General features: G+C 64.3%; 54 protein-coding genes (1 of these 54 running past the window's edge). 38 read left to right on the top strand and 16 right to left on the bottom strand.

What is annotated here, in order from left to right; genetic code table 11:
• The coding region (locus tag DY468_RS00795) for an invasion associated locus B family protein (RefSeq protein ID WP_164601450.1) at positions 1 to 550 on the top strand (550 nt) is incomplete at its 5' end.
• An 81-nt stretch (positions 551 to 631) separates the two neighbouring features.
• Here DY468_RS00795 and DY468_RS00790 read toward each other — a convergent pair.
• Together DY468_RS00790 and hspQ are read right to left on the bottom strand one after the other, a co-directional pair.
• On the bottom strand, positions 632 to 1,204 hold the full coding sequence (locus tag DY468_RS00790; RefSeq protein ID WP_164601448.1) for a hypothetical protein: 573 nt from the start codon (positions 1,202 to 1,204) through the stop codon (positions 632 to 634).
• Positions 1,205 to 1,327: 123 nt separating this feature from the next.
• Positions 1,328 to 1,660, bottom strand: coding sequence for a heat shock protein HspQ (gene hspQ / locus DY468_RS00785; RefSeq protein WP_011158219.1), 333 nt, complete (start codon positions 1,658 to 1,660; stop codon positions 1,328 to 1,330).
• Positions 1,661 to 1,783: 123 nt separating this feature from the next.
• Here hspQ and DY468_RS00780 point away from each other — a divergent pair, with 123 nt between their 5' ends.
• A complete protein-coding gene (locus tag DY468_RS00780; RefSeq protein WP_164601446.1) occupies positions 1,784 to 2,740 on the top strand; it encodes an AEC family transporter in 957 nt (318 codons plus the stop codon).
• Positions 2,741 to 2,743: 3 nt separating this feature from the next.
• Here the strand turns inward: DY468_RS00780 and DY468_RS00775 are convergent, their stop codons facing one another.
• Complete coding sequence (locus tag DY468_RS00775) at positions 2,744 to 3,940, bottom strand: UbiH/UbiF family hydroxylase (protein WP_164601444.1); 1,197 nt, start codon at positions 3,938 to 3,940, stop codon at positions 2,744 to 2,746.
• 132 nt (positions 3,941 to 4,072) lie between these two features.
• On the opposite strand from DY468_RS00775, the gene pcsA reads away from it, so the two are divergent.
• The 3 genes from pcsA (at position 4,073) to DY468_RS00760 (ending at position 6,589) form a co-directional block, all read left to right on the top strand.
• Positions 4,073 to 4,807, top strand: coding sequence for a phosphatidylcholine synthase (gene pcsA / locus DY468_RS00770; RefSeq protein WP_164601443.1), 735 nt, complete (start codon positions 4,073 to 4,075; stop codon positions 4,805 to 4,807).
• A complete protein-coding gene (locus DY468_RS00765) occupies positions 4,804 to 5,529 on the top strand; it encodes a TerC family protein (RefSeq protein WP_164601441.1) in 726 nt (241 codons plus the stop codon). The genes pcsA and DY468_RS00765 overlap by 4 nt, the downstream gene beginning before the upstream one ends.
• 85 nt (positions 5,530 to 5,614) lie before the next feature.
• Positions 5,615 to 6,589: a quinone oxidoreductase family protein gene (locus tag DY468_RS00760; protein WP_164601439.1), complete on the top strand. Its 975-nt coding sequence runs from the start codon at positions 5,615 to 5,617 to the stop codon at positions 6,587 to 6,589.
• Between the two features lie 157 nt (positions 6,590 to 6,746).
• Here the strand turns inward: DY468_RS00760 and rimO are convergent, their stop codons facing one another.
• Positions 6,747 to 8,072, bottom strand: a complete 1,326-nt coding sequence (gene rimO / locus DY468_RS00755) for a 30S ribosomal protein S12 methylthiotransferase RimO (protein WP_164601436.1) — start codon at positions 8,070 to 8,072, stop codon at positions 6,747 to 6,749.
• A 392-nt stretch (positions 8,073 to 8,464) separates the two neighbouring features.
• Positions 8,465 to 9,379: a LysR substrate-binding domain-containing protein gene (locus DY468_RS00750; protein WP_164601434.1), complete on the bottom strand. Its 915-nt coding sequence runs from the start codon at positions 9,377 to 9,379 to the stop codon at positions 8,465 to 8,467.
• A 103-nt stretch (positions 9,380 to 9,482) separates the two neighbouring features.
• Between DY468_RS00750 and DY468_RS00745 the strand changes: the two genes are divergently transcribed.
• The 4 genes from DY468_RS00745 to DY468_RS00730 are packed head-to-tail and all read left to right on the top strand — an operon-like array spanning position 9,483 to position 12,995.
• On the top strand, positions 9,483 to 10,439 hold the full coding sequence (locus DY468_RS00745; RefSeq protein ID WP_164601432.1) for an ABC transporter substrate-binding protein: 957 nt from the start codon (positions 9,483 to 9,485) through the stop codon (positions 10,437 to 10,439).
• A 7-nt stretch (positions 10,440 to 10,446) separates the two neighbouring features.
• Complete coding sequence (locus DY468_RS00740; RefSeq protein ID WP_164601430.1) at positions 10,447 to 11,331, top strand: ABC transporter permease; 885 nt, start codon at positions 10,447 to 10,449, stop codon at positions 11,329 to 11,331.
• Positions 11,324 to 12,142, top strand: a complete 819-nt coding sequence (locus DY468_RS00735; protein WP_164601428.1) for an ABC transporter ATP-binding protein — start codon at positions 11,324 to 11,326, stop codon at positions 12,140 to 12,142. Before DY468_RS00740 ends, DY468_RS00735 begins: the two co-directional genes overlap by 8 nt.
• A 1-nt stretch (position 12,143) precedes the next feature.
• A complete protein-coding gene (locus DY468_RS00730; protein ID WP_164601426.1) occupies positions 12,144 to 12,995 on the top strand; it encodes an alpha/beta hydrolase in 852 nt (283 codons plus the stop codon).
• Between the two features lie 15 nt (positions 12,996 to 13,010).
• Here the strand turns inward: DY468_RS00730 and DY468_RS00725 are convergent, their stop codons facing one another.
• From DY468_RS00725 to pxpB, 3 genes are read right to left on the bottom strand one after another with little or no spacing between them, the layout of a single operon-like run.
• Entirely contained in the window at positions 13,011 to 13,775 is a 765-nt protein-coding gene (locus tag DY468_RS00725) for a LamB/YcsF family protein (protein ID WP_164601424.1), read from the bottom strand.
• A gap of 27 nt (positions 13,776 to 13,802) precedes the next feature.
• Complete coding sequence (locus DY468_RS00720; protein ID WP_164601422.1) at positions 13,803 to 14,813, bottom strand: 5-oxoprolinase subunit C family protein; 1,011 nt, start codon at positions 14,811 to 14,813, stop codon at positions 13,803 to 13,805.
• A complete protein-coding gene (gene pxpB / locus DY468_RS00715) occupies positions 14,810 to 15,538 on the bottom strand; it encodes a 5-oxoprolinase subunit PxpB (protein ID WP_164601420.1) in 729 nt (242 codons plus the stop codon). The genes DY468_RS00720 and pxpB overlap by 4 nt, the downstream gene beginning before the upstream one ends.
• 221 nt (positions 15,539 to 15,759) lie before the next feature.
• Between pxpB and DY468_RS00710 the strand changes: the two genes are divergently transcribed.
• The 6 genes from DY468_RS00710 to DY468_RS00685 all read left to right on the top strand — a co-directional run bounded on the left by DY468_RS00710 (position 15,760) and on the right by DY468_RS00685 (position 19,514).
• Entirely contained in the window at positions 15,760 to 16,473 is a 714-nt protein-coding gene (locus DY468_RS00710; RefSeq protein ID WP_164601418.1) for a ribonuclease activity regulator RraA, read from the top strand.
• A gap of 11 nt (positions 16,474 to 16,484) precedes the next feature.
• Positions 16,485 to 16,892: a (R)-mandelonitrile lyase gene (locus DY468_RS00705; RefSeq protein ID WP_164601416.1), complete on the top strand. Its 408-nt coding sequence runs from the start codon at positions 16,485 to 16,487 to the stop codon at positions 16,890 to 16,892.
• Positions 16,893 to 17,023: 131 nt separating this feature from the next.
• Positions 17,024 to 17,914, top strand: a complete 891-nt coding sequence (gene dapA, locus DY468_RS00700; protein WP_164601414.1) for a 4-hydroxy-tetrahydrodipicolinate synthase — start codon at positions 17,024 to 17,026, stop codon at positions 17,912 to 17,914.
• A 9-nt stretch (positions 17,915 to 17,923) separates the two neighbouring features.
• On the top strand, positions 17,924 to 18,403 hold the full coding sequence (gene mscL, locus DY468_RS00695) for a large conductance mechanosensitive channel protein MscL (RefSeq protein WP_164601412.1): 480 nt from the start codon (positions 17,924 to 17,926) through the stop codon (positions 18,401 to 18,403).
• 34 nt (positions 18,404 to 18,437) lie between these two features.
• Positions 18,438 to 18,911 (top strand): SsrA-binding protein SmpB, encoded by a 474-nt coding sequence (gene smpB / locus DY468_RS00690; RefSeq protein ID WP_164601410.1) that lies wholly within the window; start codon positions 18,438 to 18,440, stop codon positions 18,909 to 18,911.
• Positions 18,912 to 18,935: 24 nt separating this feature from the next.
• A complete protein-coding gene (locus tag DY468_RS00685; protein ID WP_164601408.1) occupies positions 18,936 to 19,514 on the top strand; it encodes a peroxiredoxin in 579 nt (192 codons plus the stop codon).
• Between the two features lie 126 nt (positions 19,515 to 19,640).
• Here the strand turns inward: DY468_RS00685 and DY468_RS00680 are convergent, their stop codons facing one another.
• Positions 19,641 to 20,315, bottom strand: a complete 675-nt coding sequence (locus DY468_RS00680) for a uracil-DNA glycosylase (protein ID WP_164601406.1) — start codon at positions 20,313 to 20,315, stop codon at positions 19,641 to 19,643.
• A gap of 5 nt (positions 20,316 to 20,320) precedes the next feature.
• Positions 20,321 to 20,962 carry a LabA-like NYN domain-containing protein gene (locus DY468_RS00675; RefSeq protein WP_164601404.1) on the bottom strand — a complete coding sequence of 214 codons (642 nt, stop codon included), beginning with the start codon at positions 20,960 to 20,962 and terminating at the stop codon, positions 20,321 to 20,323.
• Between the two features lie 344 nt (positions 20,963 to 21,306).
• Between DY468_RS00675 and rpoZ the strand changes: the two genes are divergently transcribed.
• The 9 genes from rpoZ to recO all read left to right on the top strand — a co-directional run bounded on the left by rpoZ (position 21,307) and on the right by recO (position 29,522).
• Positions 21,307 to 21,699, top strand: a complete 393-nt coding sequence (gene rpoZ / locus DY468_RS00670; protein ID WP_013502516.1) for a DNA-directed RNA polymerase subunit omega — start codon at positions 21,307 to 21,309, stop codon at positions 21,697 to 21,699.
• A gap of 266 nt (positions 21,700 to 21,965) precedes the next feature.
• On the top strand, positions 21,966 to 24,248 hold the full coding sequence (locus DY468_RS00665) for a RelA/SpoT family protein (protein ID WP_164601402.1): 2,283 nt from the start codon (positions 21,966 to 21,968) through the stop codon (positions 24,246 to 24,248).
• A gap of 149 nt (positions 24,249 to 24,397) precedes the next feature.
• Positions 24,398 to 25,162 (top strand): pyridoxine 5'-phosphate synthase, encoded by a 765-nt coding sequence (locus tag DY468_RS00660; RefSeq protein ID WP_164601400.1) that lies wholly within the window; start codon positions 24,398 to 24,400, stop codon positions 25,160 to 25,162.
• The gene (acpS, locus tag DY468_RS00655) at positions 25,159 to 25,599 is read left to right on the top strand and encodes a holo-ACP synthase (protein WP_164601398.1); all 441 of its coding nucleotides are present in this window, start codon (positions 25,159 to 25,161) and stop codon (positions 25,597 to 25,599) included. Before DY468_RS00660 ends, acpS begins: the two co-directional genes overlap by 4 nt.
• 241 nt (positions 25,600 to 25,840) lie before the next feature.
• Positions 25,841 to 26,599: a signal peptidase I gene (gene lepB / locus DY468_RS00650; protein ID WP_164601396.1), complete on the top strand. Its 759-nt coding sequence runs from the start codon at positions 25,841 to 25,843 to the stop codon at positions 26,597 to 26,599.
• The gene (gene rnc, locus DY468_RS00645; RefSeq protein WP_164601394.1) at positions 26,596 to 27,414 is read left to right on the top strand and encodes a ribonuclease III; all 819 of its coding nucleotides are present in this window, start codon (positions 26,596 to 26,598) and stop codon (positions 27,412 to 27,414) included. The genes lepB and rnc overlap by 4 nt, the downstream gene beginning before the upstream one ends.
• Entirely contained in the window at positions 27,407 to 28,330 is a 924-nt protein-coding gene (era, locus tag DY468_RS00640; RefSeq protein ID WP_502706203.1) for a GTPase Era, read from the top strand. Before rnc ends, era begins: the two co-directional genes overlap by 8 nt.
• Positions 28,327 to 28,728, top strand: a complete 402-nt coding sequence (locus tag DY468_RS00635) for a hypothetical protein (protein ID WP_164601390.1) — start codon at positions 28,327 to 28,329, stop codon at positions 28,726 to 28,728. Before era ends, DY468_RS00635 begins: the two co-directional genes overlap by 4 nt.
• Before the next feature lie 44 nt (positions 28,729 to 28,772).
• Complete coding sequence (recO, locus tag DY468_RS00630; protein ID WP_164601388.1) at positions 28,773 to 29,522, top strand: DNA repair protein RecO; 750 nt, start codon at positions 28,773 to 28,775, stop codon at positions 29,520 to 29,522.
• A gap of 34 nt (positions 29,523 to 29,556) precedes the next feature.
• Here recO and DY468_RS00625 read toward each other — a convergent pair whose 3' ends face one another.
• Positions 29,557 to 30,426 (bottom strand): SDR family oxidoreductase, encoded by an 870-nt coding sequence (locus tag DY468_RS00625; protein ID WP_164601386.1) that lies wholly within the window; start codon positions 30,424 to 30,426, stop codon positions 29,557 to 29,559.
• A 200-nt stretch (positions 30,427 to 30,626) separates the two neighbouring features.
• Here DY468_RS00625 and DY468_RS00620 point away from each other — a divergent pair, with 200 nt between their 5' ends.
• The 3 genes from DY468_RS00620 to DY468_RS00610 all read left to right on the top strand — a co-directional run bounded on the left by DY468_RS00620 (position 30,627) and on the right by DY468_RS00610 (position 34,810).
• Positions 30,627 to 31,022, top strand: coding sequence for a winged helix-turn-helix transcriptional regulator (locus tag DY468_RS00620; RefSeq protein WP_415218600.1), 396 nt, complete (start codon positions 30,627 to 30,629; stop codon positions 31,020 to 31,022).
• Positions 31,023 to 31,031: 9 nt separating this feature from the next.
• Positions 31,032 to 33,293 carry a DNA topoisomerase IV subunit A gene (gene parC, locus DY468_RS00615; protein ID WP_164601382.1) on the top strand — a complete coding sequence of 754 codons (2,262 nt, stop codon included), beginning with the start codon at positions 31,032 to 31,034 and terminating at the stop codon, positions 33,291 to 33,293.
• Positions 33,294 to 33,379: 86 nt separating this feature from the next.
• Positions 33,380 to 34,810, top strand: a complete 1,431-nt coding sequence (locus DY468_RS00610) for a sodium:proton antiporter (protein ID WP_164601381.1) — start codon at positions 33,380 to 33,382, stop codon at positions 34,808 to 34,810.
• Between the two features lie 11 nt (positions 34,811 to 34,821).
• Here DY468_RS00610 and DY468_RS00605 read toward each other — a convergent pair whose 3' ends face one another.
• Positions 34,822 to 34,995, bottom strand: a complete 174-nt coding sequence (locus tag DY468_RS00605; RefSeq protein WP_415218597.1) for a hypothetical protein — start codon at positions 34,993 to 34,995, stop codon at positions 34,822 to 34,824.
• 279 nt (positions 34,996 to 35,274) lie between these two features.
• Between DY468_RS00605 and DY468_RS00600 the strand changes: the two genes are divergently transcribed.
• Positions 35,275 to 36,648 (top strand): Nramp family divalent metal transporter, encoded by a 1,374-nt coding sequence (locus tag DY468_RS00600; RefSeq protein ID WP_164601377.1) that lies wholly within the window; start codon positions 35,275 to 35,277, stop codon positions 36,646 to 36,648.
• 60 nt (positions 36,649 to 36,708) lie between these two features.
• Here the strand turns inward: DY468_RS00600 and DY468_RS00595 are convergent, their stop codons facing one another.
• On the bottom strand, positions 36,709 to 37,530 hold the full coding sequence (locus DY468_RS00595; protein ID WP_164601464.1) for an AraC family transcriptional regulator: 822 nt from the start codon (positions 37,528 to 37,530) through the stop codon (positions 36,709 to 36,711).
• 77 nt (positions 37,531 to 37,607) lie between these two features.
• Between DY468_RS00595 and DY468_RS00590 the strand changes: the two genes are divergently transcribed.
• The 3 genes from DY468_RS00590 to DY468_RS00580 are packed head-to-tail and all read left to right on the top strand — an operon-like array spanning position 37,608 to position 40,829.
• Positions 37,608 to 39,725 carry an FUSC family protein gene (locus DY468_RS00590; protein ID WP_164601375.1) on the top strand — a complete coding sequence of 706 codons (2,118 nt, stop codon included), beginning with the start codon at positions 37,608 to 37,610 and terminating at the stop codon, positions 39,723 to 39,725.
• A complete protein-coding gene (locus tag DY468_RS00585) occupies positions 39,715 to 39,930 on the top strand; it encodes a DUF1656 domain-containing protein (RefSeq protein ID WP_164601373.1) in 216 nt (71 codons plus the stop codon). The genes DY468_RS00590 and DY468_RS00585 overlap by 11 nt, the downstream gene beginning before the upstream one ends.
• Positions 39,927 to 40,829, top strand: coding sequence for an efflux RND transporter periplasmic adaptor subunit (locus DY468_RS00580; RefSeq protein WP_164601371.1), 903 nt, complete (start codon positions 39,927 to 39,929; stop codon positions 40,827 to 40,829). Before DY468_RS00585 ends, DY468_RS00580 begins: the two co-directional genes overlap by 4 nt.
• A gap of 91 nt (positions 40,830 to 40,920) precedes the next feature.
• Here the strand turns inward: DY468_RS00580 and DY468_RS00575 are convergent, their stop codons facing one another.
• The 3 genes from DY468_RS00575 to hemB form a co-directional block, all read right to left on the bottom strand.
• The gene (locus tag DY468_RS00575) at positions 40,921 to 41,697 is read right to left on the bottom strand and encodes an arginyltransferase (protein ID WP_164601369.1); all 777 of its coding nucleotides are present in this window, start codon (positions 41,695 to 41,697) and stop codon (positions 40,921 to 40,923) included.
• 68 nt (positions 41,698 to 41,765) lie between these two features.
• Complete coding sequence (locus DY468_RS00570; protein WP_164601368.1) at positions 41,766 to 42,293, bottom strand: RDD family protein; 528 nt, start codon at positions 42,291 to 42,293, stop codon at positions 41,766 to 41,768.
• Positions 42,294 to 42,459: 166 nt separating this feature from the next.
• On the bottom strand, positions 42,460 to 43,512 hold the full coding sequence (gene hemB, locus DY468_RS00565; protein ID WP_164601366.1) for a porphobilinogen synthase: 1,053 nt from the start codon (positions 43,510 to 43,512) through the stop codon (positions 42,460 to 42,462).
• Positions 43,513 to 43,706: 194 nt separating this feature from the next.
• On the opposite strand from hemB, the gene DY468_RS00560 reads away from it, so the two are divergent.
• The 7 genes from DY468_RS00560 to DY468_RS00530 form a co-directional block, all read left to right on the top strand.
• The gene (locus DY468_RS00560; protein WP_164601364.1) at positions 43,707 to 44,171 is read left to right on the top strand and encodes a DUF6163 family protein; all 465 of its coding nucleotides are present in this window, start codon (positions 43,707 to 43,709) and stop codon (positions 44,169 to 44,171) included.
• Positions 44,172 to 44,248: 77 nt separating this feature from the next.
• Positions 44,249 to 45,814 (top strand): AMP-binding protein, encoded by a 1,566-nt coding sequence (locus DY468_RS00555; RefSeq protein WP_164601362.1) that lies wholly within the window; start codon positions 44,249 to 44,251, stop codon positions 45,812 to 45,814.
• Between the two features lie 353 nt (positions 45,815 to 46,167).
• Positions 46,168 to 46,683: a transcriptional regulator LdtR gene (gene ldtR, locus DY468_RS00550; RefSeq protein WP_164601360.1), complete on the top strand. Its 516-nt coding sequence runs from the start codon at positions 46,168 to 46,170 to the stop codon at positions 46,681 to 46,683.
• A 214-nt stretch (positions 46,684 to 46,897) separates the two neighbouring features.
• Positions 46,898 to 47,125, top strand: coding sequence for a hypothetical protein (locus tag DY468_RS00545; RefSeq protein ID WP_164601359.1), 228 nt, complete (start codon positions 46,898 to 46,900; stop codon positions 47,123 to 47,125).
• 15 nt (positions 47,126 to 47,140) lie between these two features.
• A complete protein-coding gene (locus tag DY468_RS00540; RefSeq protein ID WP_164601357.1) occupies positions 47,141 to 47,356 on the top strand; it encodes a hypothetical protein in 216 nt (71 codons plus the stop codon).
• Between the two features lie 69 nt (positions 47,357 to 47,425).
• On the top strand, positions 47,426 to 47,938 hold the full coding sequence (locus tag DY468_RS00535; RefSeq protein WP_246700835.1) for a DUF4142 domain-containing protein: 513 nt from the start codon (positions 47,426 to 47,428) through the stop codon (positions 47,936 to 47,938).
• A gap of 47 nt (positions 47,939 to 47,985) precedes the next feature.
• Positions 47,986 to 48,353, top strand: partial view of a group III truncated hemoglobin gene (locus DY468_RS00530; protein WP_164601353.1) — the 5' portion only. It continues 34 nt past the right edge of the window; 368 of the gene's 402 nt are visible here — the first part of the coding sequence; the start codon lies at positions 47,986 to 47,988; its stop codon lies beyond the right edge, outside the window.

Raw genomic sequence — 48,353 nt, 5'->3', positions numbered from 1 at the left:
GCAGCAGGTTCAGCTCATCTACGCGCCGTGGACCAAGTTCTGTCTCAAGGGGCAGGACGCCAATGCCAAGCAGGTTTGCTTTACCGGCAAGGACGGCCGCATCGAATCCGGTCAGCCGGTGATCGCCGCGGTGATCATCGAACCGGAAGGCGAGCCGAAGAAGATCCTGCGTGTGACGTTGCCGCTCGGCATGCAGCTCGTGCATGGCACGCGCATCATCGTCGACAGCAACGCGCCGCTGCAGAGCCCTTACGTGATCTGCTTCGCCAACGGCTGCATGTCGGACTACGAAGCCACGCCCGAACTGATCAATCAGCTCAAGAAGGGCCAGAACTTGATCGTGCAGGCGATCAACTCCAACGGCGCGCCGCTGACGCTGCCGCTGCCGCTGGCCGAATTCGCCAAGGCCTATGATGGCCCGCCGACCGACCCGAAGCAGTTCGAAGAGACCCAGAAGAAGCTGCAGGAAGAGCTGCAGAAGCGCGCCGAAGAGCAGCGCAAGAAGCTGGAAGCTCAGGCTCCGGCGGGTGCCAACCCGGCCGCCAAGTAACACGCGACTGCTATCGCGAAACGCAAAGGGCGCCCTGGTGGGCGCCCTTTTTGTTTGCGCGTCGCTCAGCCCGCCGTTGCGCTATCGGCCGGCGATGGCCGCCAGCACGGACGACTGGGTTGCCTTGTCGATGCCGCGCGCTTCCATGGCGTTCCTCAGCAGCGGCGCGTCGCAGCCATGGTCGCGCATCCAGCGGGTGATGATCGCGGTCTGGTCTTTGCGGTCGCGACAAAGTTCTGTTGCCAGCCGCAATTCGGGCGCCACCACCGGAATGCGCGTATCGGCAACGGCGATCTCGGAAAAATGCGTCCATGGACCGCTGCCGAAGGCTTCGATGAAAGGGGACTGGGACGAAGACTCGACGGTACTGGCGTCGACCTGAACGCCGTCCACTTCGAACGCAGCGTAATATTGCACGCAACAGGGCATCCAGGTCGGCGGACTCAGGCATCGATAGGGGGCGAGTGCCCGCGCGAAGGTGTCGACGTCGGCGCGTGCGCGCATCAGAAAATCGACGTCGCCCGGCTCGATCGGTATTCCGCGCAGCAGGTCCGCGGCCGTGCCAATCAGGCGGTAGTCGAAGCCGCCCTGCGCTTTGGCCAAACCGAGCACTGTTGCAAGTGTCCGGCGCAGAAGCTCCGCTGTCAGCATCATGAGAAGTCCCTCCCATGACAGCTTAGCAGGGAGGCGGCATTCGACGCGTCTATGCTTTCGCGTGAGGCGCCGTGCGGGAAGTCCGCGCCGCCCGGTCTTTCAAGGCGGCGATCGTCGAGGCGCTTAGTTCAGCGACGGATTACGCGGACGGTAGCCGCCGGACTTGTCCTTGATGAAGATCTCGGCCACCTGGGAATGCCGGATCGGTTCGCCGGAATCGTCTGGCAGCAGATTCTGCTCCGACACGTAGGCGACGTATTCCGACTCCGCGTTCTCCGCCAGCAGGTGATAGAACGGTTGGTCCTTGCTCGGCCGCACCTCTTCGGGAATCGCCAGCCACCACTCTTCGGTGTTGGCGAATTCCGGATCGATGTCGAACACCACCCCGCGGAACGAGAAGATCCGGTGGCGGACGATCTGGCCGATCTGAAATTTTGCGGTTCGCGTTTTGATCATCGGAGTCGGATAGACCAGCTTGGCGGCGGACGCTAGTGGTAAACCGGAGACTCTGCTCCGCGGTGGCCGACCCGGGGTTTCCCTGATACCGCACGGTTCCACGCTTCGTCTGCCGCAGCACGCATGATCGACATTCTCAATCTCGCCCTGCCATATTTTGGTCTGATCTTCGTCGGCTTTGCCTGCGGACGCTGGAAGAAGCTGCCCGAGGCCGGGCTGGTATGGATGAATTTCTTCCTGGTCTTCGTGTCGTTGCCGGCCCTGTTCTTCCGGATCATGTCGAAGACGCCGTTCGAGGAGCTCAACAACCTGCCGTTCGTGCTGGCGACCACGCTGGCGACCGCAATCGCGTTCTTCCTGTCCGGGCTGATCGGGCGGGCGATCGGCAAGCTGTCGATGCGCGAGGCGACGATGGCGGCGCTGTCGGGCGGCTACGGCAATATCGGCTACATGGGGCCGGGCTTGGCGCTGGCGGTGCTCGGGACGCAGGCGGCGGCGCCGACCGCGCTGATCTTCTGCTTCGACACCATCTTCCTGTTCTCGATCGTGCCGCTCGGGATGGCGCTGACTGCCGCCGAAAAGCGGCCGTTGATCCCGACCATCCTGGCGGTGCTGCGGGAGATCCTGCTGCATCCGCTGATCGTCGCCGCCTATTGCGGGGCGGCGGCGGCCGCGTTCCATGTCGAGCTGCCGGTGGCAATCGACAAGATGTTGCTGTTCCTGCAGAACGCCGCGGCGCCCGTCGCGCTGTTTACGCTCGGCGTCACCGTGGCGCTGCGGCCGTTCGGCCGGGTGCCGTGGGAGATCCCGAGCCTGGTGGCGGTCAAGCTGTTGCTGCACCCGGTGATCGTATTCTGTCTGGTGCTGGCGTTCGGGCCGTTCTCGCCGGTATGGGCGGCGACCGCGGTGCTGATGGCCTCATTACCGCCGGCACTGAACGTGTTCGTGATTGCTCGCCAGTACAACACCTGGGTCGAGCCGGCGTCGGTCGCAGTGCTGATCGGCACGTTCGTGTCGGTGGTGACGCTCACCACCGTGATGTGGCTGATCAGGACCGGACAGATCCCGTTTCCCGGGTAGGCGTCAGATCGAGCGCCAGAACGGCGACAGCCCTTCGCGCATCGCGAACCGTCGCAGCGGGCCGACCGAAACGAGCAGGTGCATTCCGGCCGCGCGCAGCATCTGCGCCGGCAGCAGGCCGCTGAGCAGGGTGCGGTTGGCGATGTCGATCGCTGCGGTCCGAGTGGCGATATCGGGGCCGCGGCTGCGGCCGTAGCGCGACAGGACCGCATCCGAGCCGATGTCGGCGCCGGTCTCGATCGATTCACGGACGATCTCGGCGAGATCGCCGGCATCCCGCAGTCCCATGTTCAGACCCTGCGCTCCGATCGGCGGCACGACATGGGCGGCCTCGCCGACGAGCGCAATCCGATGCTGCGCGTAAGCCGCAGGCTTCTCGATCGCCAGCGGAAACAGGTTACGGCCGGGCTCGACCGTCATCTTGCCGTAGACCGACTGCGACTGCCTCTCCGCCGCCGCCGACAGTTCGTCGTCGGACAGGGTCATCAGGCGTTGCGCTTCCTTCGGCGACGCCACCCAGACGATGCTCATTCGCTTGCCGGGCAGCGGCACGAACACGCACGGCCCTTCTTTGGTGTGAAATTCCGTCGAGACGTTGTCGTGGGAGCGGGTGGTCTTGACGTTGAAGGTGAGTGCGGACTGGTGCAGCGCTCGGCTGCTCACCTTGATGCCGGCAGCCTCGCGACACTGCGACTGCCGCCCATCGGCTCCGACAACCAGCGTCGCCGATAGCGTTGCGCCGCCGCGCAGCCGCACCACCGCTTCTTCGTCGCCTGGGATGACGCTGTCGGCTTCGTCGTCGAAGCGTTCGAGGTTCGACAGTTCGGCCGCGCGTTCCTCCAGTGCGATCAGCAGCGCGCGGTTCTCGATATTGTAACCGAATGCGTCCATGCCGATTTCGTCGGACGCGAACTTGACCTCGGGCGCGCGGATCAGCCGTCCGGTATCGTCGACCAGCCGCATCGCCCGGAGCGCTGCGGCCTTCCCCGAGCAACGCCGCCAGACGTCGAGCCGGTCGAGGATATCGATCGAATCGCCGAGCAGGGCGGTCGTGCGGTTGTCGCCGTAGGGCACTCGCCGAGCGACCAGGGCGGTGATCGCGCCGCTATCGGCAAGCGCGATGGCGGCGGTGAGGCCGGCGGGGCCGCCGCCGACCACGATGGCGTCATAGCTGTTGGGCTCGAGCAGGCTCTGGGTCATGTCGGGACAATTGCGCCGGGCCGCGGCGATTTCAAGTCCGCCGCGAAACATTAACGTTCTTGGGCCCTTGCGCGACCGAACGCCGCAACTGATTGTGCAGATCGGCGTCCGACCTGATATGCACGACGTTCGATGACACCGCAGGGCCCTTCGCAACCGCCGCCCGGATCTGGCTCACGCCGCGCTGCCGCGCTCGGCGTTCACCTGTTCACGGCTGCCGGGGCTGCGATTGCGCTGCTCGCTCTGCTCGAGGCGGTCCGCCAGCATTGGGCCGGAATGTTCGCATGGCTCGGGCTGGCGCTGCTGGTCGACGCGATCGACGGTCCGCTGGCCCGGCGCCTGGACGTCGCGCGGCTGCAGCCGCAATGGTCGGGCGACGTGCTCGATCTGGTGGTCGACTTTCTCACCTACGTGTTCGTGCCGGCCTATGCGATCACGGCCAGTGGCCTGCTGTTGCCGATTGCGGCGCCGCTGCTCGGCGTCGGCATCGTGATCAGTTCGGCGATGTACTTCGCCGATCGCCGGATGAAGACCGAGGACAATCACTTCCGCGGCTTTCCGGCGCTGTGGAACGCCGCGGCGTTCTATTTGTTTCTGCTGCACCCGCCAGCGCTCGCAGGCAGTCTTGGGATCGCCGCCTTGATCGTGCTCACCTTCGTGCCGTTTCGCGTCGTGCATCCGGTGCGCGTAGCGCGGCTGCGCGCGCTGACCCTGACGCTGATCGTGCTGTGGGCGGTGCTTTCTGCATATGCGATCGTCCGCGATTTCGAGGTCGCGCTCCCGGTGACGATCGTTCTGTGCGCGATCGCGCTGTACGTCTGTCTCGCCGATAGTGTCATCCGCTTATTCCAACGAGCCCCCCGATGATTGAATTGTTGTCCAGTCCCGAAGCCTGGGCTGCGCTGCTTACCCTGACGGCGCTGGAAATCGTGCTCGGCATCGATAACGTCATCTTCCTGTCCGTGCTGGTGTCGCGGATACCCGAGCCGCGGGCGACGCGGGCGCGGCAGATCGGTCTCGCACTGGCGCTGCTGTTCCGCCTGATGCTACTGAGCGTCCTGGTCTGGCTGATCGGCCTGACCACGCCGGTATTCAGCGTCGCCGACAAGGCATTCTCCTGGCGCGACATCATCCTGATCCTGGGCGGGCTGTTTCTGATCGCCAAGGCGACCCACGAAATTCATGCCGAGGTCGAAGCCAAGCACGATGGCACCGAGTCGTCTTCGGCCGCCGATCGGGCCTTCTTCTGGGTGATCTTGCAGATCGTGGTCGTCGACCTGGTGTTCTCGATCGACTCGATCATCACCGCGATCGGCATGGCGCAGGACATCGAGATCATGGTTGCTGCGGTCCTGATCGCGATGGCGGTGATGTACGTCTCGTCCGGACCGGTGTCGCGATTCGTCACCGAACATCCGACCACCAAGATGTTGGCTCTGGCCTTCCTGGTGCTGATCGGCGTGGCGCTGGTGGCGGACGGCTTCGCTTTCCACATCCCGCGCGGCTACATCTACTTCGCCATCCTGTTCTCGGCGGCGGTGGAGTTCTTCAACGTGCTCGCCAAGCGCAATCGCGCCAAGCCGCGGTGACGCTGTGCGGCACCCATCGGCCCCGGTTGACAACACCGGGGCGATGGCTTTCGGTGACGCACACACGAGACCCAAGGGGACGATGATGACGAAGGCGGTGCGGGTGCATCAGGTGGGCGGACCGGAGGTCCTGACCTATGAGGACGTCGAGCTTGCACCGCCGGGCGAGGGCGAGGTCCGGATCCGCCAGCACGCGGTTGGTCTCAACTTCATCGACGTGTATTTCCGCACCGGCCTGTACAAGGCGCCGTCGCTGCCCTTCGTGATCGGCAACGAGGGCGCAGGCGAGGTCGTCTCGGTTGGCCCGCACGTCACCAATTTTCATCCCGGCGACCGCGTCGCGTATTATTCCAACCTCGGCGGCTATGCCACCGAGCGCAACATCGAAGCCGCCAAGCTGGTGAAGCTGCCGGACCACATCACCTACGAGCAGGGCGCGGTGCTGATGCTCAAGGGCCTGACGGTGTGGTACCTGCTGCACAAGACGTTCAAGGTGGAGCCCGGCCATCGCGTGCTGATCCACGCTGCTGCCGGCGGCATCGGCCTGCTCGCATGCCAATGGGCGCGGGCGCTCGGCGCGCATGTCATCGGCACCGTCGGCTCCAAGGCCAAGGCGGATCTCGCGCTCGCCAATGGGTGCGACCACGTCATCCTTTACAACGAAGAGGACTGGGTGGCGCGGGTCAAGCAGATCAGCCGCAATGAGCTCTGCGACGTGGTCTACGACGGCGTCGGCAAGGCGACGTTCCCCGGTTCGCTGAAGTGCATCAAGCCGCGCGGGCTGTTCGTATCGTTCGGCAACGCCTCAGGTCCGGTGCCGCCGTTCGCGCTCACCGAGCTCAACAACCACGGCTCGCTGTTCGCGACCCGGCCGAAGCTGAATGACTATATCGGCACGCGCAAGGAGCTGATCGAGGGCGCCGACACGCTGTTTTCGGCGGTGATCGAGGGCCATCTGCACGTTCCGATCAACCACGCCTATGCGCTCAAGGACGCCGCCAAGGCGCATGTCGATCTGGAAGGGCGCGTCACGACCGGGGCGTCGATTTTGAAGCCGTAAGGTCTCACAACATCGCGCCACAACGAGCCGTCGCCCTCCGCGAAAGCGGAGGGCCCAGTATTCCAGAGCGCTGGTGTAAAGCAATCAGCTCTCTGGAATACTGAGTCGCCCGGACAAGCCAGGCGATGACCTGGGTGTGTGTAGTAGCTGTTGCTGCTTAGAACCCCGCCACCGTCCCGTGCAGGTCGTAGGCGTCGGCGCGGTCGATCTTGGCGGTGACGATTTCGCCGACGCGCAAGGGGCGGCGGCTCGACAGATAGACGGCACCGTCGATCTCCGGCGCATCGGCCTTCGAGCGGCCCTTGGCGACGGTCGGGCCGATCTCGTCGATGATCACCTGCTGCCGCGTGCCGACCTTGCGCTTCAGGCGGCGCGCCGAGATCGCCTGCTGCCGCGCCATCAGCCTGTTCCAGCGCTCCTGCTTGACCTCGTCCGCGATCTGATCGGGCAGGGCATTGGACGGTGCGCCGGCGACCGGCTCGTATTTGAACGCGCCGAGACGATCGATTTCTGCTTCGTCGAGCCAGTCGAGCAGGAACTCGAAATCGCGCTCGGTCTCGCCGGGGAAGCCCACAATGAAGGTCGAGCGCAGCGCCAGATCCGGGCACTGCTCGCGCCAGAGCTTGATCCGGTCGAGTGTCTTGTCCTGAGCGGCCGGGCGCTTCATCAGTTTCAGCACGTCCGGGCTGGCGTGCTGGAACGGGATGTCGAGATAGGGCAGCACCTTGCCGTCCGCCATCAAGCCGATCACTTCGTCGACGTGCGGGTACGGATAGACGTAGTGCAGCCTCACCCAGGCGCCCAGTTCGCCGAGCTCGCTGGCCAGGTCGAGGAATTTGGCGCGGACGGTGCGATCCTTCCACTGGCTTTCCGCGTACTTCAAATCGACGCCGTAGGCAGAAGTATCCTGCGAGATCACCAGCAGCTCTTTGACGCCGGCGGCCACCAGTTTCTCGGCTTCGCGGAGGACGTCTGCGGCGGTTCGCGATGCGAGGTCGCCGCGCAGTTTAGGAATGATGCAGAAGCTACAGCGGTTGTTGCAGCCTTCGGAGATCTTCAAGTAAGCGTAATGCCGGGGCGTCAGCCGGATGCCCTGCGGCGGCACCAGATCGAGATGCGGATTGTGCAGCGCTGGCCGGGCGCGATGCACGGCGTCGAGCACGCTCTCGTACTGCTGTGGGCCGGTGATCGACAGCACGCCGGGGTAGGCGGCTTCGATCTGTTCCGGCTCGGCGCCCATGCAGCCGGTGACGATCACCTTGCCGTTGCTCGCCATCGCTTCGCCGATCGCGGCCAGCGATTCCTGCTTGGCACTGTCCAGGAAGCCGCAGGTGTTGACGATCACGAGGTCGGCGCCGTCGTGCTTGCGCGCGAGCTCGTAACCCTCGGCCCGCAACCGGGTGATGATGCGCTCGGAATCGACCAGGGCCTTGGGGCAACCCAGCGAGACAAAACTGATTTTGGGCGCGGCGGCCTGCTGCATGGATCGAAACTGCCTGATTGGAATGGTGCAGGAGCTAAACCGGATCGGCGATGCTGGCAAGGCGGGCAGGGGTCCTCGCTCCGAGAATAGCTGCCCTCGATCCGGTTCCGGGAGAGGGGTTTTTTCCAGGTTCCGGGATCCGGACAGCGATTGTGTTGTTATTTCGCTGGCCGCCTTGTCACCCGAGGCGTTCGGGCTTTTCTTGGGTCGTCAGGAACCGGGAGATAGACCAATGCGACGGCACAACACATCAGCGACGTTGATCCGGCGCGATCGAATCTGGCCGTCCTTCCTGGCCAATGTGCATCTGCTGATGCTTGGAGCGGCGTTCGGCTTGATTGCCGCGATCGTGGTCGCTGCCCCGCAGTTGCGGTTGCCTTGACGGCGTTACGCTAGTCGTGCGAGCCGCTGCCGGCTTGGGTGCGGACCACCCTAGCGGTCGGCGCCAGCGCCGAATTCGCGAAGTGGCGGACGATGACGCTGGCGAGCGCTTCGGCCACGGGACTTGCGCTCCGCGCTGAACGATACAGCACGAGATCGACCTTCGGCAGTCCTGGAAACGTGTCGCCGCGGCCGAGAACGCGCATCCCCGGCAGCACGGAGCTTTTTCCAACGACACTCACCGCAATGCCGGCGAACACGGCGGCTTGAATCCCGCTGATGCTCTCGCTGATGCAGCTCAGCCGCCAAGTTCGGCCGATGCTTTCGAGGGCCATCAGCCCATAGTCGCGAAAGATGTTTCCCGGCGGCAGCATCGCCAACGGCACAGGGTTTTCAAGGTGGATCGAGCCGCGCTCCGACGTCACCCAGACCAGATCCTCCTGGGCCACCAACTCTCCCACCTTGAACGCCGGCATGCCGGTGACGATCGCCAGGTCGATCTCGGCGCGCTCGACGGAGGCCATCAGCTTGCTCGACAGCGCGCATTTCAATTCGACGTCGACGTTGGGATAGGCGCTCCGGAAATCGGAGAGAATTCCAGGTAGCAGATAGGCCGCGTAGAGGTCCGGCATGCCCAGAACCACGGAGCCGTCGAGCTTTGGCGCGGCGAGGCGTGCGCGCAATTCGTCCTGCAGCCCCATGATGGTGCGGGCATAGCCGAGCACCAGCTCACCATGATTGGTCAGCACCAGTTTGCGCCCGACCTTGGTGAACAGCGGGGCGCCGGTCGCCTCCTCGAGGCGGTTGAGCTGCAGGCTGACGGCAGGTTGGGTTCGGCCCAGCCGGCGCGACGTCTCGGAGAAACTGCCGGTCTGAACCAGGACAATGAAGGTCTGCAGAAGGCGGAGGTCGAGCGGTGCGAGCATGGTTCTATTTAGCGCGCTTATAAAATCGATATAAACAATAAATTTCGCAGGTTATTGCGTCGCAACTACAGTGGCTCTCGCCGGGATCATCAGCGAGGAAGCCATGCACAGAACCACCAGACGACACTTCATCCGCCTCGCGATCGCCGCGACCGCGCTCGTTTCGACAGCGCTGACCGCGTCTGCGGAGGAGCGCGTCATCAAGGTCGGGACGCTGAAGCTCATTCACGGCATCAGCCCGTATTTCTACGAGAAGTTCGCGCCGGCCGGATACAAGTTCGTGGTGGTTCCGTTCGAGAGCCCGACCGACGGCAAGAACGCCGTGGTCACCGGATCGGTCGATTTCGGCATCTTCGGCCTTGCGGCCGCAACGCTGGGTGGCGCCAACGGCGAGCCCGTCGTGGTGATCGGCGCCGCCTGCAACCGTGGCATGGCGGTGGTGGCCGGCAAGGACTCCGGCATCAACAGCATCAAGGACCTCAAGGGCAAACGGGTCGCGATCTGGCCGGGATCGACCCAGGAAGTGGTGATCCTCGATCGCCTCGCCGCCGAGGGCATGACCGTCAAGGACATCCAATCGGTCCGCGTGTCGTTCAGCGACATGGCGCCGGCGCTCGCCCGCGGCGACATCGACGCCTATGTCGGCGCCGAGCCGGCCGCCGGCATCAGCCTCGCCAGCGGCGTCGGCAAGATCGTCGAGTATCCGTACTCCACCCCGACCGGCTCGCTGAACATGGTGCTCACCACCCGCCGCGAGCTGATCGAGAAGGACCCGGAGCTGGTCCGCACGTTGCTCAAGGTGCATCGCAAGGCGAGCGAATACGCGATGAGCAATCGCGATGCCTTCGTCGAGATGGCGATGCAGAAACTCGGGCAGCAGAAGCCGTCGATCGAGAAGGCCGCTCCGAATGTCGAGCTGACCTGGAATATCGACAACAAGTTTCTGAAACAGGCGAACTACTACGGCACGCAGATGCTGGAAAAGAAGCAGATCCGGCAGTTGCCCGACTACAAGTCGTTCATCGATCCGAGCTTAGTCAAGGCCATCTCCGGATCGTGAGGGGCCGATGAGCTTCGAGAGCACCGTTGCCGGCCCGGCCATGACTGCACCGCCCACCAAAAAGCCTGCCGCGCTCGCGCGCGGCAGCGCCCATCGCGCGAACGGACTCTGGCCGCGTCTGCGCACGATCGCGCTCGCGCTGGTGGTGCCGGTCAGCCTGCTGGTTCTATGGGACCTGATGGTTCGCTGGACCGGAACACGTCTGATCCCGTCGCCATTCGGTGTGGCGGTGATGATGTGGGATTTCGCCTTCGGCGGGATCTACGACGACGCCTACAGCGGCAGCCTTCCGATCCACTTCTGGAAGTCGGTGCAGCGGGTCTATGGCGGGTTCATTCTTGCCGCGCTGCTCGGAATCCCGCTCGGCTTGATGCTCGGCCGGATTCCGCTGCTGCGGGCGATGCTCGATCCGATGCTGTCGCTGCTGCGGCCGATCCCGGTGACTGCCTGGCTGCCGCTGTCGATGATCTTCTTCGGGCTTGGACCGAAATCGGCGGTGTTCCTGGTGTTCCTCGGCGCGTTCTATCCGATCCTGCTCAACACTGTGTTCGGCGTGAAGTCGGTCGACGCGCGGTTGTTCGAGGCGGCCGGCATGCTCGGCTGCAGCGGGCCGCAGCTGTTCAGATCCGTCGTGCTGCCGGCGGCACTGCCGAGCATCTTCAACGGCCTCCGGCTCGGCGCGTCGTTCGCCTGGATCCTGATCGTGGTCGGGGAGATGACCGGCGTGCCCGAAGGCCTCGGCGCGGTGATCATGGATGGGCGCACGCTGTCGCGCACCGATCTCGTCATCACGGGCATGATCATCATCGGCATCACTGGATTCCTCTCCGATCGAATCCTGGTGATGCTCAGCAACTACTTCCTGCGTTGGAGTCCGCAGCACCATGCTTGATGCAACGACCAATCGCGATGCGCCGCCGGTCATTCTCGAGGTGAGCGGTCTCAACAAAGTCTATCAGGCCTCGAACGGTCCGGTCGAAGCGCTGCGCAGCGTCGATCTCACCGTGCGCAAGGGCGAGTTCATCTGCCTGCTCGGCGCGTCCGGCTGCGGCAAGTCGACGTTGCTGCGGATCATCGCCGGGTTCGAGGAGGCGACGCAGGGCTCTGTGGGCGTGTACGGTTGCGAGGTGAGGGGACCAGGGCCGGACCGCGGCATGGTGTTTCAAGACTACGCGCTGTTTCCCTGGCTGACGGTGCGGCAGAACATCGGCTTCGGCCCCAGCCATCGCCGCGTCGCGTCGCAGGAGGTCGACAAGCTCACCGATCGGTTCATGGCGATGGTCGGCCTGACCGCGTTTGCCGACCGTTATCCGCACCAGCTCTCCGGCGGCATGAAGCAGCGGGTGGCGATCGCGCGGGTTCTCGCCAACGACGCCGACATCCTGTTGATGGACGAGCCGTTCGGCGCGCTCGATGCGCTGACACGCGCAGCGCTGCAGGAGGAACTGATCGAGATCTGGCGCACCACCAAGCTGACGGTGATCTTCGTCACCCATTCGGTGGAGGAAGCGGTTCTGCTCGCCGATCGGGTCGTGGTGATGAGCTCGTCGCCGGGCCGGATCGACCAAGACGTCGAGATCGAGTTGCCTCGGCCGCGCGACGTGGCGTCGGTCGAGTTCAACAGGCTTCGGCGCAGCATCACGCAGCAACTCACCAGCCATGTCGGCGGAGGCCGCAAGGTTGCAGCGACGGCGGATTCCTGAAGTGGACCTGTCAGCCCCTGAAACCTCGCGAACGATCTATCGCGGGATGGATCGCGCGGCGCTCGATGCCGCCTACAACAACAGCGCGGCAGTGGTCGACAGCCCGCAATGGTTGGAGCGCTGGCGCGAGCGCAGCGCCGTCCGCCGCGCCGGTCCCGGAGCGCGGCTCGATATCCCTTATGCGGATCGCGAGCGAACTTCGCTCGATTATTTTGCCTCGGGCCAAACGGGCGCACCGCTGCTGGTGTTTCTGCACGGCGGCTATTGGCAGCGCAATTCGAAGGAGATGTTTTCCTTCGTTGCCGATGGCCCCAACGCGCACGGCATCGATGTCGCCGTGGTCGGCTACACGCTGGCGCCTGCGGCGCGGCTGTCGGACATCGTCGCCGAGGTCGATCTGGCCCTCGACGTACTGGCTGCCGACACCGAGCGATTCGGCTTCGACCGGCGCAGGCTGGTGGTCAGCGGCTGGTCCGCGGGCGGGCATCTGGCGTCGGTGGCGAGTGCGCATTCCGCAGTCCGAGGCGCGGTGTGCATCAGCGGCATCTTCGATCTCGAGCCGATTGCGCTCTGCTATCTCGACGAGGCGCTAGGCCTCGACCGGCAGGAGATCGAGATCTTGAGCCCGATCCGCCGCACACGTCTCGGCACGGCGGCGCAATCGCTGCTGGTCGGCGGCGACGAATTGCCGGAATTGCAGCGGCAGTCGCTGGATTATTCCAACGTCGCCGCGCGGGCAGGATTGCCCATCACTCTGAGCATCCTGCCGCGGCATCACCACTTCTCCATTCTGGATGAATGGAGCGGCGATGGCGCACTGACGGCGGAGTTGTTGGCGCTGGCCGGGGCGTAGCGCCGGCCGCAGGCGTCAGGTCCCCGCAAAGGGCGCGACGGCGATGCCGTTGGCTTCCAGCTTGCGGCGGACGCCGCGCGCGATCTCGACCGCGCCTTTGGTATCGCCGTGGATGCACACCGTGTCGGTCCGCATCTTGATCACCTTGCCGGTGACCGAGACGACGGCGCCGTCCTGCGCCATTCGCAGCACGCGTTCGGCAATCTCATCGGGGTCGTGCAGCACTGCGCCGGGCTTCTTGCGCGACACTAGATTGCCGTCGTCCTCGTAGGCCCGATCGGCGAACACTTCGTGCGCCAGCGGCAAACCGGTGGCTTCGCCCGCCAGCATGAGTTTGGAGTTCGCCAGCACGACGAACACCAGTGACCGATCGACGGCCTTGATCGCCGACGCGATGGCACGCGCAGTCATGTCGTCTTCGCAGGCGACGTTGGACAGCGCGCCGTGTGCCTTGACGTGGGTCACCTTGTGGCCGGCGAGGGCCGCGACCGCCTGCAGCGCACCGATCTGATAGGCGACGAGGTTTTCGATCTCGGCCGCGGTGATCCCCGGCACCGGCCGGCGGCCGAAGCCGTGCAGGTCGCGGAAGCCCGGATGCGCGCCGATCGCGACTCCGTTCTGCTTCGCCAGTTTGACGGTCGCGTGCATGATGTCCGGATCGCCGGCATGGAAGCCGCAGGCGATGTTGACGCTGGTGGCGATCTGCATCATCGCCGCATCGTCACCCATCTGCCAGACGCCAAAACCTTCGCCAAGGTCGCAGTTCAGATCGATCTTCATCTCGATTAGTCCCGTAGTCTGAGTCGATTACTCCGCCGTCAGCGCGTCGATCGCTGTGCCGGCGACGTTGGCGGAGAGCAGCGCGTCGAGGTCGATGGCGGCGTGCTGCGCCTCGCGCGGCAGGTCGGGCAGCGAGCGGATCAGCTTGGCCATCGCGCGATAAGCAGCTTGTGCGTCTTCGACGCTCACCGCCTGAAAGCGGAAGGGGCGCCCGGGTTGCCGCTGCGCCAACCGGCCGAGATCGGCTGAGATCACGGTGGCGATCTTCGGATAGCCGCCGCTGGTGCCGCGATCCGGCATCAGCACGATCGGCTGGCCAGAGCCGGGCACTTGGATGCTGCCGTCGACGGTGCCGTCCGAGACGATGTTGTGGCCGTGGAGATGCGAGATCTGCGGCCCCTCGAGCCGATAACCCATCCGGTCGCTGGTCGCCGAGATCGTCCATTCGCCGGCCAGGAACGTCTCGACCGCGTCGCCGAACTCATCGTCCTGCGGACCGAGGACGACGCGGATCGGCGCATCGAGCTGCTCGGGCAGATCGAGGCGGCGTTCGACCGCCGGCGTCGCCGATTTGACCGCGATGGTGTCGCCCGCCTGCAGCGTTCGTGGATAAGGGCTGCCGAGTCCTGCGCGCGCGTTGACTGCGAGGCTGCCGAACATCGGCTCGCCGCTGACGCCGCCTTCGATGGCCAGATAGCTGAACACGCCGCCACGCGCCACGCCGAGCGTGAGGACCTGGCCTTCGCTGAGGACGAAGGATTCGTTGAATGCGAGCGGCGCCCCATCCAGCGCTGCAGGCCGTTCGGCTCCCGTCAGCGCCAGCCGTACCGCGCCGTCGCGGACGCTGAGTTTCGCGCCCAGTGGCCCCACTTCGATCGCTGCCGCGAGCGGATCGTTGCCGACCAGCACATTGGATGCAGCGAGCGAGAGACGGTCCATTGCGCCGCTCGGCGTCAAACCGTAGCGCTGTGCGCCATGTCGCCCTGCATCCTGCACGGAGGTGGCCGGGCCTATGCTGTCGATCACCAGTATCGTCATGCGCTCAACAATTCCGCGACGACATCTCCCCGGGACGCGGCGTCGTCTCGCTCGGCAAATTCCTTCTCGTCGATCCGCGCAAAGCTGATCGTATCGCCCGGTTCGAGCAGAAAGATCGGCTCACGATGCAACTGATAGGTTCGCACCGGTGTGCGGCCGAGCAGATGCCAACCGCTTGGTCCGGGCAAACACTGGATTCCGGTCTGGATGCCGCCGACCGAGATCGTGCCGGCCGGCGTGTGCAACCGCGGCGCTTGCCGCCGTGGCATCGCCAGCGCGGGATCGAGCCCGGAGAGATACGACCAGCCGGGCGTGAAGCCGATCATCGCGACGCGGTAGTTGCCCGCGACGTGGCGGGCGACCAGCGCATCGGGAGTCATGTTCAAACCTCGCGCTGCATCTTCCAGATCGATGCCGTATTCGCCGCCGTAGCACACCGGAATCCGCCAATGTCTCTTGGCGGCATTCTCGCTGTCGTCGGTCGACAGTGCGAGCGTCGCAAGGTGTTCGGACAGCGCCGCAAAGCCGATGGTTTCGGGATCGTAGTGCACCAGCAGCGAACGATAGGTTGGGACGGTCTCGATAATGCCGGCGATCGGCGTCTGGGTCAGCCTGCGGTCGAGCGCGAGCACGCGCCGGTTGGACTCGTCGCTGATATCGCGGCCAAACTCGACGGTGATCGCGCTATCACCACTCGGCAGCATTCTGGGAGGTAGGGTGGTCATGTAACGACGATCTCACAAAGCTCCGGGCAGCGATAGCGCGTTTTCGGCGTGGGTGAAAATCAACTCGAAACGAATGCGATGGCCGATAAATTGGCGCACCCGGAGGTGATAAAATACGATGATCGTCATGCGCCAAGCCGTGCTGCTGATCGCGGGGTTGCGTCTTGACGCGGCAGGCGCGGCCCGCAAGATGCGCCGACAATCATCGGAGTTCTTTCTTCATGTCACTGACCCCGGAAGCCATCGACATCCTGTCGCGCGTTTCGACCGCGACCATCACCACGGTGCTGCTGAAGAAGGGGCTCCGTAACGTCTGGATGCGCGGCGCACGGCCCCTGCGGCCCGGTGCGACACGGCTGGTCGGCGAGGCGTTCACGCTGCGCTTCGTACCTGCGCGCGAGGATCTGGCGACGCCGGAATCCTGGGCCTCGCCGATCTCGACCCGCGCGGCGATCGAGGCGATGCCGGAAGGCTGCATCGCCGTGGTCGATGCGATGGGCATCAAGGACGCCGGCATCTTCGGCGACATTCTTTGCGCGCGGATGGTCAAGCGCGGCATCACCGCGCTGATCACCGACGGCGTGGTGCGCGACCTCGAGGGCGTGCTCGGCACCGGCCTGCCGGTGTGGTGCGACGGCGCGGCGGCGCCGCCCTCTGTGGCCGGTCTGACCTTTGTCGGCTGGGACCAGCCGATCGGCTGTGGCGGCGTTGCCGTGTTCCCGAAGGACATCATCGTTGCCGATCAGGATGGCGCGGTGTTGATCCCGCAGGCGCTGCTCGACCATGTGCTGGCCGAAGGGCCGGAGCAGGAGCGGATGGAAGGCTGGATCGTCGAGGAGGTGAACAACGGCGCAGTGCTGCCCGGCCTGTACCCGATGAACGCCGAAACCAAAGCGCGATACGCTGCGTTCAAGCAGAATGCCGATAAAGCGTAAGGAGCCTGTCGATGGATATCTTCGCGGCGGGCTCACGCCCCACCCAGCGGGCGCCGAAGGACTATTTCACCGGGACGGTGTGGCAGGACCCGATCGTCGCCGCACCGGCGCCGGCGCGGCTGGCAGCGACCCGGGTGGCGTTCGAGCCCGGCGCACGGACCGCGTGGCACACCCATCCGCTCGGGCAGACTCTGTATGTCGTGACCGGCGTGGGACGGATTCAGACCGAAGGCGGCCCGGTGCGGGAGATCCGCGCCGGCGACGTGGTGTGGATTCCGCCCGGCGAGAAGCACTGGCACGGCGCGTCGCCGGCCAACGGCATGACCCATATTGCGATGCAGGAGGCGCTCGACGGCAGTTTCGCCACCTGGATGGAGCAGGTCACGGACGCGGAATACGCTGTCGCGCCCACAGCCTGACGCTGGCGGCCCCGAGCAATCCGAATTCTCAAAACCGCCTGTTTCTCAGCCGATGGGACCCTTTCCCGTCAGGAAGGGACTCGATATGAAGGGCGCTTCGTTGCAAGGTGGCGGGCGTTGAGGAGAAGAAGATGGCAGCCAAGACGAAATTTCGGGGGTCTTACACCGCCTTGGTCACGCCGTTCAAAAATGGCGCGCTCGACGAGCAGGCGTTTCGCAGCCTGGTGAACTGGCAGATCGAGCAGGGCACCCATGGTCTGGTGCCGGTCGGAACCACCGGCGAGAGCCCGACCCTGAGCCACGAGGAACACCACAAGGTGGTGGAGTGGTGCATCGAAGAAGCCAAGGGTCGCGTGCCGGTGATCGCCGGCGCTGGCTCCAACTCGACCCGCGAAGCCGTCGAACTCGCGCGACATGCCGAGAAGGCCGGCGCCGATGCGGTGCTGGTGGTGACGCCGTACTACAACAAGCCGACCCAGGAAGGCATGTATCAGCACTTCAAGGCGGTGAACGATGCGATCGGGATTCCGATCATCATCTACAACATTCCGCCGCGGTCGGTCGTCGACATGTCGGTCGACACCATGAGCCGGCTGTACGAGCTCGACAACATCGTCGGCGTGAAGGACGCGACCGCCAATCTCGGCCGGGTATCGCAGCAACGCCACGCGATGGGGCCGGACTTCATCCAGCTCTCCGGCGAGGACATGACCGCGCTGGCCTATATGGCGGCGGGCGGTCATGGCTGCATCTCGGTGGTTTCGAACGTCGCGCCGAAGCTGTGCTCGGATCTGATGGGTGCGGTGTTCGCCGGCGACTATCCGGGCGCCCTGAAGATCCAGGACCGTCTGGTGCCGCTGCACGACGCGGTGTTCAAGGAGCCGGGAGTGGCTGGCGCCAAGCACGGACTGACGCTGCTTGGGCGCATTCAGGAAGAAGTCCGGTTGCCGCTGATGACGGTGACTGAACCGACCGGGAAGGCGATCCGTGCTGCGATGGTGCACGCGGGAGTGATCAACTGACAGGGGCGCATGAGCAGCATCGAGTCCGTCCGTAACCTCGAGCAGAAGGGCTCGAGGCTCCTGAAGGAGTTTCGCGATTTCGCGATGAAGGGCAACGTCGTCGACCTCGCGGTCGGCGTCATCATCGGTGCAGCGTTTGGCGGCATCGTCACATCGCTGGTCGGCGATGTGATCATGCCGATCATCGGTGCGTTGACCGGCGGATTGGATTTCTCGAATTATTTCACGCCGCTGTCGAAAGCCGTCACCGCCAACACCCTGGCTGAAGCCAAGAAGCAGGGCGCGGTGCTCGCCTGGGGCAACTTCCTCACGGTGACACTGAACTTCCTGATCATCGCGGCGGTGCTGTTCGCGGTGATCCGTTCGCTGAACAGGCTGAAGCAGAAGGCGGAGGAAGCCAAACCACCGCTGCCGACCCCGACCCGGCAGGAAGAGCTTCTGACCGAGATCAGGGATTTGTTGAAGAAGGGCGCCGGCCCGTCGGCCTAGACGACGACGGCGTCGCGTCACAGGAGCCGCCGACATGGCCGACAAGAACGAACGCCCGATCAAGGTCGTGGCGGAGAATCGCAAGGCGCGCTTCAACTACGCGATCGACGACACGATCGAGGCCGGCATCGCGTTGACCGGCACCGAGGTCAAGTCGATCCGCAACGGCAAGACCACGATCGCGGAGTCGTATGCGGACGCGCGTGGCAGCGAGATCTGGCTGATCAACGCCAATATTCCGGAATATCTGCAGGCCAACCGCTTCAACCACGAGCCCAAGCGGCCGCGGAAACTGCTGCTCCACCGCAAGCAGATCAACAAGCTGATCGGCGCCGTCGAGCGCGAAGGCATGACGCTGATTCCGCTCAAGCTGTATTTCAACGAGCGTGGTCGGGCCAAGCTGCAGCTCGCGCTCGCCAAGGGCAAGAAGCTGCACGACAAGCGTGAGACGGAAAAGAAGCGCGACTGGAATCGCGAGAAGGGCCGTCTGCTGCGCGCCCGCGGCTGAGCGGTAGTCGACCGGAGGGATCGGATGGCGAACCAGCCCAACATCATGGATGTCGATTGGAGCGCGATTCCGGCGCCGGCGGACGACGGCGGAGCCGCACATCTGCCGGGCTCAGCGATTCCTCCTGTGGCGCTGCCAGCGACCGGTGGCGGCGACGTCACTCTGGCCGCGCTGACGGGACGCACCGTCGTGTTCGCCTATCCTCGGACCGGAGAACCCGGCAAGATCGCGCCGGTCGACGACTGGGACATGATCCCTGGCGCGCGGGGGTGCACGCCGCAGACATGTGCGTTTCGAGACCTGTTTGCCGAACTGAAGACCGCCGGAGCCGACCAGGTGTTCGGTTTGTCGACGCAGTCCACCGCGTATCAGGCAGAGATGGCGAGCCGGCTGCACCTGCCGTTTCCGGTGCTGTCCGACGAGAGCCTCGAATTGACCCGTGCAGCGAACCTGCCGACCATGCAGGTTGCCGGCATGACGCTGCTGAAGCGCATGGCGCTGATTATCGACGACGGCCATATCAGCCACGTCTTCTATCCGGTCTTCCCGCCGGACCGGAACGCGGGCGATGTGTTGGAGTGGCTCAAGGCCAATCCGCGCTAGTTAGCAGTCGCGGATGCCCATCGCCGTCATTGCGAGCGAAGCGAAGCAATCCAGAGGCCTCGGAACGTGTGGCCTCTGGATTGCTTCGTCGCTTCGCTCCTCGCAATGACGATTCTTTCTGATCAACTACGCGTCTAGATCAGCCCGGACTCGGGCGAACACGTCGTGGAACATCTTTGGCGTCAGCACGCCGGTGTTCGTATTGTAGCGCGAGCAGTGATAGCTGTCGTAGAGGCGTAGGCGGCCGGCCTCGTGAACGGTGCCGTGGCCGAACGGGGCCTGAGCGGCGCGGAGGCCGAGCGCCTTCAGCGTTGAATCATGGGCGATCCGTCCGAGCAGGACGATCGCACGCAGCTTCGGCATCGCCTCGATCGTGGCGATCAGAAAGCGGCGGCATGTATTGATTTCGATCGGCAAAGGCTTGTTCTGCGGCGGCACGCAGCGCACCGCATTGCTGATCCGGCAATCGATCAGTTGCAGGCCGTCGTCGGGCCGCGCCTGATATTGACCGCTGGCGAAGCCATATTCGATCAGGGTGGCGTAGAGCAGGTCGCCGGCATAGTCGCCGGTGAATGGCCGTCCGGTGCGATTGGCGCCTTGCACCCCTGGCGCGAGACCGACGATCAACAGCGACGCGCCGGCGTCGCCGAACGACGGCACGGGCGCGTTGAACCAGCCCGGTTCACGCGCGCGGATCTCGCTCCGGAATTCGGCGAGGCGCGGGCAGAACGGGCAGTTTCGATCGGGGGCGGTGAGGGAGGTCGGGACGCGGGGCCCGGAGCCCCGCGTCAGCGTCGGCATGGACCTTAGTCTTCGAAGTCGTCAGCCCCGGCGCGCGACGCCAAGGCAGTAGAACGCTGCAGGAATTGCGGCGCATGGTGGCGCGGCTCGCGCGGTTCCCGCGGCGGCGGACGATCAGCCGGATCGCGACCGATCTTCGACTGCAGCTCGACCAGGTCGGTAAAGATGTCGGCCTGGCGACGAAGTTCGTCGGCGATCATCGGCGGCTGGCTGGAGATCGTCGAAATCACGGTGACGCGGACGCCGCGGCGCTGGACCGCTTCGACCAGCGATCGGAAATCGCCGTCGCCCGAGAACAGCACCATCTGGTCGATGTGTTCGGCCAACTCCATGGCATCGACTGCGAGTTCGATGTCCATGTTGCCCTTGACCTTGCGGCGACCGGAGGCGTCGATGAACTCCTTGGTCGCTTTGGTGACAACGGTGTAGCCGTTGTAATCCAGCCAGTCGATCAGCGGGCGGATCGAGGAGTATTCCTGATCCTCGATGATCGCGGTGTAGTAAAAGGCGCGGATCAAATTGCCGCGGCTTTGAAATTCCTTCAGCAGCCGCTTGTAGTCGATGTCGAAGCCGAGGGTCTTTGCGGTTGCGTAAAGATTGGCGCCATCGATGAACAGCGCAATTTTGTTACTGGAGGAAGTGGACATCAAGATCTCTCATGTGTCTGTTGTCAGCTTCTTGGCGCAACGCAAAGAGCTGCGCAGCTTAAGTCAATTTTTGCACGAATAGCCGTCGCGCTGGGCAACCGGCACCACTTCAACCGCACGAAGCATCGGCCGGTATTCTATACTTTTCTTTCTGAAAAGAAGCCATTTGTTGTCGGACTCGTGTTCGTCCGAGCCGGGCGATCGTCGGCCCTCACGGATCATCAGGTGCATTATCAGAGTGGCTGCGTTCGTCCAAATGACAAATTGCTGCTTGCGCAAGCTGGCCACGCCCTATACTTAGCGGTCTAACCCCGATTTTGATCCTATTAACGGAGCGACTGGCCATGGCGCGCGTCACCGTGGAAGATTGCATTGACAAGGTCGACAACCGGTTCGACCTGGTTCTGTTGGCCGCTCACCGTGCCCGCATGATCTCGTCCGGCTCGCCGCTCACCATCGACCGCGACAACGACAAGAATCCGGTTGTTTCGCTTCGCGAAATTGCCGATCAGACGATCTCGCCGGAAGATCTCAAAGAAGAGCTGGTGCATTCGCTGCAGAAGTTCGTTGAGGTCGATGAGCCGGAGCAGGATACCGTTCCGCTGATCGGTTCGGCCGGTGCCAGCGTCGATGCCGACGATACCGAGGTCGCCATGGAACGGATGACCGAGGAAGAACTGCTCAAGGGCCTGGAGGGCTTGGCGCCCCCGGAAGAGCAGCCCGAAGAAGACGAATAAGGGAGCTTTTGCTCCGACAAATTTCCGTGATGCGGACGCGAACGGCCCGGATAATCTCCGGGCCGTTTTGTTTTGGGACGATCGCTCGGGCCCGCTGGCAGCGTTGTCATGCCGCATTGCTGCATTGACCTAAACTCTGCCGAAATCGCGGTTTTTTCTGGCTGTTCGGGTTCCTTTCGTGGCACAAGTCCTAAACCCGTCAGACAACGGCAGAGCGACGGCCGCGGTAAGCTCAGTCTTGCCGCGGTGCAATAGAGGTTTGTGAAATGGCGTCAGGACGCCAGAGTTCGAAGCAGATGGAGCAGGCCGGCGGCGCAGCCGCTGTTGCCGAGCCGGCTGCCGCCGCCAAGCCCAGGTCGCGTGCCCGGATGATGCGCCAGTACGACCTGGTCGAACGGGTCCGATCCTACAACCCGAACACCGACGAAGATCTGCTCAATCGGGCTTACGTCTACGCCATGATGGCGCACGGCGAGCAGACTCGCGCCTCGGGCGACCCGTATTTTTCCCATCCGCTCGAAGTCGCGGCGATTCTGACCAACCTCAAGCTCGACGACGCCACCATCGTCGCCGCGTTGCTGCACGACACCATCGAGGACACCGAGGCGACACGGACCGAGATCGACAGCATGTTCGGTCCGGAGATCGGTGCGCTGGTCGAGGGCCTGACCAAGCTGAAGCGGCTCGAGCTGGTGTCGCGCGAAGCCAAGCAGGCGGAAAACCTGCGCAAGCTGCTACTCGCGATCGCCGACGACGTTCGCGTGCTGCTGATCAAGCTGGCCGACCGGCTGCACAACATGCGCACGCTCGATTTCGTGCCGCCGGCGTCGCGGCAGCGCATTGCCGAGGAGACGCTCGACATCTACGCGCCGCTCGCAGGCCGCATGGGCATGCAGGAGATGCGCGAGGAGCTGGAGGATCTATCGTTCCGCAGCCTCGACCCGGAAGCCTTTACGGTCGTCATGCAGCGGCTGGATGCGCTCGCAGAACGTAACCGGAATCTGATCGGCGAGATCGAAAGCCAACTCTCCGCCAATCTCGCCCGCCACGGGATTACTGCGGAAGTCACCGGACGGCGCAAGCGGCCGTTCTCGATCTGGACCAAGATGGAGCGGAAGTCGGTCGGCTTCGAGCAGCTCTCCGACATCTATGGTTTTCGCGTCGTGCTCGATAACGTCGAAGCCTGCTATCGCGCGCTCGGCGTCGTGCACACGACCTGGCCGATGGTGCCGGGTCGGTTCAAGGACTACATCTCCACCCCGAAGCAGAACGATTATCGCTCGCTGCACACCACGGTGATCGGCCCCGGCCAGCAGCGCGTCGAACTCCAGTTCCGCACCCGCGAGATGAATCAGATCGCCGAATACGGCATCGCCGCGCATGCGTTCTACAAGGACGGCGTCGGTTCGCCGACCGAGTTGCTGAACCGCGAGTCCAACGCGTTCGCCTGGCTCCGCCACACCATCGAGATGCTGTCGGAGAGTTCGAACCCCGAGGAATTCCTCGAGCACACCAAGCTCGAACTGTTCCACGATCAGGTGTTCTGCTTCACCCCGAAGGGCAAGCTGATCGCGCTGCCGCGCAAAGCCAATGTCGTCGACTTCGCCTATGCGGTCCACACCGACGTCGGCAACAGCGCCGTGGGTTGCAAGATCAACGGCAAGTTCGCGCCGCTGTCGTCGGAACTGCAGAACGGTGACGAGGTCGAAGTGCTGACCTCGCCGGTGCAGTCGGCGCCGCCGGCGGCGTGGGAATCGCTGGCGCGCACCGGCAAGGCGAGAGCCGCGATCCGCCGTGCGACCCGCGTGGCGATGCGCGATCAGTACGCCGGCCTCGGCCGCCGCATCGTCGAGCGTCTGTTCGCCCGCGCGAAGATCGACTACGCCGACGACAAGCTGAAAGGCGCGCTGCCGCGGCTGGCTCGCGCTTCGGTCGAGGACGTCATGGCGTCGGTCGGCCGCGGCGAGATGAAAGCGTCCGATGTCGCCCGGGCGATGTATCCGGACTACAAGGAAGAGCGGATCGCCCGGTTCGGCGGCAAAAAAGATGTGCCCGATAAGGCCGTCGGCAAACCGATCGAAACGGGGAAGGTCAGCCCTGTGATTCCGATCGGCGGTCTGCATTCCGGTCTGCCGGTGAAGTTCGCGCCGAATGGCGGTGCGGTGCCGGGGGACCGCATCGTCGGCATCGTCACGCCGGGCGAGGGCATTACGATCTATCCGATCCAGTCGCCGGCCTTGACGGAGTTCGAGGAAGAGCCTGAGCGTTGGCTGGACGTGAAGTGGGACATCGACGAGAGCACGCCGCAGCGCTTTCCGGCGCGGCTGTTCGTGCAGAACGTCAACGAGCCCGGCAGTCTCGCGCAGATCGCAGGCGTCATCGCCGAGCACGACGGCAACATCGACAACATCAACATGAGCCGGCGCTCGCCGGATTTCACCGAGCTCACCATCGATCTCGAGGTCTATGACCTGAAGCACCTCAGCGCCATCATCGCCCAGTTGCGCGCTAAGGACGTCGTCGCTCACGTCGAGCGGGTCAACGGCTGAGGCCAGAGGTCGCACGAGGCAGTTAGTATGTTCGTCATTGCGTGCGCAGCGAAGCAATCCAGGACAAAGCGCACTGAACTGGATTGCTTCGTCGCTTCGCTCCTCGCAAGGGCGAGTGATATCCACTCCAAGTCTTTCGGTACTCGATAATGTCCAAAGCTCCTCCGCTGCGTCTCGGCGTCAACATCGATCACATCGCCACGCTGCGAAACGCGCGCGGCGGCCGTCATCCTGATCCGTTGCGCGCCGCGTTCGCGGCGATCGAAGCCGGCGCCGACGGCATCACCGCGCATTTGCGTGAGGATCGCCGCCACATCCGCGACGCCGACATGCAGCGGCTGAAGGCGGAGATCTCCAAGCCGCTGAATTTCGAAATGGCGGCGACCGACGAAATGGTCCGGATCGCGCTTGGAGTGAAGCCGCACGCGGTGTGTCTGGTGCCGGAGCGGCGCGAGGAACTCACCACCGAAGGCGGCCTCGACGCGGTCGGTCAGCAAGCCTCGCTCGGCCCCGCAATCGCGCGTTTCAACGACGCCGGCATCCGCGCCTCGCTGTTCATCGCCGCTGATCCGGCGCAGATCGAAATGGCCGCGAAGTTGAAGGCCCCGGCGATCGAAATCCACACCGGCGCCTGGTGCGACGCGATCAATGACGGCGAGACCGCAAAGGCGACCGCCGAATGGCAGCGCATCGTCAAAGGCGCCGCGCTGGCGCGCTCGGCGGGGCTCGAAGTGCACGCCGGCCACGGCCTCGATTACGCTACCGCGGAGACGATTTCGGCGCTGCCGGAGATCGCCGAACTCAATATCGGCTTCTACATGATCGGCGAGGCGCTGTTCGTCGGCCTCGGCGAGACCGTGCGGGCGATGCGGGCCGCGATGGAGCGGGGCCGCGCCAAGGCGGTCGCCGCATGATCATCGGTATCGGGTCGGACCTGATCGACATCACGCGGATTGCCAAAGTGATGGAGCGCCACGGCGACCGTTTCCTTGATCGGGTGTTCACCGAGGCCGAGCGGGCGAAGGCCGAGCGTCGCGCCAAAAAGGCCGAATTGGTCGCCGCCACCTACGCCAAGCGCTTCGCCGCCAAGGAAGCATGCTCCAAGGCGCTCGGCACCGGCATCCGCCAGGGCGTGTGGTGGCGCGACATGGGGGTGGTCAATCTGCCCGGCGGCCGGCCGACCATGGCGCTGACCGGAGGCGCCAAGGCCCGGCTCGATGCGCTGACGCCCGAAGGCATGGTGGCGCGGATCGATCTCTCGATCACCGACGAATGGCCGCTTGCCCAGGCTTTCGTGGTGATCTCGGCCGTTCCGGCGGTCGTCGAAGGGCTTGGGGGGACGCCTTCCTGAGCCCGAAAAGCCGCTGATTCGTCATAGCATTAGCCCGCGGAACCGCGACGTTTGATTGCGCCGGTCGCGACAACAGTCTACAACCGCGCGGAATCCCCAGAGGGGTCGGATCTTCGGCGGACGAGCGCCGGTCGTGGCGGTTTCCGCTGCCGCGGACCACGTCTCGCCCTCCGCCAGGATACGCTCCACACCAGTCCAATCGTCCACCGCGCGACTCCACGCGACGGGAATCGGGAAAGCGATGAGCGTGACATCCGGAACCAAATCTGAGAGCGGCGTCGGCGAAACCATCCGCGTCGTCATTCACGCCCTCATTATTGCCCTGGTGATCCGCACCTTCCTGTTCCCGCCTTTCAACATTCCCTCCGGATCGATGAAGGCGACGCTGCTGGTCGGCGATTATCTGTTCGTCTCGAAATACTCCTACGGCTACAGCCATTATTCGATCCCGCTGTCGCCGCCGCTGTTCTCCGGCCGGATCTTCGGCTCCGAGCCGAACCGTGGCGACGTAGTGGTGTTCCGGTTGCCGAAGGACGACACCACCGACTACATCAAGCGCGTCATCGGCCTGCCGGGCGACCGCATCCAGATGCGGGAAGGGCTCCTCTACATCAACGACAAGCCGGTCGAGCGCGAGCGGTTGTCGGATTACGTCGGTGAAGATCCGTGCGGATCGGAGGCGACGGCGCGCGTCAAGCGCTGGAAGGAAACGCTGCCGAACGGCGTGTCCTACGAGACGCTGGATTGCGTCGACAACGGCTTCTACGACAACACCAACGTCTACACCGTGCCGCCCGGCCACTTCTTCATGATGGGCGACAACCGCGACAACTCCACCGACAGCCGGGTGCTGTCTGCAGTCGGCTACGTTCCTTACGAGAACCTGATCGGCCGCGCACAGATGATCTTTTTCTCGATCGCCGAAGGCGAACACGCCTGGCAGATCTGGCGCTGGCCGACCGCGGTTCGTTGGGGCCGCATCTTCACCATTGTGCGATGACCGATGACGTGACCAACGTCGACGCCGCGTCGACGGGCAGCGATCCGCAGCCGCAGCAAGCTCCAGCGACGGAGCCGTCGGCTGCGAAGAAGCGCCGCGCCAGCAAAGCCAAGTCCAAGGCGACGGCGGCGGCGATCGAGCAGCGGCTCGGCTACAGCTTCACCGACCCGGCGTTGCTGACCACGGCGCTCACCCATGTGTCGGCGCTGAAATCCGCGCGCCGCACCGACAGCTATCAGCGGCTTGAGTTTCTCGGCGATCACGTGCTCGGCCTGATCGTCTCGGACATGCTGTACCGGGCGTTTCCCGACGCCGACGAGGGCGAGTTGTCGAAGCGGCTGGCCGATCTGGTGCGCAAGGAATCCTGCGCCGATGTCGCGCGCGGCCTCGATCTGATCGAGGGCATCAAGCTCGGCACCGTGGGGGCGGGCGTCGGCGCGAAACTGCGCCGGTCGGTGCTGGGCGACATCTGCGAGGCGGTGATCGGCGCGATCTATCTCGACGGCGGCTACGAGGCGGCTTCCGATTTCGTCCGGCGCAACTGGACCGAGCGCATGCGCAAGCCCGCGCGGTCGCTCCGCGATCCCAAGACCGTGTTGCAGGAGTGGGCGCAGGCTCGCGGTCTGCCGACACCGGTTTATCGTGAGGTCGAACGCACCGGGCCTCATCACGATCCGCAATTCCGCGTCGCCGTCGTACTTCCGGGCCTGGAGCCGGCAGAGGGCGTCGGCGGCAGCAAGCGTGCGGCCGAAAAGGTTGCCGCATCGGCGATGCTGACCCGCGAAGGTGTCGGCACAGGCAGCAATGATGGCTGAACATGAAGAAGCGGCGTCAGCCGCGACCCGCTGCGGTTTCGTTGCGCTGATCGGAGCGCCGAACGTCGGCAAATCCACGCTGGTCAATGCGCTGGTCGGCTCGAAAGTAACGATCGTGTCGCGCAAGGTGCAGACCACGCGCGCGCTGATCCGCGGCATCGTCATCGAAGATTCCGCACAGATCATCCTGGTCGATACGCCCGGCATCTTCGCGCCGAAGCGGCGGCTCGACCGCGCGATGGTCAAGACCGCATGGAGCGGCGCGCACGATGCCGACCTCGTCTGCGTGCTGCTCGACGCGAGAGCCGGCATCAACGAGCAGGCCGAAGACATCCTGGCCAATCTCACCAATGTCGATCGGCCGAAACTGCTGGTGCTCAACAAGATCGATTTGATCGTCCGCGAGAAGCTTCTGGCGCTCGCGCAGGCCGCCAATCAGCGGCTGGCGTTCGACCAGACCTTCATGGTCTCGGCGCTGACCGGCGACGGCGTCGACGATCTGCGCAAGGCGCTCGCCGCTCAGGTGCCGCCGGGCCCGTTTCACTATCCCGAAGACCAGATGTCGGATGCGCCGCTGCGCCACCTCGCGGCCGAGATCACCCGCGAGAAGATCTTCCGGAAACTGCATCAGGAACTGCCGTATCAGTCCACGGTGGAGACCGACACCTGGACCGAGCGCAAGGACGGCTCGGTGAAGATCGAGCAGACGATTTTCGTCGAACGCGAGAGCCAGCGCAAAATCGTGCTCGGCAAAGGCGGCGCGACCATCAAGGCGATCGGCGCCGAGGCGCGCAAGGAGATCGGCGAGATTCTGGAGCAGCCGGTCCACCTGTTCCTGTTCGTCAAGGTGCGCGAAGACTGGGGCAACGATCCCGATCGTTACCGCGAAATGGGCCTGGAGTTTCCCAAGGAATGACCACCAGCCCGACCACCAGCCTGCCGCGGAACGTCTATTGGTTCGAGGTGCTGCTGCTGACCTCGCTGATGCTCGACTGCATCTCCGTGGCGTTTCAGGACCGGACCGTGATCGAGCCGAGTATGGCGGCCGGCGTCGTCGCCGCCGCCAACACCATGGCGGCCGGCTTGATCGTGCTGCTGACCTATCTGGTCTGGCTTGCGGCCCATGGCCGGAAGAACTGGGCGCGGGCGGTGCTGACCGCCTCGTTGGTGTTTTCGGTGGTGTCGCTGGCGCAGATCATCGGCGACAGCGGCATCGAAGCCGGCCTGTGGATCGATATCGCGTCCTGCATCCTGACCGCGGTTGGGATCTACTTGTCTTACACCGGCGACGCCCGCGGCTGGTTCAACGCCTGAAGACCGGACGGGCGCGACCGCACAAGATCCGATAGGCTCGTTCGATGGAATGGAGCGACGAGGGCATCATTCTCGGAGTGCGACGGCACGGCGAGGCCGGCGCCATCGTCGAACTGCTGACCCGCGGCCATGGCCGGCATCTTGGTATGGTCCGCGGCGCGGCCTCGGCGCGGATGCGGCCGCTGCTGCAGCCCGGCAACAGCGTATTGGCGTCGTGGCGGGCGCGGCTCGACGAGCATCTCGGCTACTATCAGTTGGAAGCCACCAAGATGCGCGCTGCGACGCTGCTGGCGTCGTCGTTTGCGGTGTACGGCGTCACCCATCTGGCGTCGCTGGCCCGGCTGCTGCCGGAGCGCGATCCGCACGAAGAGATCTACCAGCGGCTGATCCTCACCCTGGACGATTTCGACGATCTCGGGATTGCGGCGGCGCATCTGATCCGGTTCGAACTCGCCATTTTGGCCGAGCTCGGATTTGGGCTCGACCTGTCCGCCTGCGCCGCGACCGGCGCCACCACCGAACTGATTTACGTCTCGCCAAAGTCGGGCAGCGCGGTCTCACGCAGCGCCGGCGAGCCGTGGCGCGACCGGCTGTTGCGACTGCCGTCGTTCCTGCGCGACGACGAGGCCGAGAGCGGCAATGGCTGGTCCGGGCAGGATCTGTTCGACGGCTTCGCGCTGACCGGCCGATTTCTATTGCGTAACGTGCTGGAGCCGCGCGGGCAGGGGCATTCCGATGCCCGCGCGGGGTTCATCAATGCGGTGACGCGCGCGCTGCGGCCGGCCGAGACGTAGCCGGCCATCGGCGGGCGCGCTCCTCGACCGCCAATCAGGCTTTCAGTGCCGCCGCGATAGTCGTTGCGATCGGCGTGGTCGGGCGGCCGATCAGGCGGCTCAAGGCGCGGCTTTCGTCGAACAGCGCGCCTTTGGCGGCGCCGGCGTCTGAATCCGCCAGCAGCGCGGCGAACGGTTCGGGCAGGCCGGCCGCGATCAACGCAGCCTGGTACTCCGCCTGCGGCAGATCGCGATATGCGACCGCCTTGCCGGACTGTCGAGACAGCTCGGCAGCGAACTCCGCGAGTGAGTACGAATCATCGCCGGCGAGTTCGTAGATGTGGCCGGCTTGTGGCTGTTCCGCCGTGAGCACACGGACCGCGGCGTCGGCGTAATCGGCCCGCGCAGCGGAGGCGATCCGCCCGTCGCCGCCGCTGCCGAGCAGGGCGCCGTGCGCCAGTGCGGCCGGAATCGAGGCTGTGTAGTTCTCGCTGTACCAGCCGTTGCGCAGCACGACGTGCGGTACGCCCAGCTCCCGCAGCGCGCTTTCGGTCTGAAGGTGTTCCTTGGCGAGGCCGAGCGGCGAGCGGTCGGCGTGGAGCAGGCTGGTATAAGCGAGCAGCGACACCCCGGAGGCACGCGCCGCTTCGATCGCGTTGCGGTGCTGTGTGGCGCGCTGGCCGATTTCGCTCGACGAGATCAGCAGCGCTCGGTCGACTCCGGCGAACGCTGCAGCCAGGGTCTCGGGCCGGCCGTAGTCGCCGATGTGAACATGGAGACCGCGGGCGGCGAACTCGGCCGCCGCCTTATCGCTGCGGACCAGCACCCCGATCTGGGCGGCTGACACCGACTTGAGGAGACCGTCGAGCACGAGGCGGCCGAGCTGGCCGCTGGCACCGGTGACGAGAAAACGTGAAGAGGACATCGGAGAGTTCCTGGGCTGGTTATGATTTGAGAGTAGGTCTATAATGGAGACCTAATCGCCGGCCCGTAAGGAGGCAGTTTTTTGTGACAAGGTCACCTGGAGAGAACCTGACGGTCGCAACGCATCGCGCGACCCTGACCGACCGCTACGCTGCCTGGCGAGAACAGGGGTTCGATGCCTCGCGCTGCCCGGTGCGCAACGTGCTCGACCATCTGGGAAGCAAATGGAGCACGCTGCTGCTGATTGCGCTGGCCGAAAAGCCAATGCGATTCAATGCGCTGTTGCGCGATGTTCCAGACATTTCAAAGCGGATGCTGACCCAGACGCTGCGCGACTTGGAGCGCGATGGGCTGGTCGCGCGCCAGGTATTTCCGACCAAGCCGCCCAGCGTCGAATACCGCCTGTCCGCCACCGGCGAGTCCGTGCTCGGACCGCTCACGGCGCTGGTCGGCTGGGCCGAGCAGCACTTTCCCGAGATTGTGCGGGCTCGGCTCCGGTTCGACACGGCAGCAGAAGGCGGCTCGGCGCCGGTTCCAGGCGAAACCGCAAGGGTAGAACGCCCGCCGGCGCTTGCTCCGCTCCCGGTCCGGGGATAACCCCACGCCATGGGAAAACGATTGATTCCGCCAGAGCCGGCCGAGATTCACGAGGTCCAGCTTCGCGAGGCGCTGGAAGAGCGCTATCTCGCTTACGCGCTGTCGACCATCATGCATCGCGCGCTGCCGGACGCACGCGACGGCCTGAAGCCTGTGCATCGCCGCATCCTGTACGGTATGCGGCTGCTGCGGCTCGACCCCGGCACGCCGTTCAAGAAGTCCGCCAAGATTGTCGGCGACGTGATGGGTTCGTTCCATCCGCACGGCGACCAGTCGATCTACGACGCGCTGGTCCGCCTCGCGCAGGACTTCTCGTCGCGCTATCCGCTGGTCGACGGCCAGGGCAATTTCGGCAACATCGACGGCGATAATCCAGCGGCTTATCGCTACACCGAAGCGCGCATGACCGACGTCGCGCGGCTGCTGCTCGATGGCATCGACGAGGACGGCGTCGCGTTCCGGCCGAACTACGACGGCCAGGCCAAGGAGCCCGTGGTACTGCCCGGCGGCTTCCCGAACCTGCTCGCCAACGGCGCGCAGGGCATCGCCGTGGGCATGGCGACCGCGATCCCGCCGCACAACGCCGCCGAACTGTGCGACGCCGCACTGCATCTGATCGAGAAGCCCGACGCCAAGTCGAAAGCGCTGCTGCGCTTCGTGAAGGGGCCGGACTTTCCGACCGGCGGCATCATCATCGACTCCAAGGAGAGCATCGCCGAGGCCTACACCACGGGCCGCGGCGCGTTCCGCACCCGCGCCAAGTGGGCCCAGGAAGAGGGGGCCCGCGGCACCTGGAGCGTGGTCGTCACCGAGATTCCGTGGCTGGTGCAGAAGTCGCGGCTGATCGAGAAGATCGCCGAGCTGCTGAACGAGAAGAAGCTGCCGCTGGTCGGCGACATCCGCGATGAATCCGCCGAGGACGTGCGCATCGTCATCGAGCCGAAGTCCCGCGGCGTCGATCCGGCGCTGATGATGGAGTCGCTGTTCCGGCTGACCGAGCTGGAGAGCCGGATTCCGCTCAACCTCAACGTTCTGGTCGGCGGCCGGATTCCGAAGGTGCTCGGCCTCGCCGAAGCCTTGCGCGAATGGCTCGATCATCTGCGCGACGTGCTGCTGCGCCGCTCCAATCATCGCAAAACGCAGATCGAGCACCGGCTCGAAGTGCTCGGCGGCTATCTGATCGCCTACCTGAACATCGACGAGGTGATCAGGATCATCCGCACCGAGGACGAGCCCAAGCCGGTGCTGATGAAGACGTTCAATCTCACCGAGATCCAGGCCGAGGCCATTCTCAACATGCGGCTGCGCAGCTTGCGCAAGCTCGAGGAGATGGAGATCCGCACCGAGGACAAGAACCTCCGTGCGGAGCTGAAGGGCATCAATGCGATCCTGAAATCCGAGACCGAGCAGTGGGCCAAGGTCGGCGAGCAGGTCCGCAAGGTCCGCGAAATGTTCGGTCCGAAGACGCCGCTCGGCAAGCGCCGCACCCAGTTCGCCGACGCGCCGGAGCACGATCTCGCTGCGATCGAAGAGGCCTTCGTCGAGCGCGAGCCGGTGACGGTGGTGATCTCCGACAAGGGCTGGGTGCGCACCCTGAAGGGCCACGTCGAGGATCTGTCGGGCCTGAACTTCAAGCAGGACGACAAGCTCGGCCAGTCGTTCTTCGCCGAGACGACGTCGAAGCTGCTGCTGCTTGCAACCAACGGCCGGTTCTATGCGCTCGATGTCGCCAAGCTGCCCGGCGGCCGCGGTCACGGCGAGCCGATCCGCATGTTCATCGACATGGAGCAGGACGCCGCGATCGTCACGGTGTTCGTGCACGCCGGCGGCCGCAAGTTCCTGATCGCCAGTCACGACGGGCAGGGCTTCGTGGTGAATGAGGACGAGTGCGTCGGCTCGACCCGCAAGGGCAAGCAGATCCTCAACGTCGACGTCCCCAACGAGGCACGCGCGCTGACCGTTGTCAGCGAGGGCGACGACAGCGTCGCGGTGATCGGCGACAACCGCAAGATGGTGATCTTCCCGCTCGATCAGGTGCCGGAGATGACCCGCGGCCGCGGCGTGCGGCTGCAGAAGTACAAGGACGGCGGCCTGTCCGATATCGCCACCTTCTCGTCGAAGCAGGGTCTCGGTTGGCGCGATTCCGCCGGCCGCGAGTTCAGCGCGACGATGAAGGAACTGGCCGAATGGCGCGGCAACCGCGCCGACGCCGGCCGGCTGCCGCCGAAGGGCTTCCCGAAGTCGAACAAGTTCGGACGCGGCATAGTCTGAGGTCGCGCCTGCCTGCGCGTTATGTCGCAGGCAGGCCATCCATTTAGCTTTGCGTCTCGCTCTGCAATCGCCTTGAAGTGGATGGGATGATCGCACGCTGTTCCCGCCGATTTCTTGTCCTGCTCCCGCTGTTGCTCGTCGCGATGCTGCCCGGTCCAGCTCAGGCGGCGGAGCTTGATGGTGCGGCGCTCGGTTGGGCCTGGGGCGTCCCGTTCGCCGGTATTCTGCTTTCGATCGCCCTCGGGCCCCTGCTTTTCCCAAAAGTCTGGCACGCTCACTACGGCAAGATCGCCGCTTTATGGGGCGTGCTGGCGTTGGCGCCGATCACCATCGTTTATGGCTGGGAGGCCGCGCTGGCCTCGCTGATCCACGCGCTGCTCGCCGAGTATCTCAGCTTCATCGTGCTGCTGTTCGCATTGTTCACAGTGTCGGGCGGCATCCTGGTCACCGGCACGATCCGTGCGACACCATTGATCAACACCGGCATGCTCGCGGTCGGCACCGCCTGCGCAAGTCTGATCGGCACAACCGGCGCCGCGATGATCCTGATCCGGCCGCTGATCCGGGCCAATGCGGGCCGGCAGCACAATGTCCACGTCGTGGTGTTCTTCATCATCCTGGTGGCCAATATCGGCGGCGCGCTGTCACCGCTCGGCGATCCGCCGCTGTTCGTCGGCTTTTTGCGCGGCATCGATTTCTTCTGGCCGGTGCAGCATTTGTGGCAGCAGACTCTGATAGTCGCCGGCTTGCTGCTGGTGGTGTTCTATCTGCTCGATCGCTGGTACGCGCGGCATGATGCGCCGGCCAAAACCGCCGAGGCGCCGATCGGATTTCGCGGCGGCATCAATTTCCTGCTGATCGCCGGCATTATCGCCACCATTCTGGCCTGCGCGCAGTGGCGCCCCGGCATCGAGTTCGACGTTTACGGCACCAAGGTCGCGCTGCAGAATCTGGTGCGGGACGCGATGCTGGTGGTGCTGGCGCTGCTGTCGCTGTGGTGGACGGCGGACGAGCATCGCGCCGCCAACGGCTTCACCTGGGAGCCGATCCGCGAGGTTGCGAAGCTGTTCGCCGGCATCTTCGTCGCCATCATTCCGGTGCTGGCGATGCTGCATGCGGGCAAGAGCGGCCTGTTCGCGCCGCTGCTCGAAGCGGTGACGGCCAGTAACGGCACCCCGCGCGAAGTGCCTTACTTCTGGTTCACCGGGCTGTTGTCTGCGGTGCTCGACAATGCGCCGACGTACCTCGTGTTCTTCGAACTGGCCGGCGGCCGGCCTGCCGAACTGATGGGGCCGCTCGCCGGCACGCTGGCGGCGATTTCGATGGGCTCGGTCTACATGGGTGCGCTGACGTATGTCGGCAACGCGCCGAACTTCATGGTCTATGCGATCGCCACCGAGCGCGGCATCAAGATGCCGGGGTTCTTCGGCTACGCGCTTCGAGCCGGCCTGGTGCTGATCCCGTTGTTCCTATTGCTGACGTTCCTGCCGATCGTGCCGAACCTTCAGCTTCACTGAGGCAGGACAGGCTATTTGCTTTGCGGTGCGGTGGCCGCCGGGGCAGGGGGCATCCCCGGGATGTGCTTCGGCTTGAAGGTGCCGACGTAAAACGACACGCCTCCGACCAGCACGACGCAGATCGCGTACACGAGATAGGCTTGCGGAGGCTTTGTGGCCCAATGCAGCAAGCCGCTGAAAGACATCCGTTCTGGCGCTTGGTTTGACATGGCGGCGTTTTGCGCCATTTGCCGGCGAACGCAAGTGGGAAATGGCGGCGTGGTGGGGCTGGACTGCAACACAGCGTACCAAACGAAGCCTGATCAATGACCAATGGCGTCTTTTGTGGCAGTCTCAGCAAGTGCCCGCGACTCGGCCGGCTGGAGGCTCCTTGACCGCAAAAATCGTTATCGATCAGTGCTTGGCTACCTTCTTGCTATTGCAAATGACTTGCAAGAAGCGCTGCGGGCCTGCAATATGATGCGATGGATGCAAAAACGCCGCAGATGACCCCAGATCCAGCGCCGACACCGGAGCAAACCACGGGGTGGCGTCTGTCGCCGGGCGAGCCGTCGCTGGCCGGCATGTTCGGCTCGGTCCCGGTCCGCGCCAAGGGTCCGTTCTGGCGCAAGCTGCTCGCGTTTCTGGGGCCGGGCTATCTGGTCGCTGTCGGCTACATGGATCCCGGCAACTGGGCGACTTCGCTCGCCGGCGGATCGAAATACGGCTACGCGCTGCTCACGGTCGCGCTGGTCTCCAACATCATGGCCGTGGTGCTGCAATCGCTGTGCACACGGCTCGGGGTCGGGGCTGGCAGAGATCTCGCCCAAGCCTGCCGCGACGCCTATCCCAAATGGGTGTCGTGGCCGCTGTGGCTGTCGGCCGAGATCGCCATCACCGCGACCGACCTCGCAGAGGTCATCGGCACCGCGATCGGGCTCAATCTGCTGTTCGGGATTCCACTCGAGATCGGCGTGCTGATCACCGCAGCCGACGTGTTCCTGGTGCTGGCGCTGCAGGCGTTCGGCTTCCGTTGGATCGAAGCCTTCGTGGTGGCGCTGCTCGGCGTGATCGCGGCATGCTTCGCAATCCAGATCGCGATGGCCGACCCGGATTGGGGCGCGGTGATCCGTGGCTTCGCGCCGACCACGCGCGTGCTGACCGAGCCCGGCATGCTGTATCTGGCGCTCGGTATCCTCGGCGCCACGGTGATGCCGCACAATCTCTACCTGCACTCGGGCTTGGTGCAGACGCGCGGCTTCGGCCGCAGCCCAGCCGAGAAGCACGAGGCGATCAAACTCGCCACCTTCGACTCGACGATCGCGCTGACCTTCGCGTTGACCATCAACGCTTCGATCTTGATCCTGGCGGCGGCGACCTTCCACCACGCCGGCCAGACCGACGTCGCCGAACTCGACCAGGCGCACGCCTTCCTGGCGCCGCTGCTCGGCTCGACGCTGGCGCCGACGCTGTTCGGCATCGCGCTGCTCGCCTGCGGCCTGAACTCGACGATCACCGCGACACTCGCCGGCCAGATCGTGATGGAAGGCTTCATCCAGATCCGGATCAAGCCGTGGCTGCGGCGAATGGTGACGCGGCTGATCGCAATCGTACCCGCGGTCGTCGTCACGATCATTGCCGGCGAGAAGGGCACCGGGCAGCTTCTGATTCTCAGTCAGGTGGTGCTCAGCCTGCAGCTACCCTTTGCCGTCGTGCCACTGGTGATGTTCACCGCCAGCCGCGCCAAGATGGGCGAGTTCGTCGCGCCGCGCTGGCTCACCGCGAGCGCGTCGGTGATCGCCGCGATCATCGTCGTGCTGAACATCAAGCTGGTGTTCGACTACGCGACCGGCGGGTAGTGCGTAGACCTGAAGTCCCCGCGCCGGGGGCCGCTGGTCGACGACTAGGACCGGCACTTGTCAAACGCGGCTCGGCTCGTTTGATCCCGCCTTGGCGGGCGGGTGACGTTGCGCGAAGTACTGAGCGGGAGTGCTTCCCAGCGCCTTCTTGAACATGGTGATGAAGGCATTCACTGACTCGTAGCCGAGTTCAGCCGCAACATTCTGCACCGCTTCACCGCTCGCAAGCTCCCGGAGGGCGACGACGAGGTGGAGCTGCTGGCGCCAGCGTCCGAACGTCAGTCCCGTCTCGCGGATCAGCAGCCGCGCCAACGATCTTTCACTCATCGCGACAGTCTTTGCCCAATCGCTCAAGGTTCTGCGGTCGGACGGCTCGGCCGTCAGAGCGTCGGCGATGGCCCGGATCTTCGGATGGCTGGAAATTGGCAGGTTGAACCGCTCTCGCGGCATCTCCGCGAGTTCGTCCAGCAGCACGCGCGCCATTCGGGCCGCATGGCTGTCTGCGTGATAGTCCGCGCGCTCATCGGCCAGACGCTCGACCATTTCTCGGATCAGCGGAGAAATCGCAAGCGTGCAACTGGAGCGGGGCAGGTTCGCGGCTTCCGGCTCGACGAACAGGTAGTTGAGCTGGGCATTGGCGGTCGCGCGGGCGCTGTGAGGCACGCCGCCAGGAATCCATACCCCGCAATTGGGCGGGACGATCCAGATCTCGTTGCCTGCCGTGCAGGTGACGGCTCCGCGCAGCGCCAGGATGAGCTGCCCCTTCCGGTGCACATGCAACGGCACTTCCGACTCATGGTCCGAGAAATGCAGCCTGTGGGCGACTGCAGGCAGACGCGTCAGGTCGGGGTCGAAAACCGAAACGACAGATTCGATGGGCATGCGAATGGCCGTTTTCAGGGATTTCATGTCGTAATAGCGAATTTATTCGTTTCTGCAAATCGGTCACAACTGGCGTCATGAGCGACATCCAGTTGAGACGGACCCGTTTGCCCCAGACCTGCCCCGCAGTGCGGCAGGCGCTGACGAACTTCCTCCGCCAGCCTGCCAGGAAGGAAGACGCCGATGCGATCCTGTTTTCGGCGAAGAGTTTCGCCGCGGCGATGCTGGCCTATTACATTTCGCTGCGGATCGGGTTGCCCAAGCCGTTTTGGGCCATCGTGACGGTCTACATCGTCTCCCAGACATCTGCGGGAGCCTCACTCAGCCGCGGCGTGTATCGGTTCGCCGGGACGTTCGTCGGGGCAATCGCCACCGTCGCGATCGTTCCGAATTTCGTGAACGATCCGGCCGTGTGCTGCCTGATCCTTGCCGGCTGGATCGGCCGTTGCCTGTTTCTCTCGCTGCTTGATCGCACGCCACGAGCCTACGCTTTTGTCCTTGCAGGCTACACGACGAGCCTGATCGGCTTTCCGAGCGTGCTCGAACCCGGCGCCGCCTTCGACACCGCATCCCTGCGTGTCCAGGAGATCTGCATCGGCATTCTCTGCGCGGTTTTGATCCATCGATACGTCTGGCCGAAGCCGATGACGGGGCAGTTCACCGGCAAGCTTTCGGCCATGCTGCAGGACGCTCGCCGGCTTGCGGAGGCCGCGCTGACCGGATCGTCGGAACAGAACCGCCAACGGCGCGAACAGCTTGCTGTCGACCTTCTGATGCTTCAGGGGCTGGCGACACATCTTCCATACGATTCCGCATCTGCAAGGCCGCGTCGCGAGACACTGCAGCTTATCCATGATCGGCTGGCTCGGCTTCTCCCGCTCACGGCCGAGATCGAGGAGCGAGTACGTTCTCTCGACATCGCGCGCGCAGCGAATCTTGCTGAACTCAGCGCACTGGCCGCTGATGTGGAGGGCTGGATCGCAGTCGATGAGCCGGCTGGTCGCCATGCGGAGGCTGCCCGACTGATCGGGCGTGCACGATCGATTCAGAAACATTTAGGCACCGACGCGACGATGCCTGCCGATAGGGTAGGTGCCAACCTTGCCGGCCATCTGGCGGAAATGATTGGCCTGCTGAACGACTGCGACAAGCTCGGTCGGAACATGACCAGCCGGACACGAAAAGCAGCGACGCTCTACGGCCCCGAGCTGGCAAAGGGGTACGTCTATCACCGTGATCCATGGATGGCGGCCCGCGCAGCGCTCGGCGCGATGGTCGGCATCCTCAGTGGCTGCGCGTTCTGGATATGGTCGGCGTGGCCGGACGGCGAAACGGCGGTCTCGATTCTCGGCGTATGCTGCACCTTGTTCGGAAACGTCGACACGCCTGTGCCGTTTGTCGTGAAGTACATCGTCGGCTCGATCTTCGGCGTGCTGATCAGCCTCTGCTACAGCTTCGTCATCCTTCCCCATGTGACCAGCTTTGCAGTGCTTGTCGCGGTCCTTGCTCCGGCGTTCCTGTTCGCTGGCTCGCTCCAAGCGCGCGTGCCAACGGCCTTCATGGCGATGGGCATTACTCTGACAATTCCGATCCTTTCCGGGTTGGGCACCAGCTACACCGGTGATTTCGCCGCCTCCCTCAATATGACGATCGCGCTTTTCGTTGCGGTTGGATTTGGAGCGGTCAGCATGTCGATCTTCCAGACCGTACCGGTCGACGTTGCAATCAAACGATTGCTTCACCTCAGCCGGCGCGATGTCGGCCGCCGCGCGCTTGGCGGCGCACCGAACGAGGCGCGTTGGACAAGTCTGATGATCGACCGGACGGCGCTGCTGCTGCCGAGGCTGCGCGCGGCCGGGAAAGCCCATCCAGACGTCCTCGACGATACGCTCCGCCTGCTTCGTATTGGCCATGTCGCTGGTCAGCTTCGCAAGATGATCCCGCAGGTCAAAGGCGAGGCCCGCGCTGAAATAGAAAGCCTTCTGACCGGGATTGCCGGGACGTTTCGCGGCGGGAGCCCGGCAACGTCAGCCGACCTCATCGATCTCGATCCGCGCATCGAGCGGCTGATGGTCATGATCGAGCACAGCTCATTGAAAGGCCGGCCTCGGATCGTCGATCTGCTGGTCGATCTGCGTTTCGCGCTCGGCGCAAGTGGAGCAGCAAGAAAAGGAGACCTCGCTCATGCTCGCTGACTTGAATATCGGAGGCGTCTTCATCCCCGGTCTGGTTGCGATTGCGTTCGTTGCGTTGATCGCCACGATAGCGACGATGCGCGTTTGCAGCGAGATCGGCGTCTCCCGCCTGTTCGCCTATCGGCCGCTCGCGGAAATCGCCATCTTTGTCATCGTTTGCGGTCTGCTCATGCAGCACCTGCCAGTGATCGGACTGCCGTTGTGAAATCGCTTGTATCGTTGCTCGGGCACTATTCTCTGACACTCTGCGTCTTCGTTGTTTCCGGATTCGTCGCACTCCAGGCTTGGAGCCATTACGAACGAACGCCCTGGACGCGCGACGGAAGGGTGAGCGTGGATGTGGTGCAGATCGCGCCGGAAGTCTCCGGAACGATCCGCACCGTCCCGATCGCCGATAATCAGTATGTGAAACGTGGCGACGTTCTTTATGAGATCGATCCGGAGCGGCTTCGGCTGGCCGTAGCGCTGGCAGAGGCTGACGTCGAAGCGAAGTATCAGGATATGCTGGTGCGGCAAGCCACTGCCCAGCGTAAGCAGCAACTCAAACTCAACGATGTGGTCTCACAGGAAGCGCTCCAGCAATCGAGCGGCGCAGCCGCCATGGCGACTGCGGCCTATCAGGCAGCGATAGCGACACGCGAGCTGGCCAAACTCAATCTTGCACGCTCGGTCATTCGCTCCCCCGTCGATGGCTATGTCACCAATCTGAAGCTGCGGCCCGGCGACTATGCGACGGCCGGCACCACCAATGTCGCGATCCTCGATGGAGCGAGTTTCTGGATCACCGGCTATTTCGAAGAGACGAAGCTGCAGCAAATTCGTGTGGGGGCACCGGCGCGGGTCAAGCTGATGGGTTTCGATCAGCCGGTGGCTGGCCATGTCGAGAGCATCGGTCGAGGCATCGAGAACAGCAACGAAACACCCGGTCGTTTCGGGTTGCCGAATGTGGCGGCAACGTTCTCCTGGGTGCGACTAGCCCAGCGCATACCGGTCCGCATCCATCTCGATCGCGTGCCTTCAGGCGTCGAGCTGGCGGCGGGAATGACGGCCACGGTCGAGATCATTCCCGCTGAGGTCGAAGCGAATGCGGGGCAGCGGTCATGATGCGGGCGCGCGTTTCTGCGGCCCCATTGGCTCGCCTGGTGGAGCGGAGAGGGCGTGATGGACCGAGCGCCAGCGTGTCGAGAGACCGCATCTAGTCCTGCGGTTCGGGCTGCATCTCGCCGGAAGCGTCGATGCGCAGCCAGCCGCTCGGCGCCAGCCGCTGCTGCGGAAGGTAGCGGCCCTTATAGTCCATCTTCTTGGAGCCTTCGATCCAATAGCCGAGATAGACGTAGGGCAGGCCGAGTCGCCGGGCGCGGGCGATGTGATCGAGGATCATGAAGGTGCCGAGCGAACGGTGCTGTTCGTTCGGCTCGTAGAATGAGTACACCATCGACAGCCCGTCTCCGAGCACGTCGGTCAGCGCCGCAGCGATCAGCTCGCCGCCGCGGCCGGTCACGCCGGTGTCCGGGGTGCGCTTGCGATACTCGATCAGCCGGGTCTGGACGTGGCTGTCCTCGACCATCATCGCGTAGTCGAGCACCGTCATGTCCGCCATGCCGCCGTGACGATGGCGCTGGTCCAGATAGGCGCGGAACACCGAATACTGCTCGGAAGTCGGCACCGGATTGCGCTGCTCGCCGACGATGTCGGCGTTGCGGGCCAGCAGCTTGCGCTGGTTGCGCGACGGCTTGAACTCGTTGGCGATCACCCGCACCGAGACACAGGCGCGGCACTGGTCGCAGGCCGGGCGGTAGGCGATCGACTGGCTGCGGCGGAAGCCGCCATGGGTCAGCAGATCGTTCAGCTCGCCGGCCTTGTTGCCGACCAGATGGGTGAACACCTTGCGCTCGTGCCGGCCCGGCAGATACGGGCACGGCGAGGGGGCCGTCAGGTAGAATTGCGGTGTGTCGCGCGAGTGCTGGGTCACGTCGGGTCGTCGGCCTCCAACGTGACCAGCATCGCCTTACGTCCGCCTCCGGTCAATCGCTTTCGCCCTTAGTAGGATCGCGCCGGCTGAGAGGCGGGCACGGTGCTGTTGATAATCACAGTTCCGAGCACGATGTCGTGGAGCAGCCGGCGGCGCGCATTGAACAGTCCGACCAGCAGCACCAGCGGCGTCAGCATCGACAGCGACAGCCAGAACAGGAACGCGTGCGCCGCGCCCAGCACGAAGTAGCCGGGCTCGCCGGTCCAGGTGGTCAGCTCGAGGCCCATGGTCCGCATGCCGATCGTCGCCGAGTGCGGACCGCCGAGCGAGGCGCCGTAGTACACCAGTGCCCAAATCACCGACATTGGCGACACCAGCCAGAACAGCGTCCAGCCGAGGCCGAGCGTCACCAGACCGAACATCGCGATGAACACCGTCACCACCACGACCGGTACGGTGAGCACGACGAGATCGATCAGGAACGCGAACACGCGCTTGGTCAGCACGCCCTGAAACAGTTCCGGATTGAGCCAGGGATCGAACGCCGCGGCACGAACCTCGCCGCCGCGCCAGCCACTCCCGCCATAGTCAGCCATCAGCCTGCTCCCCGTTGCACGCTCCCGAACCGGAGCGATCGTCCGGCTCGACATGGCGACGGTTCGGCGGCCTTGCAAGGCTGCCGCGACATTACAAGCTGTCCATCGCTTCGCCAGAGAGCTGACGAATCACCCTGGCGGAGCGAGGCGGGAGAGTGCCGCAGGCTCAGCCTTGCTGGCGCAGTTTCTCGGCTGCCGCCGGGGCGAAGTAGGTGAGCACGCCATTGGCGCCGGCGCGCTTGAAGGCGAGCAGGCTCTCCATCATCGCCCGGTCGCCGTCGAGCCAGCCGTTGTTGGCGGCCGCAGCGATCATCGCGTACTCGCCCGACACCTGATAGGCGAAGGTCGGCACCCCGAAGGTGTCCTTCACGCGGCGGACGATGTCGAGATACGGCATGCCGGGCTTGACCATCACCATGTCGGCGCCTTCGGCGAGGTCGAGCTCGACCTCGCGGATCGCCTCGTCGGTGTTGGCGGGATCCATCTGGTAGGTGCGCTTGTCGCCGGTCAGCGCCTTGGCCGAGCCGATCGCGTCGCGGAACGGGCCGTAGAAGGCGGACGCGTACTTGGCCGCATAGGCCATGATCTGGACGTCGAGATGGCCAGCGGCATCCAGCGCTTCGCGGATCGCGCCGATGCGGCCGTCCATCATGTCCGACGGCGCGATCACGTCGCAGCCGGCCTCGGCCTGCACCAGCGACTGCTGCACGAGCACCGCGACGGTCTCGTCGTTGAGGATGCGGCCATCCTCGATCAGGCCGTCATGACCGTGGCTGGTGTAGGGGTCGAGCGCGACGTCGCACAGCACGCCGATCTGCGGGAACTCCTTCTTGATCGCGCGCACGGTCTTGCAGATCAAGTTCTCCGGATTGGAGGCTTCGGTGCCGATCTCGTCGCGGAGCGACGGTTCGGTGAACGGGAACAGGGCGATGCAGGGGATGTCGAGCTTGGCGGCGCGCTCGGCGTCGCGGACGATCTGGTCGACGCTGAGGCGCTCGACGCCCGGCATTGAAGCCACCTGAACTCGCTGGTTGGTGCCGTCGATCACGAACATCGGCCAGATCAGGTCGTCGGTGGTCAGAACGTTCTCGCGCACCAGGCGGCGGGCCCATTCGGTCTTGCGATTGCGGCGCGGACGGATGGTTAGATCGAGCGGGGGAGCGGCGGGCCGAGTCGAGGGGTCACGAATCTCGATGGGACGGCCGAACTTGATCGCCATGGTGCCAACTCTCCCTGCAGGCTCTGCTGTGTTCATGGAAAGTAGCATTTTGGCACCCCCGCGTCACCGCACTGTTGATTTGGCGCAATCAAAAGGTTCCGCCGCGATCACAGCCGATTGATTTTGCTGGCCCGGCGGGCCAAGACTCGCACCCAGACCGCACCGCACCACCACCCTTCCGGTAGCCGAGCCGCATGTCCGAACTTCCATCACGCGAACAGCCGCCACGAGATCAGGCGATTTCGGTCGCGGCGATTTCGCCGGAGCGGCCGGACAACCACGACAACGACTGGACCCGGCGCCTGGTGCTGTTTCTGCGGGTGATGGCCGTGCTGTCGGTCGTCAAGGGACTCTACCATTGGGCACAGATCACCGGCTTTGTCGGCGGTGAAGACGACGCGTTCGAAGTCCAGACCATGGCCTGGCAGACCGCGACCGTCTATTTCGCCGTGATCGAGCTGGTCGCCGCGGTCGGACTGTGGCTCGCAACGCCGTGGGGCGCCGTCGTGTGGCTGACGACCGTGGTGTCGATGGCGGTGATCGAACTGATGTTCCCGTCGATCTACGGCGGCAGCCTGCTGGTGGTGCTCGGCGAAGCGCTGCTGCTGGCGGCCTATCTGGCGCTCGCCTGGATGGCGGCGCGCGAACGGCCGCCATAGCGCGGGCGACGAGCGCTGCCGCATCACGCAAGGCGGCGCCATATCAACAATCAATAATGAAAAGAGAGGGAGACACCATGGAGCAGCTTCATTCCGCCGGCACAGGCGGCAGCCTGATCCTCAATGCGATCGCGCGCTACGGCGACCGGCCCGCGATCGCCGACGGCAGCATTCGCTGGAGCTATCGCGAGCTCGGCGACGCAATCGGCCGCTTCATCACGCTGTTTCGCGATTGCGGCCTCGCCAAAGGCAGCGCGCTGGCGATCCTGTCGTCGAACCGCGCCGAGTCATGGGCGGCGATCTGCGCCGCGACCGTGATGGGAGTGCGCTACACGCCGTTGCACCCGATGGCGGCCGAGGACGACCACGCCTTCATCATCGAGGACGCCGAGATCGACGCGTTGATCGTCGAGAGCGGCAAGTTTGCCGCGCGCGGCGAGGCGATCCGCGCCCGCGTGCCCGGCCTGAAGCATCAGTTGTCGTTCGGACCGGTGAACGGCGCCCGCGATCTGCTCGATGGCTTCGCAGCGGTTCAGCCGGCCCCGCTGGTCGACGACAGTGCGACCTCCGATATCGCGTGGCTGGCTTACACCGGCGGCACCACGGGCCGCTCCAAGGGCGTGATGATCCCACATCGCGCGCTGACCACGATGGCGGTGATCCTGTATTCGGATTGGGACTGGCCTTCCGACATTCGTTATCTGGCCGCGACACCGATCAGCCACGCCGCCGGCGTCACCGTGTATCCGGTGATGATGCGGGGCGGCTTCACGCGGCTGGTGCAGGGCTTCGAAGTCGAGTCGTATTGCCGGGTGATCGCCGAGGACAAGATCACCGCGGTATTTCTGGTGCCGACGCTGATCTATGCGCTGATCGATGCACCGCAGGTGAGGGCGCGTCACGATCTGTCGTCGCTCGACATGATCGTCTACGGCGCCGCCCCGATGTCGCCGGATCGTCTGCGCGAAGGCATCAAGATCTTCGGCAATGTCTTCGTGCAGCTCTACGGCCAGACCGAAGCGCCGCAGTGCATCACCACGATGCGCAAGGTCGACCACGACGATACCAAGCCTGGCCGGCTCGGCTCATGCGGCCGGCCCAGCCCGCTGCTCGACGTCAAGCTGTTCGATTCCGAGATGCGCGAAGTCGCCCCCGGCGAGCCCGGGGAAATCTGCGTGCGCGGTACGCTGGTGATGGACGGCTATTGGAAGCGGCCCGAAGCGACGGCGGAAGCGTTCCGCGGCGGCTGGCTGCACACCGGCGACGTGGCGGTGAAGGATGCCGACGGCTATCTCTATATCGTCGACCGCACCAAGGACATGATCATCTCCGGCGGCTTCAACATCTACCCGCGCGAGGTCGAGGACGCGCTGATGGCGCATCATGCGGTCGCATCGGCCGCCGTGATCGGCGTGCCCGACGACAAATGGGGCGAAGCGGTCAAGGCCTTCGTCGTGCTGAAGCCGGGCGCCAACAACGATGCCGCCGAGCTGCAGGCGCACGTCAAAGACAAGCGCGGCGCGCCATGGTCGCCGAAGTCGATCGATTTCGTCGAAGAGATCCCGGTCACGGGGCTCGGCAAGATCGATCGCAAGGTGCTGCGTGCCCCATATTGGGAAGGCCGCAACCGCGGCGTCGCGTAAACAATCTCGCGGCATTTTATCGAAACGCGGTCCGGATAGGGTTGTGAAGACCTTAACCGGATCGCGCACCGCGCGGCTGATCCGTTACGCAGATCTTTCAAATTCGAACGAAGCTGTCTTCAAATGCGACACGGCCTTGCCGGAAAGCCCTGAATCGGCGCCGATCCGTGAATCAAACGTTGCAAAAAGCCCTTGATTTGCAGGCTTAATCCGCGATTCACTGTCTTAAATTCATGATCTCTTTATCGTCTTATTTAAGCTGATGTTCAAAGCGGCCCCTTAAGGTGGACCTATCAGACGAGACAGAAGTTTCGTCGAATAAGTCGATCAAAAAAGACGACAGGGGAAGTGTCATGATCAAAGCAGTCGCCACGGTGGCGGAGACCACCGCACCCGCAGCAGCCAACGCACCGGTCCAGCCGCTCTACCTCGAAGCTCTCACTTTGGTGGAGCGGCTGCACCGCCGGCTGCTCGACGTGATCAAGGACGAGTTCGACCGTCGCGGCCGCGCCGATATCAACTCGGTGCAGGCGCTGCTGCTCTACAACATCGGCGACAAGGAATTGACCGCCGGAGAGCTGCGTACTCGCGGTTACTACCTCGGTTCGAACGTGTCGTATAATCTGAAGAAGCTGGTCGAGCTCGGCTTCCTCGATCATCAGCGCTCGCGCGTCGATCGCCGCTCGGTGCGGATCCGCCTGACCCCGCAGGGCCAGGAAGTCCGCCACATCGTCGAGGCGCTGTATCAGAAGCACGTCAAGACGGTGGAACAGGTCGGTGGCATCTCCAGCGAGGAGTTCGCCACGCTGAACAAGTCGCTGCACCGCCTCGAGCGGTTCTGGACCGACCAGATCCTGTATCGGCTGTAAGGCCGCGTAAGACATACGCGCCAACGCCGGCCGGCTTCCGCCGAGCCGCTGCTCGCAAGAAGCAGGCCCGCGCGCTGTCAGTCTCCAGACCTGTCGTCCTCGGCCTCCCCACAAGGGAGGCCGATTTGTTTTTGCACCGCCAAATATTCCGGAACCGGAGGGAACCATTGCCGCCGCAAACGCTTAACTCCCGGCAAGCCGTTGGAGAAGAACGATGCTGATCGAGCGAGGGCTTCGGGTGATGAACGTGGACCGGATCGGAAAGGCTTACGACATCGCGGCAAACTATCTGCGCTGCACCGGCTCGATTCCCGACACCGATGCGACGCACGACGCGCTGCTGGAATCGATCGTCAGAATGTTTCAGCGCGGCGAAACCAATCCGATCCGACTCGCCAACAAGGCGATCTCGAGCTTTGAGTCCGCGAAGATCGCGGCCTGACGAAAAGGGGACAATATGCAGCGCGCTATCGACCGCGTCATCCAAACCTATGGACTGCTGACCAACAAGGAAGCAGCCGAAAATTCAAAGCCGAAGGTGGAACGTTACATTCGGAAGCTGGTCGAAGCCGGGGAGACCGACGACAATCGGCTCACGGTTTGCGGTCTGGTGTATCTGCGGGAACTTGACGGCAGCAATGATCCAGTGAAAGCTGGCTACACAGGGATGTAGCACGGCAGAGAATCGATGATGATGCGGCTGATCGCGGGATTTGTTGCGGTCTTGCCGGCAATTGTCATCATGACGGGCGTCGTTGCCACCGCGGAGACGCCGCAGAAGCACTCGTTGATCGAGTGGATCGGCATCAAGCAGGCGTTCGGCTGGCCGCCGAACGGCGCCGACGTTTTGCGCTATCTCCATCAGTTCAATATGTTTCAGGTTCAGGTTGCGGGCCTCGCGGATTCGCGGGGCGACGATGCGTTGCGGCAGTTTGCCTTCGCACAAGCACAGCTCGCCCGCGAACGCGACCAGGAAGTGTTCAAGCTCAACACCTTCACGCTGCTGGCGATAGATTTTCCCACTCGCCCCAACGCGGTGATCAGCAACGAACTCGCCGGACTGCGCGGCGCAGTGGGCCAGCGCTTCGTCAGCGATTTCCGGCGTAAGCAGATCGGCATGTTCCGCAGCACCATCGACGTGATGCGACGCTATCTGCTGCACCCCAACAACGATCAGATCCGGCGGTTCACCGCCGAACAACTGCCGCTGTTCGAACGCGATCTGGAAGCGCTCGAAGTCGGCAAGCCAAGCTGAGACCGGCTGCGCTTGAGCGCAGCAGCGTCGTGGCGTAAATCGAAGCCATGAGCATTGCCCATTCGGACGCCGTCACCGACGAGCAGATCGCGCATCTGGTGCGCACCTTTTATGGCCGCGCGCGGAGCGATGAGGTAATCGGTCCGATTTTCGCTTCTGCGGTCCACGATTGGGATCACCACATCGCCCAGATCACTGATTTCTGGTCGTCGATGCTGCTGAAGACCGGACGCTACGGCGGGCGGCCGATGCGGCCGCATCTGGTGCTCAATCTCGCACCGGAACACTTCGACCGCTGGCTGAAGCTGTTCGAGGCGACCGCGACCGAGCTGTTCGCCCCGGAACTGGCGGCCGAATTCATCATCCGCGCCCGCCGTATCGCCGACAGTTTTGAAATGGGCATCGCCACGACGCA

The sequence above is a fragment of the Rhodopseudomonas sp. BR0M22 genome (genome assembly GCF_010907035.1).
Taxonomy (GTDB): domain Bacteria; phylum Pseudomonadota; class Alphaproteobacteria; order Rhizobiales; family Xanthobacteraceae; genus Rhodopseudomonas.
Note: the sequence above shows the minus strand (reverse complement) of the source record. Positions and strands in the feature narration are given on the sequence as shown.

Bases quoted from the DNA above. Each gene is read 5' to 3' on its own strand.
- DY468_RS00790 (WP_164601448.1), bottom strand. From the start codon at position 1,204: ATGATGCTGACAGCGGAGCTTCTGCGCCGGACACTTGCAACAGTGCTC.
- hspQ (WP_011158219.1), bottom strand. From the start codon at position 1,660: ATGATCAAAACGCGAACCGCAAAATTTCAGATCGGCCAGATCGTCCGC.
- DY468_RS00780 (WP_164601446.1), top strand. From the start codon at position 1,784: ATGATCGACATTCTCAATCTCGCCCTGCCATATTTTGGTCTGATCTTC.
- DY468_RS00775 (WP_164601444.1), bottom strand. From the start codon at position 3,940: ATGACCCAGAGCCTGCTCGAGCCCAACAGCTATGACGCCATCGTGGTC.
- pcsA (WP_164601443.1), top strand. From the start codon at position 4,073: ATGACACCGCAGGGCCCTTCGCAACCGCCGCCCGGATCTGGCTCACGC.
- DY468_RS00765 (WP_164601441.1), top strand. From the start codon at position 4,804: ATGATTGAATTGTTGTCCAGTCCCGAAGCCTGGGCTGCGCTGCTTACC.
- DY468_RS00760 (WP_164601439.1), top strand. From the start codon at position 5,615: ATGACGAAGGCGGTGCGGGTGCATCAGGTGGGCGGACCGGAGGTCCTG.
- rimO (WP_164601436.1), bottom strand. From the start codon at position 8,072: ATGCAGCAGGCCGCCGCGCCCAAAATCAGTTTTGTCTCGCTGGGTTGC.
- DY468_RS00750 (WP_164601434.1), bottom strand. From the start codon at position 9,379: ATGCTCGCACCGCTCGACCTCCGCCTTCTGCAGACCTTCATTGTCCTG.
- DY468_RS00745 (WP_164601432.1), top strand. From the start codon at position 9,483: ATGCACAGAACCACCAGACGACACTTCATCCGCCTCGCGATCGCCGCG.
- DY468_RS00740 (WP_164601430.1), top strand. From the start codon at position 10,447: ATGAGCTTCGAGAGCACCGTTGCCGGCCCGGCCATGACTGCACCGCCC.
- DY468_RS00735 (WP_164601428.1), top strand. From the start codon at position 11,324: ATGCTTGATGCAACGACCAATCGCGATGCGCCGCCGGTCATTCTCGAG.
- DY468_RS00725 (WP_164601424.1), bottom strand. From the start codon at position 13,775: ATGAAGATCGATCTGAACTGCGACCTTGGCGAAGGTTTTGGCGTCTGG.
- DY468_RS00720 (WP_164601422.1), bottom strand. From the start codon at position 14,813: ATGACGATACTGGTGATCGACAGCATAGGCCCGGCCACCTCCGTGCAG.
- pxpB (WP_164601420.1), bottom strand. From the start codon at position 15,538: ATGACCACCCTACCTCCCAGAATGCTGCCGAGTGGTGATAGCGCGATC.
- DY468_RS00710 (WP_164601418.1), top strand. From the start codon at position 15,760: ATGTCACTGACCCCGGAAGCCATCGACATCCTGTCGCGCGTTTCGACC.
- DY468_RS00705 (WP_164601416.1), top strand. From the start codon at position 16,485: ATGGATATCTTCGCGGCGGGCTCACGCCCCACCCAGCGGGCGCCGAAG.
- dapA (WP_164601414.1), top strand. From the start codon at position 17,024: ATGGCAGCCAAGACGAAATTTCGGGGGTCTTACACCGCCTTGGTCACG.
- mscL (WP_164601412.1), top strand. From the start codon at position 17,924: ATGAGCAGCATCGAGTCCGTCCGTAACCTCGAGCAGAAGGGCTCGAGG.
- smpB (WP_164601410.1), top strand. From the start codon at position 18,438: ATGGCCGACAAGAACGAACGCCCGATCAAGGTCGTGGCGGAGAATCGC.
- DY468_RS00685 (WP_164601408.1), top strand. From the start codon at position 18,936: ATGGCGAACCAGCCCAACATCATGGATGTCGATTGGAGCGCGATTCCG.
- DY468_RS00680 (WP_164601406.1), bottom strand. From the start codon at position 20,315: ATGCCGACGCTGACGCGGGGCTCCGGGCCCCGCGTCCCGACCTCCCTC.
- DY468_RS00675 (WP_164601404.1), bottom strand. From the start codon at position 20,962: ATGTCCACTTCCTCCAGTAACAAAATTGCGCTGTTCATCGATGGCGCC.
- rpoZ (WP_013502516.1), top strand. From the start codon at position 21,307: ATGGCGCGCGTCACCGTGGAAGATTGCATTGACAAGGTCGACAACCGG.
- DY468_RS00665 (WP_164601402.1), top strand. From the start codon at position 21,966: ATGGCGTCAGGACGCCAGAGTTCGAAGCAGATGGAGCAGGCCGGCGGC.
- DY468_RS00660 (WP_164601400.1), top strand. From the start codon at position 24,398: ATGTCCAAAGCTCCTCCGCTGCGTCTCGGCGTCAACATCGATCACATC.
- acpS (WP_164601398.1), top strand. From the start codon at position 25,159: ATGATCATCGGTATCGGGTCGGACCTGATCGACATCACGCGGATTGCC.
- lepB (WP_164601396.1), top strand. From the start codon at position 25,841: ATGAGCGTGACATCCGGAACCAAATCTGAGAGCGGCGTCGGCGAAACC.
- rnc (WP_164601394.1), top strand. From the start codon at position 26,596: ATGACCGATGACGTGACCAACGTCGACGCCGCGTCGACGGGCAGCGAT.
- era (WP_502706203.1), top strand. From the start codon at position 27,407: ATGGCTGAACATGAAGAAGCGGCGTCAGCCGCGACCCGCTGCGGTTTC.
- DY468_RS00635 (WP_164601390.1), top strand. From the start codon at position 28,327: ATGACCACCAGCCCGACCACCAGCCTGCCGCGGAACGTCTATTGGTTC.
- recO (WP_164601388.1), top strand. From the start codon at position 28,773: ATGGAATGGAGCGACGAGGGCATCATTCTCGGAGTGCGACGGCACGGC.
- DY468_RS00625 (WP_164601386.1), bottom strand. From the start codon at position 30,426: ATGTCCTCTTCACGTTTTCTCGTCACCGGTGCCAGCGGCCAGCTCGGC.
- parC (WP_164601382.1), top strand. From the start codon at position 31,032: ATGGGAAAACGATTGATTCCGCCAGAGCCGGCCGAGATTCACGAGGTC.
- DY468_RS00610 (WP_164601381.1), top strand. From the start codon at position 33,380: ATGATCGCACGCTGTTCCCGCCGATTTCTTGTCCTGCTCCCGCTGTTG.
- DY468_RS00605 (WP_415218597.1), bottom strand. From the start codon at position 34,995: ATGTCTTTCAGCGGCTTGCTGCATTGGGCCACAAAGCCTCCGCAAGCC.
- DY468_RS00600 (WP_164601377.1), top strand. From the start codon at position 35,275: ATGGATGCAAAAACGCCGCAGATGACCCCAGATCCAGCGCCGACACCG.
- DY468_RS00595 (WP_164601464.1), bottom strand. From the start codon at position 37,530: ATGCCCATCGAATCTGTCGTTTCGGTTTTCGACCCCGACCTGACGCGT.
- DY468_RS00590 (WP_164601375.1), top strand. From the start codon at position 37,608: ATGAGCGACATCCAGTTGAGACGGACCCGTTTGCCCCAGACCTGCCCC.
- DY468_RS00585 (WP_164601373.1), top strand. From the start codon at position 39,715: ATGCTCGCTGACTTGAATATCGGAGGCGTCTTCATCCCCGGTCTGGTT.
- DY468_RS00570 (WP_164601368.1), bottom strand. From the start codon at position 42,293: ATGGCTGACTATGGCGGGAGTGGCTGGCGCGGCGGCGAGGTTCGTGCC.
- hemB (WP_164601366.1), bottom strand. From the start codon at position 43,512: ATGGCGATCAAGTTCGGCCGTCCCATCGAGATTCGTGACCCCTCGACT.
- DY468_RS00560 (WP_164601364.1), top strand. From the start codon at position 43,707: ATGTCCGAACTTCCATCACGCGAACAGCCGCCACGAGATCAGGCGATT.
- DY468_RS00555 (WP_164601362.1), top strand. From the start codon at position 44,249: ATGGAGCAGCTTCATTCCGCCGGCACAGGCGGCAGCCTGATCCTCAAT.
- ldtR (WP_164601360.1), top strand. From the start codon at position 46,168: ATGATCAAAGCAGTCGCCACGGTGGCGGAGACCACCGCACCCGCAGCA.
- DY468_RS00545 (WP_164601359.1), top strand. From the start codon at position 46,898: ATGCTGATCGAGCGAGGGCTTCGGGTGATGAACGTGGACCGGATCGGA.
- DY468_RS00540 (WP_164601357.1), top strand. From the start codon at position 47,141: ATGCAGCGCGCTATCGACCGCGTCATCCAAACCTATGGACTGCTGACC.
- DY468_RS00535 (WP_246700835.1), top strand. From the start codon at position 47,426: ATGACGGGCGTCGTTGCCACCGCGGAGACGCCGCAGAAGCACTCGTTG.